The organism is Arthrobacter sp. 10T44, assembly GCF_056393885.1.
Window position 1 is genome coordinate 115,343 of sequence record NZ_JBFTGT010000005.1, and the last position, 56,387, is coordinate 171,729.

The window sequence follows — 56,387 nt, forward strand, 5'->3', positions numbered from 1 at the left end:
CTTCGTGCGGGCGCCGGCCTCGCGGATTTCCTCGACCAGCGGGCGGTGCCGGTCCCGGTCCAGGATCATCACGTTGAGCTGGTTGACCTTGACGCCCTTGGCCTTGGCGATCAAGTGCAGGTTCTGCTTCACCGGCAGGCGCAGGTCCACCATGTCGGCGGCTTCCGGACCGGTGACGAGTTTCTCCATGTAGAACACGGCGGAGGGGTCGAACATGGAGCCGCGCTCGGCCACGGCCAGGACGGCCAGGGCGTTGTTGATGCCGAGGGCGGTCAGCCGGGTTCCGTCGATCGGGTCGACGGCGACGTCGCACTCGGGGCCGGTGCCGTCGCCGACACGCTCGCCGTTGAACAGCATCGGGGCTTCGTCTTTTTCGCCCTCACCGATGACCACGACGCCGTTGAAGTGGACGGTCTGCAGGAAGGAGCGCATGGCGTCGACGGCGGCGCCGTCGGCCTTGTTCTTGTCGCCAAAACCGACCCAGTGGCCGCCGGCGATGGCCGCGGCCTCCGTGACGCGGACCAGCTCCAAGGCAAGGTTGCGGTCAGGCTCGTCGATGCCGACGGCGAGCGACGGGGAAAGCGTGGAGTACTTCTGGGTCATGGACGCTGGTGACACGTGAACCTCTTCTTCGAGTGGCGATCATTGAACCCGCGGCATCCGGTCTCCGGCCACCGCGGTGATTCGTCTGGTACTGATCATAGTCGCGGCGGCCTCCATCGGTCATGGAATGACCAAACCGTGAACCTGCCCGGATTCGGCAGGCGCCCTCCCGCCGAATGTGAGATCGGTCCGGAATGGGCGACTATAGAGGGGTGAATGAATTGCAGGACACGTCGCCCGAGGCCCCCGGATCGCCCTCCGTTGGTGCAACGCCGGACGGCGAAAGCGCCGCCGGCGAACAGCCCGTCAAGCCCGTCATCCGCGCCGCAGCGGCAAAGCGGGCCAACGCCTCGGTGATCGGTATGATCATCGCGCTGGCCCTGAGCATTGGCGCGTTCCTGCCGGTGGTCTTGATGAACCCTTCGCCTAAGAGCGATGGGTACCGTCCGGACATCAACGTCAGCGCCATCGCGCAAAACGCCGAGGGTGTGGCGGGATTCACACCGGTAACCCCGGAAACCGGCGACACATTCCGCTCGAACTACGCCCGCTGGGAGTCCGGTTCCGGCAGTGGCGTGGCCACCTGGGAGGTCGGCTACCTGACGCCCAAGGAGTCCTTCATCGGGCTGGTTCAGACCCGGCAGGCCAACCCGACCTGGCTGCTTCAGCAGACGAAAAACGCGCCGGTGACCGGGACGCGGACCGCCGGCGGCCGCGACTGGCAGCTGCGCGACACCGGCAAGGGGGAGAAATCCATGGTGCTCGATTACCGCGGGACCACAGTGATCCTGACCGGGCCCGCGCAGCTGGAAGAATTCTCGGTGCTCGCCGCGGCGGTCGTTAAGTCGCTGGAAGGTAACCCGGCAGCCACGGTTTCCCCCTCAGCCACCCCGGCGTCGTAAGGTAGGGCCGTGGCTACTTATCTGACTCCCGCCCTCGCCTGGCGCCGCCTGCGCGAAGGCAATGACCGTTTCGTCGCCGGCGAATCCTCGCACCCGAACCAGGACGCCTCGCGGCGGTCCTCCCTGGTGGAGAACCAGCATCCGTTCGCCGTCATCTTCGGCTGCGCCGACTCGCGCCTGGCCGCCGAAATCATCTTCGACCTGGGCCTCGGCGACGCGTTCGTCGTCCGGACCGCGGGCCAGGTGATCGACGACGCCGTGCTCGGCTCGCTCGAATACAGCATCAGCGTGCTCGGTGTGCCGCTGATCGTGGTCCTTGGCCACGACAGCTGCGGTGCCGTCATCGCCACCAAGGACGCCGTGGAGACCGGCCAGATGCCGGTTGGTTTCATGCGGAGCCTGGTCGAACGGATCACGCCGTCGGTGTTGACCTCGCTGCGCAACGACCAGCACGAGGTCAACGACATGGTGGTGGAGAACGTCAAGCAGACCTCGCAGCGCCTGGTGGACAGTTCCCGGGTGATTTCCGACGCCGTCGGAAGCGGCCGTGCCGCCGTGATCGGGCTTGCGTACAGCCTCGCCGAGGGCCGGGCAGACCTCGTCTCCGGGATCGGTGAGCTCTAGGGGCCTCGTTTCAGTGCCGGTTCATGGTTTTCGGTGCGACGCTTGGGCGGAATAAGCTAGGCCCATGACTTCCACAGCAGACTTGAACACTGAAGAATTCCGCATTGAACACGACACGATGGGCGAAGTCCGCGTTCCCGTGAACGCCCTGTACCGGGCACAGACGCAGCGCGCGGTCGAGAACTTCCCGATCTCCGGCAAGACCTTGGAGCGCGCCCACATCGAGGCCCTCGCCCGTGTCAAGAAGGCTGCAGCCCAGGCGAACGCAGAGCTGGGAGTGCTCGACGGCGAGCTTGCCCAGGCGATTGCGGACGCCGCCGATGAGGTTGCCGCCGGCAAGTACGACGGCGACTTCCCGATCGACGTCTTCCAGACCGGTTCCGGAACCTCCTCGAACATGAACACCAACGAGGTCATCGCCGAGCTCGCGTCCCGCGCGCTCAAGGCAGCCGGCAGCGACAAGGTGGTTCACCCGAACGACCACGTCAACGCCTCGCAGTCCTCCAACGATGTCTTCCCGACCTCGGTCCACGTGGCTGCCACCTCGGCGCTGATCAACGACCTGATCCCGGCGCTGGGCTACCTCGCCGACTCGCTGGACCGCAAGGCCATCGAGTTCAAGGACGTGGTGAAGTCCGGCCGCACGCACCTCATGGACGCTACCCCCGTCACCCTCGGCCAGGAGTTCGGCGGCTACGCCGCGCAGGTCCGCTACGGCATCGAACGCATCAACGCCTCCCTCCCCCGCGTCGCCGAGGTCCCGCTGGGCGGCACCGCCGTCGGCACCGGCATCAACACCCCGGCAGGCTTCCCGGAGCGCGTCATCGAACTCCTCGCCGCCGACACCGGACTGCCGCTGACCGAGGCCCGCGACCACTTCGAGGCCCAGGCAAACCGCGACGGCCTGATCGAAGCGTCCAGCCAGCTGCGCAACATCGCGATCTCCTTCATGAAGATCAACAACGACCTCCGCTGGATGGGCTCCGGCCCCAACACCGGCCTCGGCGAAATCGCAATCCCGGACCTGCAGCCCGGCTCCTCGATCATGCCCGGCAAGGTCAACCCGGTCATCTGCGAGGCCTCCATCATGGTCTGCGCCCAGGTCATCGGCAATGACACCGCCATCGCCTGGTCCGGCACCAACGGCGCCTTCGAACTGAACGTCGGCATCCCCGTGATGGCCGCCAACCTGCTCGAATCCGTGCGCCTGCTGGCCAACACCAGCCGCGTCATGGCGGACAAGATGATCGATGGCATCACCGCCAACGTGGAGCGCGCCCGCTTCCTCGCCGAAGCCTCGCCGTCCATCGTCACGCCGCTGAACAAGTTCATCGGCTACGAGAACGCCGCCAAGATCGCCAAGAAGGCAGTCGCCGAGGGCCTGACCATCCGCGAGACCGTCGTGGCCATGGGCTTCCTGGAGCGCGGCGAGCTGACCGAAGAGCAGCTCGACACCGCCCTGGACGTCATGTCCATGACGCGTCCGCCGCACAAGGCCTAGTCGCCAGGCTCCGCGGCCCGTAGCGTCCGACGGCGGCCGGCACCTTCCCAGCGGAAGGCGCCGGCCGCCGTCGTGCGTTTAGCCGGCACGGCGCTCATCCGAAAGGCGGGCGGTGCTACTCCAGCGGCACCTCTCCTCCCGCGGCGCGGCGTTCCTCCGCGGTGTAGGCAGAGTAGGCAGCGGCTTCGTCCAGGCTGGCACCCGCCATGCGGGCTTCCCGGAGCCGCCGGGTCTTGGCGGACTGGCCGGAGAAGGCGGCGTCCACGTTGCCGGCCGCGTACGTCAGGGCATCCTCGGCCCGGATGCCCAGCCCGTGCGCCGTCAGGACGGCGTCCTGGTTGGCCCCAAGGTAGGTGAACTGCCAGCCCCACTGGTGCTGCTGACGTTCGACCAGGGCCTTGACCATGGCACCGCTGGCCTCGCGTGAGGCATTTTCGTGGCCGTCGGTGAGCACCGCCACGAGCACGGTGCCCGGGCGCTCCGGTTCGGGCAGCGCCGCCAGCTCAGCGCCGGCCTCCCCGATCAGCCGGACCATGGCGTCGTGCAGGGCCGTAGTGCCGCGCGGCTGGAGCACCAGCGGCGGAACGTCCCGGATGTCCACCGCGGCGTAGACCCGCTCGTAGACGTCGTCGAACTGCGCTAGCGAAAGCTTGCATCGGCCCGCCACCGCCTGCTGCTCGCGGACGAAAGCCGCGAAGCCTCCCACGGTGTCATCGGCGATGGAGCTCATGGAACCGGAGCGGTCCAGGAGGACATAAACGTGCGTCAGTGCTGAATCTGTCATGCTTCCCCGTTTCCGGCCCGGGCGTGCCCGGGCCACTGTCGCCAGCTGGGAGAGCTGGATGGAAGCAGGCTATGGCCGGGCTGTGACAATCATGTCCGCGGTCCGGCCGGGCGGACCGGCCTACGTCAGCTCCGGAAGTGCGCCGCGCCGTCCGGATCCCGGGCTTGTTCGATCGATTCCAGATGCCCGGGCATCAGCTCGGGGAATTCTTCGGGCCGGAACCAGCCCACGGCGAGGGATTCGTCGTCGTTGACGCGCGCCTCCCCGGAGACATAACGGCAGCGGAACACGAGCGTCAGGAAGTGGCAGACGTCGCCATTCGGGTAGGTGGTGGGACCAACGGCGTCCACCGAGACCAGCCTTTCGGCAACGGCCACCACGCCGGTTTCCTCCAGGACTTCGCGCAGCAGGCCCGGCGCGGGCTCCTCGCCCGGTTCCAGGATCCCGGTGATCAGGCCCCACCGGCCGTTGTCGGCGCGCTGGCCGAGCAGGACCCGGCCGGCGTCGTCGAAGACCACGGCGCAGGCGCCGGGAATCCAGAGGGGTTCCTGGCCGATCTTCTCACGCAGTTTCAGGATGAATTCAGGGGTGGCCATCCCGCCAGCCTAACCTCCGGGCAACAGCATCGCGGCCGCAGTCCCGGCCAGCATGAAGGGGCCGAACGGAATGTCCGACTTCAGCGTTCCGCGCCGCGAAACGAGCAACGCCATACTCCAGAGTCCGCCGAACAGGAACGCCGCAAACGTTCCGGCAAAGACCTGCCCCCAGCCGAGGAACCCGAGGTACATGCCCAGTACGCCGGCGAGCTTGACGTCGCCAAAGCCCATCCCCGGCGGATAGACGGCCCGCAGGATGAAGTAGAACAGCCAGAGGACGGCCCCGCCGGCCACGACCCGGAGCCCCGGCACGCCGAACAGCCCGGCCCCGCCGTCCTGCGCTGACGCTGACGCTGACGCTGCGGTCGGGACCCCCGCCACCGCCTGCGCCGCGGCAGCGCCGACCAGGAGCACGCCCGCGACCGCGTAGGAGGGAAAGATGATCCGGTTGGGCAGCAAGTGGTGCCGCACGTCGATGACCGTCAGCCGGGCAGCCATGACGGCGAAGTACGCGCACGCCAGCAGCGCCAGCCAGAAGGCCAGCGGGGCGGCTCCCCCAAGTTCGCCGAGTCGATGGATCACCCTCGGATGCTACTGGATTTTGCCGTGTCCGTGCCGCTCCCCGCCAGGGTCGGCGTGTGACTGGCGGCCACCGCGCCCCGCCGTTAGGCTTCCGGGATGACCGCGCCCGACTCCTACTGGCCCCCGTTCGCCCTCTCGCTGGCCACGCCCCGCCTCACGCTCCGGCCCATCCGCGACGAGGACATCCCGGCCGCGGTGCAGGCAGCCCTGAGCGGCGTCCACGAACCAGGCCGCAGCCCGTTCAGCCGGCCTTGGGCGGAAATGCCGGCCCGGGAGCTCGGCCCGAACATGGCGCAGTGGTACTGGCGCTGCCGCGGGAATATGTCCCCGCAGGAATGGACCCTGCTGCTGGGCGTCTGGCACGACGGCGAGTTCGTCGGCTGCCAGGACGTCGAAGCCAAGGACTTCGCCACCCTGAAGACGGTCAGCACCGGCTCCTGGCTCCGACAAAGCGTCCAGGGCCGCGGACTGGGCAAGGAAATGCGGGCCGCCGTCGCCCTCTACGCCTTTGACTGGCTCGGCGCCGAAGTCGCCGAATCCGAGGCGGCGGCCTGGAACCAGCGGTCGCTCGGCGTCTCCCGCTCCCTCGGCTACGAGCTCAACGGCATCACCCGCGCCAACTGGGGCGGCGAACTCCAGGACTCCCAACGGGTCCGCCTCACCCCCGATACCTTCAAACGCCCCGACTGGACCCTGGAAGTCCAAGGCCACGACCCCACCGCGAAGTTCCTGGGCATCGGATAACCCGAGGCGAATTTGCAGCCCCACGCAGATGGGAAGCTCGCCAGCCGCGCCGCGGGCCTTTCGCTTAGTCGCGCATCGCGGCACATCGGCCCCCAGAGGTCGCCCGCGACCGTCGGGGCCGATGGGACGTGTCTAAGCGACGGCGAAAGGGCCGTGGCGGGCCAACCCAACCACGGCCCCAAGAAAGCCGGCCTAGATCTCCGCCCCCTCGAGCATGTCCGTCACCAACGCAGCGATCGGCGAGCGCTCGGAACGGGTGAGGGTGATGTGGCCGAAGAGCGGGTGGCCCTTGAGGGTTTCGACGACGGCTGCCACGCCGTCGTGCCGTCCCACCCGGAGGTTGTCGCGCTGGGCGACGTCGTGGGTCAGCACGATTTTGGAGTTCTGGCCGATCCGGCTCATCACGGTGAGCAGGACGTTCTTCTCGAGGGATTGCGCCTCGTCCACGATCACGAACGCGTCGTGGAGTGAACGCCCGCGGATGTGCGTGAGCGGCATGACTTCGAGCATGCCGCGGTCCATGACCTCCTCCACCACTTCCTCGCTGACCAACGCGCCCAGGGTGTCGAAGACGGCCTGCGCCCAGGGGTTCATCTTCTCGGACTCGGAGCCGGGCAGGTAGCCGAGTTCCTGGCCGCCGACGGCGTAGAGCGGCCGGAACACGATTACCTTGCGGTGCTCCCGCCGTTCCAGGACGGCTTCCAGGCCGGCGCACAGGGCCAGCGCGGACTTGCCGGTGCCGGCCCGCCCGCCGAGGGACACGATGCCCACGGACGGGTCCATCAGCAGGTCGATCGCGAGCCGCTGCTCGGCCGAGCGTCCGTGCAGGCCAAAGACGTCCCGGTCCCCCTTGACCAGGCGGACCTGCTTGTCGGCTCCGACCCGGCCCAGGGCGGAGCCGCGGTTGGAGAGAAGCACCAGGCCGGTGTTCACTGGAAGTTCGGCCGCGGCCGGGATGAAGACCGGTTCGTGGCCGTAGAGCGTGGCCAGCTCGTCCTCGGCGGCGTCGATCTCGGCGATGCCGGTCCAGCCGGAGTCCTTGACGAGCTCGTTGCGGTATTCGTCGGCGAGCAGCCCCATGGCGGAGGCCTTGACCCGCATCGGCAGGTCCTTGGACACCACGGTCACGTCGCGGCCCTCGTTGGCGAGGCTCTTGGCGACGGCGAGGATCCGGCTGTCGTTGTCGCCGCCGCGGAATCCGGCCGGGAGCACCTCGGCAGAGATGTGGTTCATCTCGACCATCAGGGTGCCGCCGTCGTTGCCCAGCGGGATCGCGCGGTCCAGGCCGCCGTGCTCCACCCGGAGGTCGTCGAGCAGGCGCAGCGCCTTGCGGGCGAAGTAGCCCAGTTCCGGGTCGTGCCGCTTGCCTTCAAGCTCGGTGATGACAACGATCGGCAGGATCACCTCATGCTCGGCGAAGCGCAGCAGCGCCCGCGGGTCCGAAAGCAGCACGGAGGTGTCGATCACGTAGCTTCGGGCGGCCTCCCGGCTTGCTGTTCCTTCCCCGGAAACAGCAAGACCGGCGGCAGCGTCGGAATGCGCTGCGCCGGTCTTGGAAGTGGCTCGCTTGGCGCGAGAGGTAGCTTTCTTGCCCTGGTCGGAAATGACGCCGGGCAGTTCTGCAGAAATAGCCACATCGACTCCAGCCCCGGGCCGCTGGCCCGGAATTGTTATTGGTGAGGCGGCTCGGCCTCGAGGCCGGACGCGGCCTCCCATACATCCGGTGCGAACTTCCGCTCCATGTACTGGCCTCCCCGATCAGCCGGCGGTTTGCCCGCTGATGGGATTAACGTACGTCCACGGCCCGCGCATTGCCGATCCATTTTTCGGCGATTCTTGAATACATCAGGTGAAGCCCGGATGAACCGTGTCAGGAACCGAAGCGGCGCTGCCGGCCGGCGTAGTCGCGCAGCGCGCGGAGGAAGTCCACCTTGCGGAACGCCGGCCACAGGGCCTCGCAGAAGTAGAACTCGCTGTAGGCGCTTTGCCACATCAGGAAGCCGGACAGCCGCTGCTCCCCGGAGGTGCGGATCACGAGGTCGGGGTCGGGCTGGCCGCGGGTGTAGAGGAAACGCGAGATGTCGTCGACGCTGAGTTCGTCGGCCAGCTTGCCGATGTCGGCGCCGCGGGCGACGGCGTCGTGCAGCAGTTCGCGGACGGCGTCGACGATCTCCCGGCGGCCGCCGTAGCCGACGGCGACATTGACGTGGATCTTTTCGTGCACGGGGGTGCGGGCCGTGAGCTTGTTGAGCCGCTCGGCGAGGTAGTCCGGCAGCAGTTCCGGGGCGCCCATGGCGTGCACCGAGATGTCGGCGTCTTCGTCGAGGCGGTCCAGGGTGTTGGCGATGATGCCCATCAGCAGGTCCAGCTCTTCGCCGGAGCGGTTCATGTTGTCCGTGGAGAGCATGTAGAGCGTGACGACTTTGATCCCCAGCTCCTGGCACCAGCCGAGGAATTCGTGGATCTTGTCCGCGCCGGCCTGGTGGCCCTGGCTGGTGGGGGCATTGAACTGCCGGGCCCAGCGCCTGTTGCCGTCGACCATGACGCCGATGTGCTTGGGGACGCGCTCCGGGTCAAGGGACCGTTGGAGGCTGCGCTCGTAGAAGCCATACAGGAACCCGGGCAGTTCCATCCGGAGATTCACCTGGCTTCCTTGAGGTCTGACGTCAGTGCATTCCTAGGCTACCCGCCGGAGGGCAGGTACCACGCACACCGCGGTCGCGATTTTCCTCCGCGGACCTTGTTACCCGCGGGTAACTTACCGGACCGTAGGTTATTATTGCGGCATGGAGAGCACCAGTCCGGAGCCCGGATCCGAGCGGTCCGCGCACAGCGAAAACAGCCCCAAGGGCCGGGAAAGCAGCCCGGTGGACGACGCCGCCGTCAGGATCGCCGAGCTCCTGATGATCAAGCCGAAATGGCGCGGCTGGATCCACACCGTCACGGCGCCACTGGCCTTTGCTGCAGGCCTGGTGCTGGTACTTCTGGCCCCGACCGCCGAGCTGAAGACCGCCTCGGCGGTCTATGCCTTCACAGGGGTGCTGCTCTTCGGCGTCAGCGCTGTCTACCACCGCGGGAACTGGTCCCCCGGGGTCAAGATCGTGCTGAAGCGGCTGGACCACACGAACATCATGCTGGTGATCGCCGGCAGCTACACACCGCTGGCTTGGGCGCTCCTGGACCGACCCAAGGCCGTGCTGCTGCTGTGGGTGATTTGGTCCGGCGCGGTGCTCGGGGTGCTCTTCCGCTTGTTCTGGACCCACGCCCCGCGCTGGCTCTACGTGCCGATCTACATCGCCCTGGGTTGCGGGGCCTTGTTCTACCTGCCCGATTTCTTCGCCGCCAGCGCCCCCGCCGCCGTGCTGATCTGCGTGGGCGGAGCCCTCTACATTGCCGGCGCCGTGTTCTACGCGCTGAAGAAGCCGAATTTCAGCTACGAGCACTTCGGCTTCCACGAGCTATTCCATGCCTTCACGGTCTTTGCCTTCGCCGCGCACTACATCGCGATCGCGATCGCCGTCCTGGGCTGACCGCTGAGCCCGGCCGGGCCGCCGGGCCGACTGGGTTCTCCCCACCTTTGAATTCCAGACGCCGGGAACCGCCGGGGTTCCGGCCCGACACACCGGGCGCCCACTCCAAAGTTGGGGAAATCCAGCGCCGGCGCCACCCTCAGCCCGGCCGGCCCGCGGCAATCAACTCCGGGAGCTGGCGCATGTCGTGGAAGACCGTGGTGCCGGGGCCGGCGAGCCATTCCGCGGGGGTCACTCCGCCCGCATAGGCGAACGCGTGCATCCCCGCGGCCCGCGCCGCCTGCACCCCGTAGGCACTGTCTTCGACGACGGCGCAGCGCTCCGGCGCGGTCCGGAGCACCCCGGCCGCATGCAGGAAAAGATCCGGGGCCGGCTTGCCGTTGGCCACCTCCGTGGCACTGAAGATCCGGCCGGCAAAACGGTCTAGCAGCCCGGTCCGGCCCAGTGTCCGCCGCATCTTCGCGTGGCTGCCGCTGGAGGCAACACAGTGCGGAAGCCGGAGCCGGTCCAGGGCCTCCTCCACGCCGTCGACGGTGGTGAGCTCGCGTTCGAAGGCATCGTGGTACCACGTCTGGTAGGTCCTGTCCCAGCCTTCGGCCAGTTCGATGCCCAGTTCCCGTTCGACGGTGGCGATGAAGTTGGCCTCGCTCCGGCCGACGAAGCGCCGCACGATTTCCTCGATCTCCAGCTCCCAGCCAAGGTCGGCCAGGACCCGCTGGTCCACCTGGACCGAGATCACCTCCGAGTCCACCAGGACGCCGTCGCAGTCAAAGACCACCAGGTCAAAGGGAGCCTGGTCCCCCGGGGCAAATGTCATTCCGCCATGGTAGCCAGCCGGGCACGGAGCGCGGCGACCGAACCCGCCGGAAGGTCGCAGACCATGCCGCGGCACAGGTAGACCTGCGGCGACCCGCCCGGCCCCGCAGTGCGGCCGCGGAGCAGGGGGACCTGGCCGCCCCCGGCGTCCCCTGCCGGGTCCTGGAGCGCAATCACCAGTCCCGGGCTGGGCGAGAGCAGCAGCGCGCGGTGCAGCGCCGTCCGCTCCGGCGTGTCGGCCCCGACGACGGCGGCTTCCACCGGGCCCGCCAGCGCGGCCCGCGCCGTGGCCAGCAGCCACCCGGCCACCCGGGGTGCGTTGGTGGCTAGCGGCGGCAGCAGGGACAGGATGTTTCCGGCCATGGCGCGGCGCTCCGAGGATCCGGACAGCGCGGCAGAGGACAGCAGGACCCCGGCAAATGCGGCCGCACCGCTGGGGGTGGCGTTGTCGAAGGGATCCATTCCGGCCCGGCCCCCCTGGGCGTTGAGGACCTGTGCTGATTCCCCGGCGGCGTCTCGCAGCGCCCCACCGGCCGCGAACCGGGTGCAGGCGGACGCCAGGATGGCCTCGGCCAGGGCATACCATCGCGTCCGCCCGGAGACGGCGTAAAGCGCGAACAGGCCCTCCACGCAAAAGGCGTAGTCCTCCAGCAGGCCGCCGATCCCGCGGGCAGACCCGTCGTGGGACACCCGGAGCAGCCGGCCGGGCTCCCCGCCCTGACCCGGGGTCCAGTGCACCCGTTCCAGGTAGCCGGCGATCCGCTCGGCCGCGCCAAGCAATTCGGGGCGGTCCAGCACGGCACTGGCCTCGGCCAACGCCGCGAGGGCCAGCCCGTTCCAGCCGGCCACCACCTTGTCATCCCGGGCAGGCTGCGGCCGCGCCGCGCGGGCCAGCCGCAGCACGGGCCGGACCCGCTGCCACAACGCGCCTTCCGGGCCGTCCAGCGCGTGGCCGGGATGCAGCGGCGACCCGGCTTCGGACACGGTGCCGGCATCGGAGACATGCATCAGCCGGGCCACGGCGGCGCCGTCCGCGGGCCCCAGCAGCTCCGCCAGTTCTCCGGGGGTCCACAGATAGCTGGCGCCCTCGGAGTGCACCCCGTCCACCACGGTGTCCGCATCGAGGGACGACGCAAGCGCCGCCGGGCCTTCGGCGCCGCCTTGGCTAGCTTGCGCCGCCGCACCGGCCAGGCCCAGCGAGTCGAGCATCCAGTCCGCGGTGCTGCCCGCGACGGCGGCGGCCTCCGCGGCCGGGTACCCGTCCGTGCCGCCGAGACGGGCCCAGTGGACGTAGACGCGAAGTAACTGGGCGTTGTCGTAGAGCATCTTCTCGAAGTGCGGCACGGACCAGTCGCGCGTCACGGAGTAGCGGGCAAAGCCGCCGTCGAGCTGGTCGAACAGTGCCGAACGCGCCATGGCGGCGAGCGTGCGGCCCGCCACGTCCCGGGCCGCCTCCGCAGTGTCGGAGGCCGTGGCTGCGTGCCGGATCAGGAACTCCAGGACGGCCGACGGCGGGAATTTGGGCGCGGCGCCGAAGCCTCCCGCGGCATCTTCGGAGCGGGCCAGCGCGCGCACCGCCGCGGAAATCAGGGCCGGGTCGAGGACGGCCGCGGGCGCGTCCAAGCGGACGGCGGACGCGGACTGCGCGGCGGCGATGCCGCGCGCCAGCGTGGCGGCGTTCTGCTCGACGGCGTCGCGGCGTTCCAGCCAGGCCTCGCGGACGGCTTCCAGCACCTGGCGGAAGGAGGGCCTGCCGGGCATCGGCCGCGGCGGGTAGTAGGTGCCGGCGTGGAAGGCCCGGCCGTCAGGCAGCAGGAAGACTGACATCGGCCAGCCGCCCTCGCCGCTGATGGCCTGCGTGGCGGCCATGTAGACGGCGTCGACGTCGGGGCGTTCCTCCCGGTCCACCTTCACGGGGACGAAGTTGGCGTTCAGGAAGTCGGCGGTGTCCTGGTCTTCGAAGGACTCGCCGGCCATGACATGGCACCAGTGGCAGGCGGCGTAGCCGATCGACAGGAACACCGGAACGTCCCGGGCCGCGGCGAACGCGAACGCTTCGTCGCCGAAGGGTTGCCAGTGCACGGGGTTGCCGGCGTGCTGGCGGAGATAGGCGGAGGGTTCCCCGCCCAGGGCGTTGGCCGCCCAGGGTGAGGCATCGGAGGCGCCGCGGTCAGCGGTTCCCGGACCCTGCATCACCGTTGGCTTCCGGCCGGATGTCCGCGCCGTCGCCGGTTTGCGGGTGGCCCCCCAGGCTGCCGCCCCCGGGCTGCCCGGCCTGGACCTGTCCGGCTTCCTCGGCGGCGGCCCGCTCTTCCTCCACCTGCGCCCGGTAACGGACCCGACGGATCCGGCGCACCATGTCCACAATCAGCAGCGCCGTTAGCACCACGATGAACGCGGTCAGCAGGAAACCCAGCAGGCCCGGGGTGACCTGGTCCTGGTCGAGTCCCGGGCGCAGCGACGGCGTCGGTGTCGGTGCCGGGGAAGCCGCCAGGGCGATGAACAAGGAATGCACGGTGGGAACCTTCTGTGGGGAACGTCTTTTGCGGGTCTTCCGGTACCACTCTTCTACGCGGCATAGAAGTCCCTGCTGGAACTATCTTAGCCCGGCAAAGAAGTCCGTCTCGGGCACGTCGGTGGGGACCCGGGACTGGATCAGCGAGTAGTCCTCCCACGGCCAGGTCTGCCGCTGCATTGCCGGCGTCACCGCGAAGAAGAAGCCCTCCGGATCGATCTGGGTGCGGTGCGAGCGCAGGGCGTCGTCGCGGGCCTCGAAGAAGTCCCCGCACTCGATCTGGGTGGTGGTGGGGTGCGTGGGCGCGGGCGGGGTGTGCCCTTCCGCGTCCGCCTCAAGCCAGGCCGCGAGCCGCTCGGCATACGGCGACTGCAGGCCGGCTTCCTCGAGGGCGTAGTGCAGGGCGCGGAAGCGTTCGGGACTGAACGCACGGTCGTAGTAGAGCTTGCTGGGTGCCCAGGCTTCGCCGGTTCCGGGGTAGCGTGCCGGGTCGCCGGCGGCTTCGAAGGCCTCGACGGCGACCCGGTGCGCCATGATGTGGTCCGGGTGCGGATAGCCGCCGTTCTCGTCGTAGCTAAGGATGACCTGCGGCTTGAAGTGGCGGACCAGCCGGACCAGCGGGGCGGCGGCCCGCTCCAGCGGCAGGGTGGCGAACGAGCCGACCGGAAGCGGAGGCAGCGGGTCGCCTTCGGGCAGGCCGGAGTCGACGAAGCCCAGCCAGCGCTGGCGGATTCCGAGGACCTTGGCCGCGTTGTCCATCTCCAGCCGGCGGGCGCCCGCCATGTCCCGTTTGGGGTGCGGCGCACTCTCCATCGCCGGGTTCTGGATGTCGCCGCGGGAGCCGTCGGTGCAGGTGGCCACCATGACTTCGACGCCGGAGGCGGCGTACATGGCCATCGTCGCGGCGCCCTTGCTGGACTCGTCGTCGGGGTGCGCGTGGACGGCGAGCAGCCGAAGCTTGGCTGACGGGCTGGGGGACGCTGTCATCGTTGGACGGCTCCTCTTTCTTCTGCGGGGTCGGTGCTGCGCGGGCGGAACGGCGGTGCGGAAATTCCCCTGCCCGATCCACACTAAACTGGACTGGTGACTTCCGAGGAGCAGCCTGCCGCGCCCGCGCCGGCACCTACCAGCCTAGCCAATCGCTACGGCGGCCAAAAGCGCACACTGGGCGGCAGGACCAAGCGCAACATCCTGATCGCTGCCCTCGCGGCCGGAATCGGCTTCATGGCCTGGGTTTCGACGTCGGCCTCCACCGAATCCGTCAGCTTCAAGGACATCGGCTACAGCACGCCCGACGCCACCGTGGCGGAGGCGGATTTCCAGGTCACCAAGAATCCGGCCACGGCCGCCAAGTGCGCCGTCAAGGCCCTGGATGCCAAATTCGCCGTCGTCGGCTGGAAGGTCGTCGACGTCGGTCCCAACGCCGTCGATGCCGGCGCCGACGGCGGCCGCACCACCGTGCACCGGGTGACCATCCGCACCGAATCGCAGGCCGTGTCCGCCGTCGTGGACAACTGCTGGATTCCGGACGCCTCGAAGTAGCCGCATCCCGAAGGAATCGGGCCCGGAACCCGGGCCCGGGCAGGGCTCAAGGCGTAACACAGTGTGATCTGCGCCGCAGCGGTTCTTGGGTTTATCCACAGCATTGACTACAATGGATCAATACCCCTGCCCCGCTGAGCTGGTTACTGAGATCCATAAGTGGCCACCGTGGCGGGGTCTTTGCTTGTTTGACCAGCTTGTTTGACCATCAAAAGGAGAAGTCCGTGTCGACCACCAACAGCGCAACTGCAGCTTGGCTTACCCAGGAAGCTTTTGACCGCCTGAAGGCAGAGCTGGACCACCTCTCCGGCGCCGGGCGTGCAGACATCGTTCAGAAGATCGAAGCCGCCCGCCAGGAAGGCGACCTCAAGGAGAACGGCGGCTACCACGCGGCCAAGGAAGAGCAGGGCAAGATCGAGGCCCGCATCCGCCAGCTGACCGTGCTGCTCCGCGATGCACACGTGGGCGAGGCCGCTGCCGACGACGGCATTGTCGAGGCCGGCATGATCGTCGTGGCGAAGATCGCCGGGGACGAAGAGACCTTCCTGCTGGGCTCCCGCGAGATCGCCGGCGACTCCGAGCTGGACGTCTTCAGCGAGAAGTCCCCGCTGGGTTCCGCCATCGTCGGCCACAAGGAAGGCGACAAGCTCAGCTACACCGCCCCGAACGGCAAGGACATCACGGTGGAGATCATCTCCGCCAAGCCGTACGTCGGCTAACGGCACCAGTGCTCGACGCCGGCCCTCCCCTGCAACGGGAAGGCCGGCGTCGCCGTTTAACTACCGCATCGGCTCTAACTACCGGCGCCGGCTCAGCAGCAGGGCCGCGACGACGCCGCCGGCGGCCCCGCCCAGGTGCGCCTGCCAGGAGACGTAGCCCGCCACGATGGGCAGCATGCCGAAGAGGATGCCGCCGTAGGCCAAAAAGAGCACCAGCGAGAGCAGGATCTGGCCCCAGTGGCGGTTGAAGAAGCCCCGTACCAGCAGGAACGCGAAGAGCCCGAAGACCAGCCCGGACGCTCCCACCGTGATGTTGAACCCGCCGATCAGCCACACCGCCGCTCCCGAGCCGAGCCAGCTGGAGGCCAGCGCCGTGGCGAAGACCCGCACGCCGGACAGGAACACCAGGAACCCGAAAATGATCAGCGGCAGGGTGTTGGAGAGCAGGTGGGCCAGGTTGGCGTGCAGCAGCGGGAAGGTCAGGATGTCCAGCAGCCCGTCGGCGGAGCGCGGGCGCAGTCCGAAGGTGGCGTTCAGCGAATGCATCGTCAGGGAGTTGACGATCTCGATCGCGTAGAGCAACAGCACGAAGGAGCCCACCACCAGCAGGCCCAGCCGGGCCCGGGCAGCGGGGGTATCCCGCCGCTCGGCCTTGGACGCTTCTAGCACGGCGGCCGCCTAGTGCACCACGATCGGCTGGAATCCTTCGGCCCGGAGCGCGCCGAGGACCTGCTCGCAGTGCTCGTGGCCCTTGGTTTCCAGGTTGACGGTGATGGAGACGTCGCCCATGCTGATCGAGCCGCCCACCCGGGTGTGGTCCAGCCCGGTCACGTTCGCGTCGTTTTCGGCGATGATCCGGGCGATGGTCGCGAGCGAGCCGGGCCGGTCGTCCAGCATCATCCGCACGGTCATGTAGCGGCCGGCAGCGGAGAGGCCGCGCTGGATGACCTTGAGCATGAGCATCGGATCGATGTTGCCGCCGGAGAGCACGACGGCGGTGGTCCCGGGGTTTTCGATCTTGCCTTCCATCAGGGCGGCCACGCCCACGGCGCCGGCCGGTTCGACCACCATCTTGGCCCGTTCCAGCAGGAAGATCAGCGCCCGGGCCAGCGCGTCCTCGCTGACGGTGACGACGTCGTCGACGAGCTCGCGGATGATGCTGAAGGGCAGCTGCCCCGGCCGGCCGACGGCGATGCCGTCCGCCATGGTGGAGACGCGCTTGAGCGGGACGAGGGCGTCGGCGGCGAGTGAGGGCGGGTAGGCGGCGGCGTTTTCGGCCTGCACGCCAATGATCCGGATCTCCCGGCCGAGTTCCTTGGCCCTTGCCTTCACTGCCACCGCGACGCCCGCCAGCAGGCCGCCGCCGCCGACGCCCATCAGGATGGTGTCCACGTTCGGGATCTGCTCGAGGATTTCCAGTCCCACGGTGCCCTGGCCGGCCACGACGTCGACGTCGTCGAAGGGGTGCACAAAGACGGCGCCCGATTCGTCCGCGTAGCGCTTGGCCTCGGCCAGCGCCTCGTCGACGTTGTGGCCGTGCAGCACCACCTCGGCGCCGTGGCTGCGCGTCGCGGCAAGCTTGGGCAGGGCGACGCCGAGCGGCATGTAGATGCGGGCCTTGATGCCGAGGGACTTCGCCGCCACGGCCACGCCCTGGGCGTGGTTGCCGGCCGAGGCCGCGACGACGCCGCGTTTCTTCTCCTCGGCGGAGAGCTTGGCCATCCGGACGTAGGCGCCGCGCACCTTGAAGGAACCGGCGCGCTGCAGGTTCTCGCACTTGAAGTAGACGTCGCCGCCGGCGATGCTGCCCAGCGCCCGGGAGGACTCCACCGGGGTCCGCGTAATAATCCCGTCGAGCAGCTTCTGCGCCTCCAGGACATCGTCCAACGTGACGGGCAGGCTCTCGAGGGTATTCACGAACTAGTCTCCTTTAGGGGTTCCGGCGTCGGCGCCAGGGCGGTGGACCTCCCTGAAGCCCGGGTCCTGGCCGGCGCCGGCAAGGGCAGGGGCTCCCTGCGGGCTTGCGGCTGCCAGCTCTCCATCATGTTCCCACGTTCTGGCCGCAATGTACCGAATGGCCGAGTTTGCTACGGCGAGGATCGGCACGGAGAACAGGGCGCCCGGGATGCCGGCGAGGTAGGAACCCGCGGCGACGGACAGGATGACGGCGACCGGGTGGAGCGAGACGGCCTTGCCCATGACCAGGGGCTGCAGGATATGGCCTTCCAGCTGCTGGACCAGCAGCACAATACCGACCATGATGAGGGCGTTGACCAGGCCGTTGGCCACAAGGGCCAGCAGCACGGCTACTGCGCCGGTGACGAGTGCGCCGACCAGCGGGATGAACGAACCGATGAACACCAGCACGCCAAGCGGCAGGGCCAGCGGGACGCCGATGATCGCTGCTCCGACACCGATCCCCAGGGCATCCACGAAGGCCACGAACATCTGGATCCGGGTGTAGCTGACCATTGAGGTCCAGCCGCGCCGGCCGGCGCCGTTGACGGCCGGACGGGCCTTCCGCGGCATCAGCCGGACCAGGAACCCCCAGATCCGTTCGCCTTCGAGCAGGAAGAAGATCGTGACGAACAAGGCAATCAGGAGCCCGGCGGCGAAATGCCCGGCGGTGCTGCCGAAGGTCAGCGCGCCGCTGAGGATGCTGCTGCTGTTCTTCTGCAGCGCGTCGGCTCCTTCCTTGACGTAGGTGTCGATCTGGGCGGCAGTCAGGTGCAGCGGGCCGTCGGCCAGCCAGGTCTGGACCTGTTGCAGGCCCGTAAGCGCCTGGCTCCAGAGCTCGCCGAAGCCGGCGGTGAGCTGGCGGCCGACGAGGGCGAGCGCGCCGGCGATAACCCCGATGAAGCCGAGCAGGGTGATGGCGACGGCGGCGCCGTTGGGCACCCGGCGCCTGCGCAGCCAGCGGGTGACCGGGCTGAGCAGTCCGGCCAGCAGGGCGGCGACCATCACCGGGATGATGAGGAAGCTGATTTTGCTGAGCAGCCAGACGAGCACGCCGGTGACAAGCAGGATCAGGCCGATCCGCCACGCCCACGACGCCGCAATCCGCACGCCGTAGGGGATGTCCTCGTCCAGTTCCCGGTCGCTGCGGGCCCGCGGTGCCGTCGGGGCAGCGCCCGGCACCGGGCCGGCAGGCACTCCGGCAGCTACGCCGGCGGCGGGGCCGGCAGGAGGGGCGGAAAGGCCGGGCGCGGCATATCCGGGGAGCTCGGAGTCGGGTCGTTGGGTGGCGTCCTCAGCTGGCGTCATAGCCCCATAATTCCCTAGTGCGGCGCGCAAAGGAAACGGCGCGGAACGAGCCGGGGTATCCGGGCAAGGGTACGGGCAGCGGGGCTTTGGCCGGCTAGCTGCCGAGGGAGGCAGTAATTCCCCAGCTCATCGTGAAGGACTCCCCCGCAGGCAGCCAGCCCAGGCCGTCGCCGCTGTTGAAGGCGTTGGCCGGTCCGGTCATGGGCTCAAGCGCCACGGCCGTGGTCCGGCCCGGGAACTTGCCGGTGACGAAGACGTGGACGTAGCGGCAGTGCTCGTCCTGCCAGAGGCTTACGCTGCGGCCGTCGGCGGCGCGCAGTGTGCTGCGTGCCAGGCCGCCGTCGAAGTCCAGGTCCGTGTACGCGCAGTCCAGGTCGAGGTCCCCGGCGAGCCGGCCCGCCCGGAGGTCGAAGTCGCCGGCGACCGGCTCGGTGCTGCGCGGAATCAGGCGCTCGTCGGTCACCAGCCGGGTGCGGCCGCTGACGGTCACGGTGAGTTCTTCGCTCGGCACCTCCCCCAGCCGCAGGTACGGGTGCGCGCCGAGGACGAAGGGGGCCGGCTCCTGCGAATCGTTGATCAGCGTCTGGCGGACGGTGAGCCCAAGGTCCTCCTCCAGTTCGTAGCGCACCCGGTGCCGCAGCAGGAACGGGTAGCCGTGCTGCGGAAACACAGCCGCCTCAAGGGTCACGGAGAATTCCGATTCCTCCACCAACTCGTAGGAGGCGTTCCGCAGCAGCCCGTGGCTGGCATTGTTTCTGGCCACCTCGGTGATATCGAGCTGCTGTTTCTTCCCGTTGAGGTACCAGATGCCGTCTTCCACGCGGTTTGCCCACGGCGCCAGCGTGATCCCGGTGGCGCCGGGCGGGATGTCGGCGTCGCCGTAGCTCTCGGTCAGTTGGGTGCCCGCACGGCTGTAGAGCCGCAGGCCGGCCGCGAGTTCGGTCACCACGGCCAGGGCGTCGCCCCGGCGCAGTTCGTATTGCCTGCCGCTCGCGTAGCGCCGGGTGGAGGTGCCCGGTCCGCCTGCGGCGGAAATTGCGGCAGCGGAAACTGCGGCGACGGAAGGGTCTGGGGAGGCCGGGGAAGCAGGGAGGTCCATGGGCACCACGGTACCGAACCGTGTGCCCGCCCGTACACGGCGGGGCTTTGCCGGAAAGTCGTGAAGTCTGATCGAATGATGGAATGCGCGCCAACAGCATCACCCAAGGCACCCTCGCCGACGGCCGGGAGCTCTATTACTTCGATGATGCCGCCGGGGAGGCAGCCGCCGATTCAGGCACGCGGCGGCGTCGGCCGCGGGCCCACGACGACCGCCGGGAGCTGGACGGACGGGCCGCCGCCGGCGAGCTGCGCTTCGACGCGCTGACCGGCGAATGGGTGGCGATCGCCGCGCACCGCCAGTCCCGGACGCACCTTCCGCCGGCCGATGAGTGCCCGCTGTGTCCGAGCACCTCGGCCAACCCCTCGGAAATCCCGGCGCCGGACTACGACGTCGCGGTCTTCGAAAACCGCTTCCCCTCGCTGGGCCCCGACCTCGGCCAGCTCCCGGCGCAGCCGGCATGGGGAACCAGCGTGCCGGCGTACGGGCGCTGCGAGGTGGTCTCCTTCACCCCGGACCATACCGGTTCCTTCGGCGGCCTCGGCGAGGTTCGTGCCCGTACTGTGGTGGAGGCCTGGGCCGTCCGCACTGCGGCGCTCAGCGCGCTGCCCGGGATCCGGCAGGTGTTCCCGTTCGAGAACCGCGGCGCGGAAATCGGTGTCACGCTGCACCACCCGCACGGCCAGATCTACGCCTACCCCTACCTGCCGCCGCGCGCGGCCGTGCTGGCCGCCGCCGCGCGGAAACATTACGACGACGCCGGGGGCCGGGACACGCTCACCGGATCGCTGCTGCGCGCCGAGCGCACGGACGGCAGCCGGATGGTCCTCGAGGGCCGGCTTTTCAGCGCCTACGTGCCCTTCGCCGCCCGCTGGCCGCTGGAAGTCCACCTCGTCCCGCATCGGCAGGTCCCCGACCTCGCCGCCCTCGACGGCGAAGAGAGGGACGAACTCGCACAGCTGTACCTGGACCTACTGCGGCGCCTGGATGCCCTCTACCCCACCCCCACCCCGTACATCGCCGCGTGGCAGCAGGCGCCGCTGGACAGTTTGCTACGCCCCGCCGGCTACCTGCACCTGCAACTGACCTCGCCCCGCCGCGCCGCGGACAAGCTCAAGTACCTGGCCGGCTCGGAGGCAGCGATGGGGGCATTCATCAACGACACCACGCCGGAGGCCGTCGCGGCCCGGCTGCGCGACGCAGCCGCCAAGGGTTACCCAGTCCCCACGGAAAGCAGCACCCTATGAACCCCCCGCCGGGCACCAAGGAACTTCGGTCGCGGTTCAAGGAGGTCTTCGGGGCCGCCCCGGACGGCGTTTGGCAGGCCCCGGGGCGGGTCAACCTGATCGGCGAACACACGGATTACAACGAGGGGTTCGTGCTGCCGTTCGCCATCGACCGGACCGCCCGGGTGGCCGTCCGGCTCCGGCCCGACTCCACGCTGCGGATGCTGTCCACGTTCGGAAACCAAGGGCTGACGACGGCGGACGCTTGCGTCCTGGACCCCGCCACGGCCAGGGGCTGGACCAAGTATCCGCTCGGCGTGCTCTGGGCCCTCGAGCAGCGCGGTATCGCCGTCCCCGGACTGGACCTGCTGCTGGACTCCGACGTGCCGCGGGGAGCCGGGCTGTCCTCCTCGCATGCCATCGAATGCGCCATCATCCTGGCCGTCAACGAGCTGACCGGCGCAGGGCTCAGCGTGGAGGACATGGTCCTGGCCACCCAGCGCGCGGAGAACGACTTTGTCGGAGCCCCCACCGGGATCATGGACCAGTCGGCCTCGCTCCGGGGCGCCGCGGGCCGGGCCGTGTTCCTCGACTGCCGGGACCAGAGCGTCCGGCTGGTGCCGTTCGACGCCGAGGCAGCCGGCCTGGTGCTGCTGGTGATCGACACGAAGGTCTCGCACTCGCATGCCGGCGGTGGCTACGCGGCCCGGCGCGCGTCCTGCGAGCTGGCCGCCGATGTGCTCGGCGTCCGGGCGCTGCGCGACGTCGGGGTCAGGGATCTCGAGGAGGCTGCCGGGCTGCTGGACACGGAAACGTTCCACCGGGTCCGCCACGTCGTCACCGAGAACGACCGCGTGCTGCAGACCGTGGAACTCCTCGAGGGCGACGGGCCGCAGGCCATCGGCGCGCTGCTGGACGCCTCGCACGCCTCGATGCGGGACGATTTCGAAATTTCCTGCCCCGAATTGGACCTCGCGGTGGACACAGCCCGCGCCGGCGGCGCCATCGGCGCCCGGATGACCGGCGGCGGCTTCGGCGGCGCCGCGATCGCCCTTACCCCGGCAGGCGCGGAGCAGCGGGTGCGTTCCGACGTCGGGCGGGCCTTCGCGCGCGCCGGCTACGCCGCCCCGGAGGTCTTCCGCGTCCGCCCCGCGGCGGGAGCCCGCAGGCTGGACTGAAGCCGGCCTGAAGCCGGCCTGAGGCTGGCCCGAGGGGAAGGCATGAAGCGGGCCCCGCCATCCGGCGGGGCCCGCTTCATAAGTCGTGCTGTTGTGCGGCTGCCGGCTAGTCGTCGCCGCGCAGGATGGCCAGCAGGCGGATGATCTCGACGTAGAGCCAGACGAGGGTGACCGTGAGGCCGAACGCCGCGGTCCAGGAGAAGCGCTGCGGGGCGCCGCTGCGGACGCCGGCTTCGATGCTGGTGAAGTCCATGATCAGGGAGAACGCGGCGAGGCCGATCGCGAGCAGGCCGATGAAGACACCCAGCGGGATACCGAAGAGCTCCACCTGGGTACGCAGGCCGAACGGGGTCTGCACGGCGCCGGTCCACATCATGACCATGTTGACGAGCGCGAAGACGGCGTAGCCGATCATCGCGATCATGAAGAAGCGCATGGCCCGGGGCGTCGCGCGGACCTTGCCACTCTTGAACAACACCAGGGTCACGGCGAAGACGGAGAGCGTCCCGATCACGGCCTGGAGGCCGACGCCGGGGAACATCCCGTCGAGGATCCGGGTCAGGCCGCCGAGGAACAGGCCCTCAAGGGCTGCGTAGGCCAGGATCAGCGCCGGCGAGGGCTGCTTCTTGAAGGTGTTGACGAGGGCCAGGACAAAGCCGCCCAGCGCGCCGACAATCATCAGCATCGAGGCGAGGCCCTGCGCCACCACGAGGGTGACGGCCGCGCCGGCGATCACGGCGGCGAGGCAGGCCGCCGTCTTCATGATGACGTCATCGAAGGTCATGCGGCCGCTGTCGGCCGGTCCGGCCGCCGGGCGGTTGTACATGTCCTGCAGCTGGTCGCTGCTCATCGCCTGCTGCGACGGGTTCCAGCCGGCCTGGGCCTGGCCGAACTGGCCCTGGCCATACGGGTTCTGGCCGTACTGGTTCTGGCCGTAGCTCTGCCCGTACGGCGCTTGCGGGGCAGGCGGTGCCTGGGTGGCTCCACGGAAGTTCTTTCCGTTGAAGATCGGGTTTCCGCCAAGTGCCATTGCTGGTGTCCTCCAAATTAAGGGGGTAGGTGATGATCGGTGGTGAGGATCGTTATGACTCACGCTACCAATTCCCACGCCCGGCAGGCAGGGATAGTTCCCTTCGGGTTCCCGCCGCAACAAAACCGTGATCTGGGGCGGCCCGCCCCCGCCCTGCTTCCGCCCCGGTGAAGCGCTTCTTCGCCGAATGTTTAGGAATCCTCGGGAACAACAAAAGTTTTCTTTAGCTCGGCTAAATCCCGCTTGGGCGCCGGCTTCACGGTTGTTACGCGATCGCGACGTTCTGCCTGCTCGCAGCGGCATTAGTTACCCCGCCCGGCCTGTAACATTGGCCCAACAGGGTGACGAACATCACAAGCAAGAACCGCTCCATCGCATCGAAGTATCCGCTCTACCCTCGTCCCCTGACCGTTCGCAGCGGTTGCAATGGCGCAACCCAGACCACCCCCATGTGGAGGTTTTCAATTTGAGAAGCACACCGAGAGGCCTGTCGCAGCGACGGCGCGGCAGAATGCTGAAAGCTGTGGGGGCCCTTTTCGCCGCCGTGGCCGCCCTTCTGCTCGTCGTCGCCCCGGCATCCCAGGCCGCGACCCCCTCGCCGACACCATCCCCGTCGAGCACCTCGTTCCAAAACAGCATCAGCGGCTTCCTCCGCGGTGATGACCGCGCCCCGCTCGCTGGTGTCAGCATCACCGCTAAGAGCGGCGACTTTACCGGAACAACCAAATCGGGTCCCAACGGTTCCTGGACCATCGGCGTCCCCACCCAGGGGACCTACGAGGTCGAACTGGACGTGAAAACCCTGCCCCAGGGCATCAAGCTCGCCGAGGGCCAGGAAAACCCCCGCAAGGTCAGCTTCAGCCAGACATCCAATCTTTCGGTGATCTTCGCCTTCGGCAAGGGCATCGTGGTCCAGCAGGAAGACTTCGGCCAGAACCTGCTTAACCGCCTGGTGGCGGGCCTGAGCTTCGGCCTGCTGCTCGCCCTCGCGTCGGTGGGGTTGTCGCTGATCTTCGGTACCACCGGCCTGACCAACTTCGCCCACGGCGAGATGGTCACGCTTGGCGCCGTCCTCGTCTTCGGCTTCAACGCCATGAACCTGCCGTTTTGGCTTTCCATCATCCTCGCCCTCCTCGGCGGCGGGCTCTTCGGCTACGTCCAAGACGCCGGGCTGTGGAAGCCGCTGCGGCGCCGCGGCACCGGCCTGGTCCCGATGATGATCGTCAGCATCGGCCTCGCCCTGGCCGTCCGCTACGTGATCCAGTTCTACTTCGGCGGCGCCACCCAGCAGCTGCCCTTCGCCCAGAGCGCGGAAATCCAGATCGGGCCGGTCTCCATCTCGCCCAACAACCTCTGGTCCCTGCTCATCAGCGTCGTGGTCATCGCCGTCCTCGGCGTCGTACTGCTCAAGACCCGGCTGGGCAAAGCAACCCGCGCGGTCGCCGACAACCCGGCACTGGCCGCGGCCTCCGGCATCGACGTCGACGCGGTTATCCGGATCGTCTGGGTCACCGGCGGCATGCTCGCCTCGCTCGGCGGCATTCTCTGGGCGTACTACCGTCCCGGCGTCACTTTCGATATGGGTTCGCAGATCCTGCTGCTCATCTTCGCCGGCGTGACCCTCGGCGGCCTCGGCACCGTCTGGGGCGCCCTGTTCGGATCCATCATCGTCGGCATCTTCGTGGAGCTGACCACCGTCTTCGGCCTCGCCGCCGACCTCAAGTACGTGGGAGCACTGTTCATCATGATCGTTGTCCTCTTGTTCCGGCCTCAGGGCATCCTGGGCCGCCGCGAGCGCGTGGGTTAGGAGACAGACATGGACTTCGGATTCATTCTTTCCAGCGCTGCCGGTGAGCTGTTCAGCCCGACGACGGCGGCGTACGCGCTTGCCGCGCTCGGCCTGGCGGTCCACTTCGGCTACTCGGGCCTGCTGAACTTCGGCCAGGCCGGCTTCATGGCGGTGGGAGCCTACGGCTTCGCCATCTCCACCCTGACGTTCCACGTGCCGTTCTTCGTGGGCCTGCTGATCGCCGTCGTCTGCTCGGCGATCTTCGCCTTGCTGCTCGGCATCCCCACACTCCGGCTGCGGGCCGACTACCTCGCCATCGTGACGATCGCGGCCGCGGAAATCGTCCGCTACATCGTCACCACGAACCAGCTCACCTCGGTGACCGGTTCCGCCAACGGCCTGGCCGCCTTCGAAGGCGACTTCTACGCCATGAACCCGTTCCCCGAAGGGTCCTACTTTGGGATGAACAACCGCGACTTCTTCATCCGCGTCGTCGGCTGGGCCTTGGTGATCGTCTGCTGCCTGCTGGTCTGGCTGCTGATGCGCAGCCCCTGGGGCCGCGTCCTCAAGGGCATCCGTGAAGACGAGAATGCGGTCCGCTCGCTTGGCAAGAACGTCTACTCCTACAAGATGCAGGCCCTCGTCATCGGCGGCGTGCTCGGAGCCCTCGCGGGCATGGTCTTCACCCTCCCCCGCGGTGCGGTGCAGCCGGCCAACTACGGCACCGAGCTGACCTTCTTCCTCTACACCTGCCTGCTGCTCGGCGGTCTCGGCACCGTGCTGGGACCCGTCGTCGGGGCGATGATCTTCTGGGTCGTGCTGTCGCTCACCCAGGGCGTGCTGTACGGCTTGATCGAATCGGGCGCGGTCACGTGGCTGAACACGGTCCAGGCCGGCCAGCTGCGTTACATCCTGGTCGGCATCGCGCTGATGCTGCTGATGATCTTCAGGCCTCAGGGCGTCTTCGGCAATAAGAAGGAGCTGGCGTTCGCATGAGCATGCACAGCGAAGAACCAAAGCCCGGCCTCGGGTCCACCGAGACCGCGGAGGGCATCGACTACATGACGGACACGCGTCCGATTGCGGCCGGCGAGATTGCTCCCGGCTGCAAGAAGCGCGACCCGATTGTGGTGGCGGAAAATGTCACCCGCAGCTTCGGCGGCATCAACGCCGTCGACGTCGAATACCTCGAGATCCCGCGGCACAAGATCACGGCCCTGATCGGCCCCAACGGTGCCGGCAAGACCACCCTGTTCAACCTGTTGACGGGCTTCGATACGCCGAACACGGGCAAATGGCAGTTCGAAGGAAACAGCCTGGCCGGCGTCTCCTCCTACAAGGTGGCCCGCATGGGCATGGTCCGCACCTTCCAGCTGACCAAGGTCATGGGCAAGCTCACCGTCATGGAAAACATGCGGCTGGGCGCTTCACACCAATCCGGTGAGAAGCTCTCCAAGGCCCTGTTCAAGGGGATCTGGGGCGGCCAGGAAAAGAAGATCACCGAAGAAGCCAACGTGCTGCTGGAGAAGTTCAAGCTCGACGCCAAGAAGGACGACTACGCGGCGTCCCTCTCCGGCGGCCAGCGCAAGCTCCTCGAAATGGCCCGTTCGCTGATGGTTCGTCCGAAGCTCGTGATGCTGGACGAACCGATGGCAGGCGTCAACCCGGCGCTCACCCAGTCCCTGCTGGACCACATCAAGAACCTCAAGGCCGAGGGCATGACCGTGTTGTTTGTCGAGCACGACATGCACATGGTCCGCCACATCGCCGACTGGGTCGTGGTGATGGCCGAGGGGAAGATCGTGGCCGAGGGGCCGCCCGCTGAGGTCATGAAGAACCCCGCCGTGATTGACGCCTACCTGGGCGCCCACCACGACGTGGATCTTGGCGATTCGGAAGGCATCAAGGTGCTGGCAGCCGAACTCGAGGCGGACGAGGAATCAATCGTCGGCACCGAGAACGCGGGCATCATCTCCGCCGACGTGCTCGTGACGGAGGCGCCCGGGCACGACACCGCCAGCGGTGCGGCGCACGGCCGGCGCAGCGCCGAGGAACCGGGCCTCGGCGAGCCGAACCGGACAGAGCCGAACCGCGTTGAGCCGAACCGGACAGAGAAGGACACAGAATGAGCGCCACGAGTGCGGCCACCGCCGCGACTAACGCATACGAGGGCGATTCGGTCGTCAAGGTCACCGACCTGGTGGCCGGTTACATCCCGGGCGTCAACATCCTCAACGGCTGCAGCATCGAGGCCCGCAAGGGTGAGTTGATTGGCATCATCGGTCCCAACGGCGCCGGCAAGTCGACCCTGCTGAAGGCCATGTTCGGCCTCGTCAAGGTCCACTCCGGCTCCGTGGTGGTCCGCGGCCAGGACATCACCGGGCTGAAGGCCAACAAGCTGGTCAGCCGGGGCGTTGGGTTTGTCCCGCAGACTAACAACGTGTTCGCGGCCCTGACCATCGAAGAGAACCTCCAGATGGGCATGTTCCAGCGCCCTAAGGACTTCGCCAAGCGGTTCGACTTCGTCGCGGAGCTGTTCCCGGAGCTGGCCAAGCGCCGGGCCCAGCGCGCCGGCTCGCTCTCCGGCGGTGAGCGCCAGATGGTCGCCATGGGACGGGCCCTGATGATGGACCCGGCCGTGCTGCTGCTCGACGAGCCCTCGGCAGGCCTCTCCCCCGTCAAGCAGGACGAAACCTTCCTGCGGGTGCACGAGATCAACCGGGCCGGCGTCTCCGTGATCATGGTGGAGCAGAACGCGCGCCGCTGCCTGCAGATCTGCGACCGCGGCTACGTCCTGGACCAGGGCAAGGACGCGTACACGGGAACCGGCCGGGAACTCATGAAGGATCCCAAGGTCATCCAGCTGTACCTGGGCACCTTGGCGGACACGGTCGACTAGTCCGGCCATCGCTGTCCAGAAGGGCCGTCACCAGCCGGTGGCGGCCCTTCTGCATGCCCGGCGCGTGTCCGGTTCCCGTGGGTGCCGTCCCGGGCGCCCAGGGTCCCCGCAGGGCTCCGGCGACAGCCACTTGCTCGGCGCCTGCCCCCGTCACCCTCTGCGTGACTCTCGCCGAACGCTCTGCGGCACCCAAGCCAGGTTTCCGCGGCGGTTCCGGACAGACGCAGCCCGGATCCGAGCAGCCTTTGTCCGATTCCGTAGCCTCCATCCGTTGCTTTAGCCCCGGCGGCCACAGCGCGCCGTCGGAACCCCTCCCCGGCTATGCGACGGCGTCACGCGCAGCAGAGTCTTGGGCCTCCACCCGGCGGGTTGGGCTGGTTCTGCGGGGTCGAACTGAACGGGGCGGCCCGAAGGACTGACCTGCGTGACGCCTAGGCCCGGTCGCGTCCTTCGCCCCCGCTCCCCTCCCTGCTTCCGGCACGCAAGAGACCCCCGTCCGGAGGGGACGGGGGTCTCTTGTTTGTCTTGGAGAGCGGCTTTACAGCTTGCCGAATTCTTCCTTGACGGGCTTGTAGCTGTTGTCATCCTGGAACTCGTAGATGCCGATGTAGGCTTCCGTCGGGTCACCGGCGTCGGAGAACGTTACGGGGCCGGACTGGCCGTCGTAGTCGATGTCCTTGCCGTTACGGAGCAGGGTGACGCAGGAGGCGAAGTTGTTGCACTTCTCGCCGCCTTCAGAGACCGCCTTGAGCTGCTTGGCGATATCCACGCCCTTGGTGCTCTTGGCGGCTTCAGAAGCCAGTGCGATCAGGTTCACGGCGTCGTAGGACTCGCCTGCGTAGCTGTAGTCCTTGAGCGCCGGATCGATGGCGAGGAGCTTCTTCTTGAAGTCATCCTTGGCGAAGGTGCCCGGGATGGTGCCCTGGGCGCCCTTCAGGGTGCCTGCCTTGAAATCCTTGCTGTAGTCGGACATGTTGCCGTCCACCATGAAGATCTGGGTGGGCTTGATGCCCTTGCCCGTCATCAGCGGGACGATGCTCTTGGCCTGGTCGAAGGTGATCAGGGCGATGGCATCCGGCTTGGCCGCGAGGACCTTGTCCACCTGGCTGCTGAACTGGGAATCGCCTTCGTTGAAGAGCTCTTCCGCCACAACCTTGCCGCCGGCAGATTCAACGGCCGACTTGACGTTCTTTGCCAGACCCGTGCCGTAAGCGTCGTTCAATACGATCATGCCAACGGTCTGGGCGCCACAGGTGGCCATGTAGTTGCCGAGGACCTTGCCCTGCAGGACGTCCGACGGAGCGGTGCGCCAGTAGAGGCCCTTGTCGTCCCACGTGGTGAAGTCCGGCGAGGTGTTGGCCGGCGAGAACTGGATGACTCCGGCGCCGGTGATCTGGTTGATCACGGTCTTGGAAACACCCGAGGAGGCGGCACCGACAATGGCGCTGACACCCTGGCCCAGCAACGCGGTGGTGGACTGGGTGGCGATGTCCGTCTTGGTGTCGCCCGAGTCGCGGTGGATGACCTGGACCGGCTTGCCGAGGACGCCGCCGGCGTCGTTGATTTCCTTGATGCCAAGGTTCACGCCTGCGATTTCGGGCGGGCCGAGGAAGGCAAGGGAACCGGTGGTCGGCAGGAGCGAGCCGATCTTGAGCGGGGTATCCGTGGTGGTCGAGGACGCGGGCACGGAGCCTGCCGCGCTGGCCGAGCTGGTGGAGCCTCCGGTTGCGCTCGGGGCCGGGCAAGCGATGCCGGCGGCCTGGGCGGATGCCGAGCCGCTTGACGCCGGCGCGGTGGACGTACCGCCACAAGCCGTAGCCAGAAGGGCGACGCCGAGGCTAAGCACTGTGAGCTTAGCGATGCGCGGCGCCACCTGGGGGAGTGAAGTCATAGAGAAATCTCCTCGATCTAAAGGTGCGAACGGCCTTTGATGCGAAAGATCAGGTGTTCCTGATTTAGATTCAAGCTAATGCAATTTCCGCCCGAAAATAAGTGACTACGGTCACATCCTTATAACACTCGTTGCATAGAGGAAATCAGCGTGCGGGAAAAGCGCGGTGATTGGCTTGGGGGCGGCCCGGGAGGCCACGCCAGGGCCCACCACCCCCGGCGCCCCAAGGCGCCTGCCGGGGCCGCGAGCAGCAATTGTGGCGCGCAGTGCGGCAATTATGAAGTGCCCCAGGTGGGACTCGAACCCACAACACGCGGATTTTAAGTCCGCTGCCTCTGCCAATTGGGCTACTGGGGCGCCCGGTCAATGGTATCCCGGCCACGGCTCCCTACGACGCCGCCGGCACCCCGTCGAAGGGCTCGGCGTAGCGGAACGTCCCGCTGACCCCGCCGGGCCAAAGCGCCAGCGGCAGCAGCTGGAAATGGTCGCCCCAGGACGGATCCGGCGCCTGCACGCCGAGCGAGGTGGAAGGCACGAAGCCAAACCTGGCGTAATACTCCGGGCTGCCGAGCAACGCAATGCCCCGCTCCCCCGCGGCATTCGCACGGTCGATGGTTTCCTTCATCAGCGCCGATCCGATTCCGTGCCGCTGCAGCCGCGGCACCACCCCGATCGGGCCCAGCCCCAGCAGCTCCAGCTCCCCCGCCCTGCCCCGGGTGCTGATGACATGGCCCACGATCTCACCATCCAGCTCGGCGACAATGCTGAAATCCGGCAGGTACTCCCCGCAATCGAAGAGCCGCCGCAGCAGGTCCACTTCCTCCGGCTCCCCTTCAACCGGCAGGCCCGTGACCGGCGAGATGGAGAAGGCCGCTGCGGTGAGGGCCAGGAGCGCCGGCCGGTCCTCGGGCTGTTCGCCGCGCAGGACCAGCTTCGGCACCGGCAACTGCCCGCCGCCGTTCGCGCTGCGGCTGTCCGCGGAGAGCTCGTGGAGCACCTCGAGGGCGCGTTCGGCATCGGCCACCGGAACGAGCAGGTGGTCGTGGTGGAATCCGGCCAGCACGTTGCAGCTGATCTTGGCCTCGGTCAGGGCGGCACTGACGGCAGCAGTAAGTCCGATCGCTTCGAGCGAGGAATGCACCTGCAGGGTGATCCAGGCCGCCACGAAGTCGTACTTGAGGCCCAGGGCATCGGCGTCGGCCCGCGGCAGCACCACGGTCAAACCCTCGGCTTCCCGGACCGCGGCCGCAATGTGGCCGGCCAGCGGTTTGCCGTGCGGCCACAGCGCATAGACGTACTCGCCCTCGCGCACCACCGGCCGCATGGTCGCCAGCAAGGTGTTCAGGTCCTTCTCAGCGGGAGTCATGGGCCCAGTCTAGGCAGGTCGGCCCGTCCCACGGCCAATCCGACCGGCAATCCAGGCGGTGCCGGCGGCGGCACCAACGACGACGGCGGCCGCTCCCCCGAAGGGGAACGGCCGCCGTCGTCGGCTTGCTGCCGGCTACTTGGAGTTGGCCGGGGCAGCTTCCTTCGCAGGCGCTTCGGCCGGCTTATCGGCGGCCGGAGCCGGAGCAGCCGCCGGCTTCGGAGCCGGCGTCGCCGCGGCCACGAAGGCCCCGCGCGGGTTGTCCAGGTCCATCAGCTGGGTGGTGTCGCGGCCCAGGAAGAGCTGCCAGAACCAACCGGAGATCACGCGGATCTTGCGCTCGACCGTCGGCATGGCCAGGCCGTGGTAGCCGCGGTGTGCGAGCCAGGCCAGCGGGCCCTTGAGGCCGATGCGGCCGACGAGGTTGATGTTGGCAACGCCCTTCCATTCGCCGAAGCCGGCGACGGCGCCCAGGTTCTTGTGCTTGTAGTCCTTGAGCTCCTTGTCCCAGCGGGAGGCCCACAGGTTCTTGGCAAGCCGCTTGGCCTGGCGCAGCGCGTGCTGGGCGTTCGGGACGCAGGTGCCGTCCGGCAGGCCGCTGCCGGTGAGGTCCGGCACGGCCGCGATGTCGCCGGCGGCCCAGGCATTTTCGATGATGCCTTCGTCGCCGGAGACGCGCAGGTCCGGGAGGACACGGACACGGCCGCGGGGTTCCAGCGGGAAGTCGGTGGAGCGGACCATCGGGTTGGCCTGCACGCCGGCAGTCCAAACCAGGGTGTCGGATTCGAATTCCTGGGCAGGGGTCTTGTCCGGCAGGTTGATGAGCTTCAGGGAGCCCTCGGCGTTGTCCAGCGAGGTGTTGAGCAGCACCTCGATGCCGCGGCTGCGCAGGTGCTCGACGACCCACTCGGCCTGCTTGGCCGTGACCTCGGGCATGATGCGGCCCATGGCCTCGACCAGGACGAAGCGGACTTCCTCCTGCTTGATGCGCGGGTTCTTCTTGACCGCGGCGCGGGCCAGGTCTTCCATTTCGGTGATGCACTCGATGCCGGCGAAGCCGCCACCGACGACGACGAACGTCAGGGCGCGGGCGCGCTCGGCCGGGTCGGTCATCAGCGAGCCGGTTTCGATGCGCTCCAGGACACCGTTGCGCAGGGCGACGGCTTCCTCGATCGTCTTCAGGCCGATGCCCTTGTCCGCGAGGCCCTTGATCGGGAACGTGCGGGTGATCGCGCCGGCGGCCAGCACGACGTCGAAGTAGGGGATCTCGAAGTTCTCGCCGCCGTCAGCCGGCGCCACCACGGCCGTACGGTTGGCGTGATCGATCGAGGTGACGCGGCCCTGGATCAGTTCGGTCTGCTTGAGGTGCTTGCGGTGCGAGACGACGGCGTGACGCGCCTCGATGTTTCCGCCGGCCACTTCCGGCAGGAAGGGCTGGTAAGTCATGTAGGGCAGCGGATCAACGACGGTGACGATGCCACCGGCATTCGCGATCTTTTTCTGCAGTTTGAGGGCTACGTACAGGCCGACGTACCCGCCGCCGACGACGAGTACCCTGGGACGGTCCTGGAGCTGAGGGGTGGATGCCATGGATCAAGAATACCGTAGTTTGTGAAAAACTTCACTAACTACTGCGGGGCCTGGTCTTGCACCGAATCCGGCGCCGCTGCCCCCGGGTCGCGGGGGCCCGCGGCGGTGCCTGGGTCGGTGCCCGGCACGGGTGCGGTGCCGGGCCCGCGGAGGGCACGGCGCAGCTGGATGGCGGCCCCGGCGATGATGCAGACGAAGAGCCCGCCGAAGCCGAGGACCACCATTGCCGGGACGGCGCTGTCGGCCGGCGACGGGGCCTCCGCGACGGGAAGGGTGGCTTCGGGCAGGGTCGGCGCCGCACTCGAGGGGCTGGGTGCGGCGGCCGGGGCGGGACTCACCGGGTTTCCCCGCCGGTGCACACGGATCCAATCGGAGATCGAACCCAGCGGATTGAGGGTGGTTTCCGGCACATCGGCCTTCAGTGCAGCCTCGGCGTTCAGCACGCCGAAGCCGTACAGCGGGTCCTTGCCCGGCAGCCCGGCATCCTTCGCGGTGCTGACAATCCGGTTAATAACCTGGCTGGCGGACATCTCCGGCCATTTCGAGCGGATCAGGGCAGCGACGCCGGCAACGATCGGGGTTGCGCCCGAAGTGCCCGCCCACTCGGCGTAGCCGCCGCCGGGCAGGCCGCCGACCAGGTCCTCGGCCGGTGCCGCCACGCCGATGCTGATGCCCTGGGACGAGGAGTCAATGCTGGCGACGCCCTTGCGGTTCAGGCCGGCCACCGTCAGCACGCCGGGGATGGTCGCCGGGGCGCCCACCTGGATGTTGCCGCCCACCCGGTTGCCGGCGGCGGCGACAATGACGACGTCCTTCTGCTCGGCGTAAAGGAACGCCGCGTCCCAGCTTTGCGGCCACTCCGGGGAGGTGCTGCCGAGCGAGATGTTGATGACCCGGGCGCCGTTGTCGACGGCCCAGCGGACCGCGGCGGGGATCTGGTCCTGGTCGCTCTTTCCGCCCGGGTTAGCGGATCCGAGCCAGGTGGAGACGGAGAGGATCTCGGCTTCGGGGGCGACGCCGACGATCCCGTCGGGGCCTACTCCGGCTGGGGCTGAGGGCCGGGCCGTGGATTTTGTCGACTTTGCCGGCTGGTGTCCGCGGCCCGCGAGCATGGTCGCCACCAGGGTGCCGTGCTCGGGTTTGGCGCCGATGCTTTTCCTGCCGTCCGCGGCTCCCGCCCCGGACACGTCCGTGCCCCCGGTCAGCACGCCCTTGAGGTCCGGATGTTTGCCGTCCACGCCGCTGTCGATGACGGCGATCTTAACGTTGGCGCCCTTCGAGACGGCCCAGGCCTTCTTGATGCCGGACTCGGCGAGCCAGTACTCCTTGTCGCGGGTGCTGTCCGCGTGTGCAGCGGGGGCAGCCGACAGCGCTCCCGCGACGCTGCCGCCGGCAAGGGCCAGGGCCATCAACGCGGAGGCGGTCCGGCGGCGCCGGGCTGTTGCTCTGGTCATTTCAGGTCCAATCGGCGGTGTGGCTGCGGCCGCGACCGTTCCGGGCGCGCGGCAGGGGTGGCGGCTGCTCCTGCCGGCGCTGCCGGACAGGGCCGGGAGTGGGTTGGTGCCGGCGCGGAGCTAGCTGATGCTCAGGGCAATACCGTCCAGAATATCGTGTTCGCTCGTCACGGCCGACGTGATGCGGCCCTCTGTGACGTCCGCCATGCGTTCGAGCACGCGCCGCCAGACAAGGCCGCCGGCGCCGATCACGTCCACCCGGCCCGGGTGCATGTAGGGCAGGGCGGCGCGGGCGTCCCGCGTCATTTCGAGCAGCGAGGTGCAGGCCTCCCGGGCAGTGTCCAAGCCAAGTTCGGTGCCGTGGATGGCGGCCGGCGAGTACTCGGTGAGCTTCAAGGCGTGGGCGGTGATTGTGGTCACTGACCCCGCGACGCCGACCACGGCGGTGGCGCGCTCCAGCGGCACCGTCAGCGCCGCGTGGCTGATGGCGGCGTCGACGTCGGCTTCCGCCGCGGCGATCTGTTCCGCCGTGGGCGGGTCGTCCTGCAAGTGCCGTTCGGTCATCCGGACGCAGCCCACATCGACCGATTTGGCGGCGATGACGCCGTCGGCGTCGCCCAGCACGAACTCCGTGCTGCCGCCGCCCAGGTCCACTACCAGCACCGGGTCCTTGCCCCGCGAGGGCAGCACGCTGCTGGCGCCGGCGAAGGACAGGGCGGCTTCTTCGTCGCCGCTGATCACCTCGGGTTCGACGCCGAGCAGTTCCCGGACCCCGTCGATGAAGACCTGGCGGTTCCGGGCGTCCCGGGTTGCGGATGTTGCCACGAAACGGACCTTCCCGGCGCCGTGGCGGCGGATCAGCTCGGCGTAGTCACGGGTGGCCTCGAGGGTGCGGTCCAGCGCGTCCTGGGCGAATTCGCCGGTGGCGTCGACGCCTTGGCCGAGCCTGACGACGCGCATCTCGCGCACGACGTCGGTCAGCTTCGGCAGGGTATCGCCGCCCGCGGCGACATCTGCGATGAGCAGGCGGATGGAGTTGGTGCCGCAGTCGATCGCGGCCACGCGGCTCACTGCCCGGCTCCGGCGGCGGTATCCGCGCCGTTCTCGTCATGCCCGGTTCGGGACTTCCGCACCGGGGCCGGCCGGCCGACGATTTCGGGCAGACCCTGCGGACCGTGCCGGCTCAGGTCCTGGGAAGGGGCCTCTCCGCCGGTGTCCCACGCGCCGTCGCAGTAGCAACGGTCCGGGGTCCACCACTCGCTGATGCCGGCTACGGCCTCGTCGCCGAGCGGGTTGACTCCGGGACCGGCAGCGAGCGAGTGGCCCACCAGGACATGCAGGCACTTCACGCGGGTGGGCATGCCGCCTGCGGAGATCCCGTCGATCTCCGGGACGGCCCCGATGCCGGACCGGGCGCCGATCTCGGCGCGGGACTGCAGGTACGCCTCATGCGCGGCACGGTAGTCCGCCGCCAGCGCCTCGTCGGCACCGAGCCGTTCGTTCATCTCATTCATCAACCCGGCCGCCTCCAGCCTGGACACGGCCGAGGTGATGACCGGATGGGTCAGGTAGAAGGTGGTGGGGAACGGCGTCCCGTTGCTCAGCCGCGGCGAGGTGGCCGCCACCAGCGGGTTGCCGCAGACGCAGCGGGCAGGGATCTCGACGACGTCGCGCACCGGCCGCCCCAATTGCCGGCTGAGCACGTCAAGGTCGCGGGCCGACGGCTGGCGGGAATCCCCCGTCGCCGGGGTCCCTTCCATGGGGGTCGCGTCGATGGGGTTCCCGGTCCGGGGATCGTCCGCTCGGTTCTCGTCCACTGGCGCGGCACCTTCCTGCCCTGTTGGAATTACCGGGTTGCGGTAATCCGGCGGCGGGCGCCGCTCCTAGTCTGTTGCCGACCGCCTGATGGAGTCCCAAAGGGAATCCACCCACGGCAGATTGGCCGGGTCTGTGGCTGTTCCTGCGGCGGCGCCGGAACCGGACGTTGCGGCAGGAAGATCGCTGCCGTAAACCCAGTAGCCGGTTTCGCCGGGCATAACCATGTTAATGCGGTCACGGGCTTGTTGTTTCACGTAGTTCGGGTCCTGCCAGCGCGAGACCTCACGTTTGAGGTGCGTCTGCTTCGCCTGCTGGGCCGAAATTTCGGTCTCCAGGTCAGCTATTTCGGCGCGCTTTTCAAGGAAGATCCTGACCGTGGGCGCCAGCATGATCGTGATGGCGATCATCACGACGCCGAGTGCCAGCAGTCGTCCGGAGAAGGCCTTGGCCGGGACGGGATCGAGCCCGTCGGTTTGCCCGGGCTGTCCGGACTTCGTGCCGGCTCCGCTGCCCGCAGCCGGCGTGGCTGGCCCGGTCTCGCGTGCGCCGGTCTTTGCAGCTCCAGTCTTTGCAGCTCCCGTCCGGGCGGGCGCAGCGGCTCCGCCGACGGGGCCGGGTTTGCCGGTTCCCGGCGCTTCAGACGCCGGCCGTCCGGCGTCGTGGCCGGCTGGCCGGCCGGCGGGTTCGATGCCGTGCCGCGGACTGCCGAAATCAGCCCTGATGACGTCGCCGCCGTCGGCTTCCCCCCGGCCGGAGGCCGGAGACTTTGGGGCCGCAGCAGCGGCCCGGGGAACCTTGGGACGGCGGGTTGCCATGTCACTCCTTCAAACAGGCCAAACGAACCGGCCAAAACAGGCCGCCAAAAAAGAACGGGCCAAAACAGAACCGGTGGCCATGGTCTTTCCACCATAGCCACCGGTACCTGATTCTTGCGGGTACTAGCCCTTGAAACGCGGGAAGGCGCTGCGTCCGGCGTAGCGTGCGGCGTCGTCGAGTTCCTCTTCGATGCGCAGCAGCTGGTTGTACTTGGCGACGCGCTCGGAGCGGGCCGGGGCACCGGTCTTGATCTGGCCCGCGTTGGTGGCAACGGCGATGTCAGCGATGGTGGTGTCCTCGGTTTCGCCGGAGCGGTGCGAGGTGATGGTCGTGTAACCCGCGCGCTGGGCGAGGGATACGGCGTCGAGCGTCTCGGTCAGCGAACCGATCTGGTTGACCTTGACCAGCAGCGAGTTGGCGGTCTTCGAATCGATGCCGGTCTGGAGGCGCTCCGGGTTCGTGACGAACAGGTCATCGCCCACGATCTGGACCTTGTCGCCGATCGAGTCGGTGAGGGCCTTCCAGCCTTCCCAGTCGTTCTCGTCCAGCGGGTCCTCGATGGAGACCAGCGGGTAGTCCGCCACCAGCTCGGCGTAGTAGGCGCTCATCTCGGCGGAGCTGAGGGCCTTGCCTTCGAACTGGTACGCGCCGTCCTTGAAGAACTCGGAGGAGGCGACGTCGAGGGCCAGCGCGATGTCCTTGCCCGGGGTGTAGCCGGCGTTCTTAATGGCTTCCTGGATCAGGTCCAGGGCCGCGCGGTTGGACGGCAGGTTCGGGGCGAAGCCGCCCTCGTCACCCAGGCCGGTGGCCAGGCCCTTGGACTGCAGCACCGCCTTGAGCGCGTGGTAAACCTCGACGCCCCAGCGCAGGCCCTCGGAGAAGGTCTCGGCGCCGAGCGGGACAACCATGAACTCCTGGATGTCGACGTCGGAGTCGGCGTGCGAGCCGCCGTTGAGGATGTTCATCAGCGGCACCGGCAGGACGTGCGCGTTGGGCCCGCCCAGGTACTTGTAAAGCGGCAGGTCGGCCGAGGCGGCCGCGGCGTTGGCAACGGCGAGGGACACGCCCAGGATCGCGTTGGCACCGAGCTTGCCCTTGTTGGCCGTGCCGTCCAGGTCGATCATGGCCTGGTCGATGCTGCGCTGGTCGGTCGCGTCGAAGCCGATGAGGGCCGGGGCGATCTGGTCGATGACGGCGTCGACGGCCTTCTGGACGCCCTTGCCGAGGTAACGGCCCTTGTCGCCGTCGCGGAGTTCCACGGCCTCGTGTTCGCCGGTGGAGGCGCCGGAGGGAACTGCTGCGCGGCCGATCTGGCCGTCGGAGAGCAGGACTTCAACTTCTACGGTCGGGTTGCCGCGGGAATCGAGGATCTCGCGGGCGTGGATGGCATCGATAAGCGCCATGAATATGCTCCTTTGGGTGAAGCGATCTGCTGGGAATCTGACTGCTGGAAATCTAGCGGTGGATCAAGCTGGAAACCGACGTCCTCGTCGCCCCTAGCCTAGTCGAGAGTGGGATAAGTTACGGAAAGCTATCCAGTCCCCGGACTCGGTGCTCCCGCGCCGGTGCCGCCGGGCTCGCTGCCGGGCTGGCTCTCCTGGAAATGGCGGTTGACCGCGCGCAGGGCGCGTTCGGCGTCCAGGCCGTTGCGCCGGGCGGCCGCGACAATGCCGAACAGCAGCTCGCCTAGCTCCCGCTCGGTCGCCGGGGCGGGTGGTCCCGCGGCGGGTGCGGAGGCGGCGGCCTCCAAGGCGGGGGCCTCCATCGCGGGCGCCGGCTCCAACGCAGTCGGCAGTCCGGCCCGTTCGGCCCGGTCCTGGAGCTTCTGCGCCCGGGCCAGCGCCGGCAGCGCGGCCGGGACGCCGTCGAAGGCGTGGCCCCGGCCGGGCTTTTCGGTTTTCTTGACCGCATCCCACTTCAGCACGATCTCCTGGACCGTGGCCGGGAAGGAGTCCTGCAGGGAGCCGTCGGCGCGGAAGACGTGCGGATTGCGCCGGACCATCTTGTCCCGCAGGCCGCGGGCGACGTCGTCGAAGTCGAAGGCGCCGCGCTCCTCGGCGAGCCGGGCATGCAGCACCACCTGCAGCAGGACATCGCCTAGTTCCGCCCGCAGCTCGGCGTCGCCGCCGTCTGACTCGATGGTTTCAGCCACCTCATAGGCCTCCTCGAGGAGGTATTCCACGAGGGATTCGTGGCTGAGGGCGCCCATCCAGGGGCAGTGGACGCGCAGCTCGGCGATGGTTCGCAACAAATCCCTGAGCGGCGCGTCCACCGGGTTGGAGTCCTTAGCCAAGGTCGGCGTAGGCCTCGTTGATGTATTCGACCAGGGCTTCCTTCTCCTCCAGCGGCAGGAACGCGGCTTCGGCTGCGTTCAGGGTCAGCTCGAGCAGGTCGTCCAGGTCGTAGTCGAACGTCTCCACGAGCAGTTCGAACTCGTCGGTGAGGGTCACGCCGCTCATCAGCCGGTTGTCCGTGTTGATCGTGACGTTGAAGCCCAGCTGGTAGAGCATGTCCACCGGGTGGCTTTCGATGCCCTCGCCGAAGCCGGCAATGGCGCCGGTCTGCAGGTTGGAGGACGGGCAGATCTCCAGTGCGATGCCGCGGTCCCGGACCCAGCTGGCGAGCTCGCCGAGGGTTACCAGACCGATGTTGTCGTCGACCTCGTCGCTGTCGGCGTTGATATCGGAGACATCGTCGGCGTCGGCGGCGTCGGCCTCTTCGAACTCGACGGTGACGTCCTCGGCGATCCGAACGCCGTGGCCCAGGCGCAGGGCCCGGCCGTCAACGAGTGCGGACTGGATACTCTCCAGGCCGGCGGCCTCGCCGGCGTGGATCGTGGCCGGGAAGTTGTGCTGGGCAAGGTAGGTGAAGGCGTCCTTGAAGCGGGAAGGCAGGAAGCCGTCCTCGGCGCCGGCGATGTCGAAGCCGACCGCACCCTTGTAGCGGTGCCGGACGGCCAGTTCGGCGATTTCCTGGCCGCGGTCGGCGTGGCGCATGGCGGTGATCAGCTGGCCGACCTGGATCTCGCGGCCGGTCTCGGCGACGGCGTCGACGCCTGCATCGAGGCCCGCCTGGACGGCCTCAACGACGTCGTCCAGCGACAGGCCCTGCTGCAGGTGCTGTTCCGGGGCCCAGCGCACTTCGCCGTACACGACGCCGTCGTCCGCTAGGTCTTCAACGAACTCCTTGGCGACGCGGAACAGGCCTTCCTTGGTCTGCATGACGGCGATGGTGTGGTCGAACGTCTCGAGGTAGCGGACCAGCGAACCGGAGTCGGCGGATTCGCGGAACCACTCCCCCAGCGCGACCGGGTCGGTGGAGGGCAGCGTGTGGCCGACCGCTTCGGCAAGTTCAATGATGGTGGCCGGACGCAGTCCGCCGTCCAGGTGGTCGTGAAGGGAAACCTTGGGAAGGCCCTTCAGGTCGAATTCGAGGTCAGGGGCAGCGTCAAGAATAGTCTCAGTCACGTTCCAACCATAGGGTCGGACGGCTCCCCGCGCTACTTGCGGGAAGCGTCGGTCTCCTTCGACCAGGCGGTCAGCGCCGGCTCGGACCCGGAAGCCGCGGCATCGTCCGCCGCGTCGGCCTCCGCGGCTTCCGGCTCGTCGTGCCGGCCCAGGCGCTTGTGCCACCAGCGCAGCAGGTGGTCAACGGCCACGCCGAGGACAATAGCGAAGACGACGGCGATCCCGGCGCTCAGGAGCGGGTTGTGGTGCAGCCAGGGGAAGGAACTGGCCAGAATGCCGATCCCGAGCGAGTAGATCACCCAGGTGACGCAGGCGAAGGCGTCAAGGAGGAAGAACCTGCGGTGCGGGAACCCGGTGGTGCCGGCGACGTAGTTGACGGCCACGCGGCCCCACGGGATGTACCGGGCGGTGAAGATCAGCACCGCGCCGCGCTTTTCCAGTTCGTAGCGGGCCCAGGCGAAGACCCGCTGGACCTTGGGCTTGCGCATCCAGCGGAACCGTTCGATGCCGATTTTGCGCCCCAGCAGGTAGGCCATGTTGTCGCCGGCGATGGCGCCGATGAGCGCCGTGAGGCCGAGAATCCACAGATTGGGCTGTCCGCTGTGCCGGGAGTACGCGGCGAGGGCGACAATCAGGGTCTCGCTGGGGACCACCATGGCGAAGCCGTCGACGAAGAAGAACACCAGCAGGAGGGGGTAGATCCACCACTGGCCTGCTGCATGGAGCACTGCCTCATTAATGAACTCCACGCGGGCTGTGCTCCTAGAAAACTGAAGGGGTGGGACGTACCCGGAACGGACATGAGTTACGGCTGGGCGCACACGGCACGGACGTGACGTGAATCGCACCTAAGTGTCCCACGGGCCGGGCGTCCTGCGCTACGCACCGCAGCGATGTTTCCGGCCGTGGCGCGGGCGTTCCCGGCACGGTCCTAGCCGTCGGCCGGCGGCGCGGGCCGGTCCGGGTCGTCCGGGACCAGCTCCCCCGGCGCACGGCCGCGAAGCCTGCTCAGGGTGAGGTCGACGGCGATGCCGAGGATGATCGCGCAGATGATCGCGATGGTGGCGCCGAGCAGGTGGTTGTCTTCGAACCATTGCCCGAAGAAAAGGCCGATTCCCACCGAATAGCCGGACCACAGCATCGCGGAAAGCACCGTCAGGGCGACAAAACGGGATTGCGCATAGTTGGTGGCGCCGGCGGTCAGGTTGACGGCCACCCGGCCGATCGGGACAAACCGGGCGACCATGATCAGCGACGCGGGCCGCTTCCGGAGCTCGCCGCCGGCCCAGAGGAAGGCCCGCTGCGCCCGGTATCCGCGCATCCACGCCCAGCGTCCGGTCCCGGTGGCCCGCCCGATGAGGTAGGCGATGTTGTCCCCGGAGAACGCCCCGGCGGCTGCCACGGCCACCAGCAGAAGCGGGTTGGGCACCTCGGCCGCCGCGGCGACGGCGGCCAGGCCCACCACCACCGATTCGCTGGGAACCGGGGGAAAGAACCCGTCGATCAGGCAGCACGCGAACACGAGGAACAGGACCCAGGGTTGGCCTGCGGCGGCCAGGATGAAGTCGTTGATTGCCTGCACGGTTTCCTAACGCACGGCGGTGCCCGGTTTCTCCCGGAATACTGTGGTGCCAGTGTACTGCCGGACCCGGCGCCGTTGCCCTATCACTTGGGGCTGCCAACCCCCGGGGTTGGGGACCAGGAGTGATAGGGCAAGGCGGCAGCCGGAGCCTCAGGCGATGCGGTCGATGATGAGTTGCTGGGCCGGGCGGGAGCCCTCGGGGGCGATCACGGCGGCGTGCTCGAGCGCTTCCTTGGCACGTTCGAACTTCTCCGGGGTGTCCGTCAGCAGGGTCATCAGCGGCTCGCCGGCGCGGACCGTGGCGCCCGGCTTGGCGTGCATCCGCACCCCGGCGCCGGCCTGGACCTGGTCCTCCTTGCGGGCGCGGCCGGCGCCGAGGCGCCAGGCTGCGACGCCAACGGCCATGGCGTCGAGTTCCACCAGCACGCCGTCGGCCGGCGCGTAGATGGTCTCGGATTCCTTGGCCACCGGCAGTTTGGCGCGCGGATCGCCACCCTGGGCCTCGATCATCCGGTTCCAGACGTCCATGGCGCGGCCGTCCCGAAGCGCGGCGCGCGGATCGGCATCGTGGACGCCGGCGCAGGCCAGCATCTCCTCGGCCAGCCGGACGGTGAGTTCGACGACGTCTTCGGGGCCTCCGCCGGCGAGGACCTCCACGGATTCCTCGACCTCGATCGCGTTGCCCGCGGTGAGGCCCAGGGGCGTGTTCATGTTGGTCAGCAGCGCCACCGTGTTGACCCCGGCGTCCTTGCCCAGCGCCACCATGGTCTCGGCCAGCTCGCGGGCACGCGCCTCGTCCTTCATGAACGCGCCGCTGCCCACCTTGACGTCCAGGACCAGCGATCCGGTGCCTTCGGCGATCTTCTTGCTCATGATCGAGGAGGCGATCAGCGGGATGGCCTCGACCGTGCCGGTGACGTCACGCAGGGCGTAGAGCTTCTTGTCCGCCGGGGCCAGGCCGGCGCCGGCGGCGCAGATGACGGCCCCCACGTCCTGCAGCTGGGCCAGCATCTCCTCGTTGCTCAACGCCGCGCGCCAGCCGGGGATGGACTCGAGCTTGTCCAGGGTGCCGCCGGTGTGGCCGAGGCCGCGGCCGGAGAGCTGCGGAACGGCGACGCCGAACACGGCCACGAGGGGTGCCAGCGGAAGGGTGATCTTGTCCCCCACCCCGCCGGTGGAGTGCTTGTCAGAGGTGGCTTTCACGCCGCCGTCGGGCCGGCGCAGGCTGGAGAAGTCCATCCGCTCGCCGGAGGCGATCATCGCCGCGGTCCAGCGGGAAATCTCCGCGCGGTCCATTCCGTTGAGCAGGATGGCCATGTTCAGCGCGGCCATCTGCTCATCGGCGATGGCACCGCGCGTGTAGGCGTCGATCGTCCAGTCGATCTGGGCGGCGCTGAGCACGCCCTTGTCGCGCTTGATGCGGATGATGTCGACGGCGTCGAAGGCTTCAGTGCCGCTGGCAGTGGTGCTGGTGGTCTGTGTCACCGGGTTTCCTCCAGGTGTTGGGGGCCAAATGCGTCGGGAAGCACCTGGTCCATCGTCTTGATGCCCTGTGTGGTCATGAGTTCCATGTCCGGGGCCCGGAATTCGTAGAGCAGCTGCCGGCAGCGCCCGCACGGCATCAGCACGTTGCCGTCCGCGTCCACGCAGTAGAAGGCGCGCAGCAGGCCGCCGCCGGTCATGTGCAGGCTGCCGACCAGCGCGCACTCGGCGCACAGCGTGAGCCCGTAGCTGGCGTTTTCGACGTTGCAGCCGCTGACGATCCGGCCGTCCGCGGTGAGGGCCGCTGCCCCCACCGCGAACTTCGAATACGGCGCATAGGCGTTCTTCATCGCCGCGACCGCGGCGGCCTCGAGGGCTGCCCAGTCCACGCCGGCGGCCGGGACCGCTGCCGGGTTGCCGTTCCCGCTAATGTGATCAGCCATGGTCAGCCCTTCACGTACGGGATGCCGCTGGCCGCCGGCGGCCGGGAGCGTCCGACGAGCCCGGCCACGGCGAGCACCGTCACGAGGTACGGCAGCATCGCCATGAACTGGCTCGGAACCGGGGTGCCGATGATCGTCACGATGCTTTGCAGGTTGTCGGCGAAGCCGAACAGCAGCGCCGCGAAGAAGGCGCCGATCGGGTTCCAACGGCCGAAGATCAGTGCGGCCAGGGCGATGAAGCCGCGTCCGCCGGAGATTTCCTTGGTGAAGCTGTCGATCGCCACGAGGGTGAAGAAGGAACCGCCGATGCCGGCGATGGCGCCGCCGAGGGTGACGTTCCAGAAGCGGGTGGCGTTGACCTTGATGCCCATGGTGTCGGCTGCCTGCGGGTGTTCGCCGACGGCGCGGACGCGCAGGCCCCACTTGGTCTTGAACAGCCCGACCCAGACCACGATCACGGCGATGTACATGAGGTAGCCGATCAGGGACTGTTTGAACAGGATCGGGCCGATCAGCGGGATGTCGCCCAGGACCGGGATGGTGATCGGGTCCAAGTGCGCGGGAGAGTTGAACTTGTCCTTGTCCGCCTGCATGACCGTGCTGAACAGGAAGCCGGTGACGCCGGAGACGAGGACGTTGAGCACGACGCCGACGATGATCTGGTTGACCACGTACTTGATGCTGAACAGGGCCAGGATCATGGACACGAGGGCCCCGGCAATGGCCGCAGCGAGCAGGCCCAGGAAGGGGTTGTGCGTCAGCGTGGCGATGATCGCGGCTGTGAAGGCGCCGCCCAGGAGCTGGCCTTCAATGGCGATGTTCACGACGCCGACGCGTTCGCAGAGCACACCGGACAGGGAGCCGAACACCAGCGGCACGGCCAGGGTCACGGACCCTGCGATCAGCCCGGCGAGGGAAATGCTGGTGGTGCGGGCTCCGCCGACCACCCAGATCAGGAACGCGGCGACAAACAGCGCAATGAAGGCGATCGTGACCCAGGCCGGGACCTTGCGGTTCCGGGTCTTGAGGAACACGGCATAGCCGGCCAGCGCCAGCATGATCACCGAGAGAACGATGCCGCCGAGGAAGGCCTGAACCTCCAGTGCCGGCAGCTGGAAGAAGTCGCTCCCGGTGGAGATTCCGAACTTGGCGGTCTGGTGCGGCCCCATCAGTCCGAAGAAGATGAACGCCACGATGGCCAGCACCAGCAGGGTGACCGGGAGCTTCCAGGTCACGGGCTTGGCGGTCACGGCCGTGTGGTGGTGCTTGGCCGCGGGAGCTTCCCCGTCCAGGGGTGCAGGCTGCGGCTTCCCCGGCTGGGGCGACGTTGCTGTTGTGCTCATGCTGCTACTCCGGTGGTTGCTGCCGTCTTGGATTTGTTGGCCTTGACGGCCTTCTTCTTGCGCGGGTTCAGGCCGAACACCGCGCGCACCAGCGGCGGGGCGGCGATGAAGAGCACGATCAGCGACTGGACCACCAGCACAATGTCGATCGGGGTTCCGGTCTGGATCTGCATCTGGACGGCGCCGGCGCGGAAGGCGCCGAAGAGCAGGCCCGCGGCGAAGGTGCCCCACGGCGTCGAGCGTCCCAGCAGCGCAACCGTGATGGCGTCAAAGCCGTAGGTGGCCGCGACGCCGTCGGTGAGGACCTTTTCGGTGCCGGCCACCTGGGCGACGCCGGACATGCCGGCCAGGGCGCCCGCGATCGCCATCACCAGGATGGTGGCGCGCGGAACGTTGATGCCGGCGGTCAGGGCGGCCTTCGGGTTGGCTCCGACGGCCCGGAATTCGAAGCCGATCGTGGAGCGGTTCAGCACCCACCAGACGAAGACGGTCGCCGCGATGGCCAGGAGGAAGCCCAAGTGCAGCCGGTACTGGGTGCCCAGGATCTGCGGGTAGACGGCGCTGGGGTCCAGGATGGGGGAAATCGGGTTGGTCTCGCCCGGCCGCTGGAACGCGGGGGTGTTGAGCAGGTAGCGCAGGAAGTACAGCGCGATGTAGTTGAACATGATCGTCAGGATCACCTCGTGGGCGCCGGTGCGGGCCTTGAGGAAGCCGACCAGGCCGGCCCAGAGGGCGCCGCCGACGACGCCGGCCACGAGGACCAGCAGCAGGTGCAGGCCCATCGGCAGGTGCAGGGCGAAGCCGACCCACGAGGCGAGGATGCCGGCCATGATGATCTGGCCCTGCGCACCGATGTTGAAGAGTCCGGCGCGGAAGGCCAGGGCGACGCCGAGGCCGGCGGTGATCAGCGGGGTGGCGATGGTGAGGGTTTCCATCAGCGGGGCGAACTGCCCGGCCGCGCCGGTGCCGCGGGGGTTGAACACGGAGCCTTGGAAGAGCGCCACGTAGGAGCGGGTGGCGGCGGACCAGACGGCGGAGAAGAAGTCGCTGGGCCGGGCGAAGAGGTAGCCGGCGCTCGCGCTGACGGCCTTGTCCGTGCTGGCGATCAGCAGGCCGCCGAGGATCAGCGCGAGCAGCACGGCCAGCACGGAGACCATGCCGCTTCCGGTGAAGATTTTGCGCATGAGCGAGTCGGGGCCGCCGGGGACGATGCCGCTCTGGCCCGAGACCGGGACGGCCGAGGGGCGCATCGCCCCGCCGGCGGTGTCCAGCGAGGTGGCGGTGGTGGCGTCCGTGGCGTCCGTGGTTTCGGTGGTGTCGACGTCGGGGGTGTTCGGCGTCGCGGTTGGCTGGGCTGCGGTTCCCGCGGTTTTCGCCGGATCGGATTCAGCCGCGTGGCGTGGCCGGTTGGTTTCAGTCATGGTGCTCTCCTACGGCGCCGGAGGTGGACTCCTGTGCGGGCTGGGCGGCGGCGGCCGGGGCGGCGGCTGCGGTTGCCGGGGTCTTGGTGCTGTCGGCGTGGGCCTCGTCGGGCGACAGGCCGGCCATCATGAGGCCCAGGACGTCACGTCCGGTGCCGGCCGGGACGATGCCCACCAGCCTGCCCTTGTAAAGCACGGCGATCCGGTCCGCCAGCTCGATCACTTCGTCGAGTTCGGTGGAGACGATCATCACGGGGGTGCCGTGGTCGCGCTCCGCCACGATCCGCTTGTGCAGGAACTCGATGGAGCCGACGTCGACGCCGCGGGTCGGCTGGGACGCGATAAAGAGGCGCAGCGGGCGCGACAGCTCGCGAGCCATGACCACCTTCTGCTGGTTGCCGCCGGACAGGGTGCCCGCGGCGAGCGAGCCGGACGGGGTGCGCACGTCGAACTCGTCGATCCGGGTCTTCGCGTTTTCCAGCACCTTCGCCGGGCTCATGCTGATGCCCTTCGCGAACGGTTCCTGGTCGTAGCGGTCCAGGATCAGGTTCTCGGCGATCGAGAACGTTCCGATCAGACCGTCCACCGAGCGGTCCTCGGGCACGAAGCCGACGCCGGCCTTCAGCACGTCCTTGACGCTGCGGCCCACCAACTCCTCGCCGTCGAGCAGGATGGAGCCGTGGACCCGGTCCTGCAGGCCGAGGATCGCCTCGGTCAGCTCGGTCTGCCCGTTGCCCTGCACGCCGGCGACGGCCAGGATCTCGCCGCGGGCAATGTCGAAGCTGATCCCGTCCACGACGTGCTGGCCGCTCGGTGCGATCACGGTGAGGTCCTTGACCTGGAACGTGGTCTCCTGCGGCCGGGCCGGGGCCTTGTCCAGGGTCAGGTTGACTGCCCGGCCCACCATCATGGAGGCGAGTTCCGTCGTCGAGGCCGTGGGGCTGGCCGTGCCGACGACCTTGCCGCGCCGGATCACCGTGATGGTGTCCGAGACGGCCTTGACCTCGCGCAGCTTGTGCGAGATGAAGACGATCGAGGTGCCGTGGCTCTTGAGCTGGCGCATGATGTCCAGCAGCTCGTCGGTGTCCTGCGGGGTCAGTACGGCGGTGGGCTCGTCGAGGATGAGCACCTTGGCGTCGCGGACCAGGGCCTTGATGATCTCCACGCGCTGCTGGACGCCGACCGGCAGGTCCTCGATCAGGGCGTCGGGGTCGACGTCGAAGCCGTACCGGTCGGAGATCTCCTGGATCTTCCGGCGGGTGTCATCGAGATTGAGGAAGCCGCCAGCCTTGGTGGTTTCCGCCCCGAGGGCCACGTTTTCGGCGACCGTGAAGACCGGGACCAGCATGAAGTGTTGGTGCACCATGCCGATGCCTGCCGCCATCGCGTCCCCCGGGCCGCGGAAGCTGACGGGTTTGTCGTCGATGACGATTTCGCCCTCGGTGGGTTCGTAGAGCCCGTAGAGGACGTTCATCAGCGTGGACTTGCCGGCGCCGTTCTCGCCGAGCAGACAGTGGATCTGCCCGGGTTCAACGACCACGTCAATGTGGTCGTTGGCTACCAGGGAGCCGAAGCGTTTGGTGATCCCCTTGAGTTCAAGTTTCAAAACTCTGACCAATCTCGAAGTGTGTCCGGGTCACGACCGGACGGGGTGATGGGGCTGCAGAACCAGCCTAGTGCCTGCCGCCAGCGCTGCGGCCAAGAGTAGCCGCAACGAAAAGCGCCACAGCCCGTGCGGTCTGGGACCGTCCGGGCCGTGGCGCTTAGCGGCGGAAGTTACGCCTTCGGGCTGGCTGCGGACTCAACCTTCAGCTTGCCGTCGGCGATGTCCTTCTTGATCTGGTCCAGCTCGGACTTCAGTTCGGCCGGAACCTGGGAGTCCAGGTCGTGGAACGGAGCCAGCTGGACGCCGTCGTTCGCGAGGGTGCCGACGTAAGGCGTGTTGGTGAACTTGCCTTCCGTGTCTTCCTTCACGACGGTCTCAACGGCCTCGCCCATCTGCTTCATCACGGAGGAGAGCATGATGTCCTTGTAATCCGGGGCGGTCAGGAAGCCGTCGGAGTCAACCCAGATGAGCTTGACGTCCTTGCCTGCTGCCTTGGCTTCCTTCAGCGCTGCGCCTGCACCCTTGCCGACCGGACCGGCGACGGGCATGACAATGTCCGCACCCTGGTCCAGGAAGTTCTGGGTGAACTGCTTGCCCTTGTCCTGCTTCTCGAAGTCGCCGGTGAAGGAGCCGTCCTGCTTGGCCTTGTCCCAGCCAAGAACCTTGACGTTCTTGCCCTTCTTCTCGTTGTAGTACTTCACGCCGTCGGCGTAGCCGTCCATGAAGATGGTGACGGTGGGGATCTTGATGCCGCCGAAGGTCGCGACGGTACCGGTCTTGGTGGTGCCCGCGGCGAGGTAGCCGGCCAGGAAAGCAGCCTGGGCCGTGTCATAGATGATCGGCTTGACGTTGGCGATCGGCTTGTCGTAGCCGAAGTCGATGATCGCGAAGTGCTTGTCCGGGTTCGCCGTGGCCTGGGCCTTGGTGGCGTCGCCGAGCAGGAAGCCGACCGTGATGGTCAGGTTGCAGCCGGCAGTGACCATGGCGCGCAGGTTCGGCTCGAAGTCGTTGTTGGTCTTCGACTCAACCTGGTTGACCTTGATGCCGAGATCCTTCTCGGTCTTCTTCAGGCCCTCGTAGGAGGACTGGTTGAACGACTGGTCGTCGAATCCGCCGGAGTCGGACACGATGCAGCCGGTGTAGTTGCTGGCGCTTGCGCTGGCGGTGCTGCTGGCGGTCGGGGCAGCCCCGCAACCGGTGAGCAGCAAAGCGGCCGCACCTGCGGTGGCGACGCCGGCCATTGAACCGCGCTTGAAAGTTGCGCGCAGTGAGTTCGTCAAAGTTCCTCCAGGAAGAAAGAGATAGGCGCTACGACGGGAGTTCAATGAGTGTCTGCTTCCGGTTTTCCCCCGAAACACTGTTGTCACTGACGGATTCGCAGCACTGCGCCGAGGCGCACTGATGCAAGTTACTTTAGTGTCATGGAACACGTCGAGTAACACACTTCACAGCCATTTCACAGATTGTTGAGAACTTGTTACCAAGCGCTGCGCCGTTCCCGCGCGACCGTACGCGTGAGGCCCCGAAATCGTGGAAATCGGGGCCCCAGGGGCAACGTTCGCGCCTGCGCTGGAGGCGGAGTTAGCTTAGAGGCGGACCAGCATCTTGCCGGTGTTGGCGCCCTCCAGCAGGTCCATGAAGGCCTGCGGTGCGTTCTCCAGCCCGTCCACCACGGTCTCGTCGTAACGGACGGTGCCGTCGGCCAGCCAGCCGGAGAGCTTCTCGACGAACTCGCCCATGTACTGCCAGTAACCGCCCACCAGGAAGCCCTTGAGGGTCAGCTGCTTGCCGATGGCCAGCATGAGGTTCCGCGGGGCCGGCGTCGGCTCGGTGGAGTTGTACTGAGAGATGGCGCCGCACATGGCGACGCGGCCGCCGACGTTGAGCACGGACAGCGCGGCCTCGAGGTGCTCGCCGCCGACGTTGTCGAAGTAGACGTCGATGCCCTTCTCCCCCGCGGCCTCCTTCAGCAGGTCCCGGACCGGGCCGTCATGGTAGTTGAAGGCGGCGTCGAAGCCGAGCTCCAGCAGGCGGGCCACCTTCTCCGGGGTGCCGGCGCTGCCGATCACCCGGGAGGCGCCCATGGCCTTGGCAATCTGCCCCACCAGCGAGCCGACGGCGCCGGCTGCGCCGGAGACGAAGACGGCCTCGCCCGGCTTGAACTCGGCGACCTTGAGCAGTCCGGCGTAGGCGGTCAGGCCGGTCATGCCGAGGGCACCCAGGAAGGCCGACGCCGGGGCCAGGTCGGTACGGGCCGGCGTCGTCGCGGCGGCGTCCAGGACGGCGTACTCACGCCAGCCGAGGCTGTGCACCACAGTGTCCCCAACCGCGCGGTCGGCCGAGCGGGAGGCGATGACCTCGCCGACGGCGCCGCCCTCCATGGCGGCGTCCAGGGCGAACGGCGCGGAGTAGGACTTCACGTCGTTCATCCGGCCGCGCATGTAGGGGTCCACGGAGATGAACAGGTTGCGGACCAGGACCTGGCCGTCCTGGAGCTCCGGCAGCGGGGATTCGGCCAGCCGGAAGTTCTCCGGCACGGGGCGGCCGTGCGGGCGGGAGGCCAGCTGGATCTCTCGGGTGGTGGTGGGAAGGGTGCTGTTCTCGGTGCTCATGCGGCGACCTCCAGGATGGTGATGTCTACGGTAATGTTGCCACGGGTGGCGTTGGAGTAGGGGCAGACCTCGTGGGCCTTGGCGACGAGCGCTTCGGCGGTTTCGCGGTCCACGGCCGGCAGCGCGATCTCGAGTTCGGCGGCGATGCCATAGCCGGAGCCGCCGTCGAGGGCGCCGAGGTGGATCTTCGCGGCGACGGCGGAGTCGGTCAGGTCCGCCTTCTGCTGGCGGCCCACCAGGCGCAGGGCAGAGTGGAAGCAGGCGGCGTACCCGGCGGCGAAGAGCTGCTCGGGGTTGGTGCCTTCGCCGTTGCCGCCGAGCTCAACCGGGCTGGCCAGGGTGACATTGAGTTTGCCGTCGGACGTCTGCGCGTTGCCGTCGCGGCCTTCGCCGGAGGCCAATGCTTCGGCCGTATAGAGGGTCTTCATGGGGATTCCAATCTGTTGGGGGAAGGGAAGCTTGCGGGGTTGCCGCGCGGCCGCAGCCCGCAATTGGCGGGGCAGGTCAGCGGCCGGACTGCAGCGCGGCGGTGAGCCGGCCCAGGGTCTCGCGGAGCTGGTCGAGCTCGTTAGCGGAGAGTCCGGCGGCATCGGCGAGCCGCTGCGGAATTCCGGTGGCACGGGCGCTGAGGGCGGCGCCGGACTCAGTGAGGAAGACCTCGACGCGCCGTTCGTCCGCCGCGGACCGCCGTCGTTCCACGTATCCCAGGGACTCGAGGCGCTTGAGCAGCGGCGAGAGGGTTCCGGAGTCCAGCCCGAGTTCCTCGCCCAGCTCGCGGACGCTGCGGGGCTGGTCCTCCCAGAGCACCATCATCACGAGGTACTGCGGGTACGTCAGTCCGAGTTCCTCGAGTATGGGCCGGTAGACGGCGGTAGCGGCCCGCGAAGCCGAGTACATGGCGAAGCACACCTGCCTGTCCAGGCGGGGGGCGTCGGTCCCGGCGGACGCAGGGGAATCAGTTTTGCTCACCTAAAAACCCTAGCGCACAACTAAGTTGCGCACAACTGAGTTGCGCACAACGCATTTACCGGTGCAGCCGCCCGCCGGATTTCCCCACCTTCAAGGGGCGCCGACGGCGTGTCCGCAGGCAGCGCTGGCGCGTCCCGGCCCCCGCGAAGGGAAAGGTGGGGAATTTCCGCGGGCACGCCCGCCCTTGAGCAGGCGAAGGTGCGGCTCCGGAGCGTCGGCTGGCGCCTGCCCTAGAGGTCGCGGAGGGTGCGGAGGGCCGCCGCCGTGAGCACCCGGATGCCGAGGCCCAGGGCGCGTTCGTCCAGGATGTAGTCGCCGCGGTGCAGGTCGTACTCCTCGCCGCCGGGGGTTTTCGTGCCCAGCCGCATCATCGCGCCGGGCAGGTCCGCGAGGAACCAGGCGAAGTCCTCGCCGCCCATCGACTGCGGCGTCAGCACCACGGAGCTCTCGCCGATTTCGGCCCGGGCCGAAGCCTCGATCAGCGCGGTCTCGTGTTCGGAGTTCACCACGGGCGGCACGCCGCGGGTGTGCTCCAGGTGCACGTCGACGCCGTAGGGCGCCGCGATCTGCTGCACCACCTCGTCGAGGATCTCCCCCGCGCTGTGCCAGGCATCCCGGTCCAGGCAGCGCATGGTGCCGGCCATGTAGCCGCTCGCCGGGATGGCGTTCGGTGCGGAGCCAGCCGAGATGTGTCCCCAGACCACGGACACCCCGCTGCGGACGTCGACGCGCCGGGAGAGCACGGCCGGGACGTTGATGGCGATCTGCGCGAGGGCGAAGACGAGTTCCTCGGTCAGGTGCGGGCGCGAGGTGTGGCCGCCTCGGCCGCTCAGTTCAATCTTGATGGTGTCCGACGCCGAGGTGATGGCGCCGATCCGGGTGCCGATCTTGCCGACCTCGATCCGGGGGTCGCAGTGCAGCGCCAGGATCCGCGGCACCCCCTCCAACACACCTTGTTCGATGCACGCGTGCGCCCCGCCGGGCATAGTCTCCTCGGCCGGCTGGAAGATGATCCGCACCGTGCCGCCCAGCGGCGAGGAGTCGTGCATCCGCTGCAGGATCAGGGCGATGCCCAGCATCGTGGTGGTGTGGACGTCGTGGCCGCAGGCGTGCGTCAGGCCGTGGTTCTTGGACGCGAACGGCAGTCCGGTCTCCTCGATGATGGGCAGGGCGTCAATGTCGCCGCGGAGCGCGGTGGCGATGGGGCCCTCGCCGACATCCACGGTCAGCCCGGTACCCTCGAGCCGGCGCGGGGTCAGGCCGGCTGCCTCAAGCCGCTTGGCCAGCTTATCCGTGGTGCGGAACTCCTTGAAGGACAGCTCGGGGTGCGCATGCAGGTCGCGGCGGAAGGCGATCAGCTCCGGCAGGAGTGGCTCCAGCCACGGCCCCACCAGGGTGGTTGGCTCAGCTTCAGTAGTGTAATTGCGCACACAATCACTCTAGCGAGAGTCAGAAAAATAGCGGCATCGCAGTCGGACGGTTACGGCAGTACAGTCCCGCTTAGCTGAAGAAGACTAGAGGACGTCCGTGTCGCCGCTGGCCTTGAGCGCGTCCACGGCGGCCTTGACCCGCTGCGAATGCGCCTTCGTCATCACGAGCAGGGCATCGGGGGTGTCCACGATCACCACATCCTCGATGCCGATCAGGGCGATCACACGCTTGGTGTCGGAGACCACCACGCCGCTCGAGTTCTCGGTGAAGACCCGGGCACCCTCGCCGATCACGGTGACGTCGTCGACTTCCTTGGCACTGTTGAGCCGGCCCACGGAGGCGAAGTCCCCGACGTCGTCCCAGCGGAAGGTGCCGGGCACGACGGCGACGTCCCCGGCTGCCGCGGCGGGCTCGGCGACCGCGTAGTCGATGGCGATCTTGGGCAGGGTTGGCCAGACGCGGGAGGTGACCTCGTCGCGCAGCGGGGTGTCCCAGGCCTTGGCAATCTCCTGCAGGCCCGCGAAGAGTTCCGGCTGGTTGGCCTCCAGGTGCTTGAGCATGAGCGAGACCGGCGCGACGAACATGCCCGCGTTCCAGACGTACTCGCCGCTGTCCACGTACTGCTGGGCGACTTCCTCGCTGGGCTTCTCGACGAATTCGACGACTGTGTGGGCGCTCGGGGCGCCGGGCACACTCAACTTGTCGCCGGCGCGGATGTAGCCAAAGCCGGTGGACGGGTGCGTGGGCTTGATGCCAATGGTGACGATCTTGCCGGCGGCCGCCGTGTGGATGGCCTCACGGACCGCGTCCTGGAACAGTGCGTCGGGGCTGATGACCTGATCCGCGGCGAAGGAACCCATGATCGTTTCCGGATCGCGCTCGAACAGGATCGCCGCGGCGAGGCCGATGGCCGCACCCGAGTCCTTGGGCTCGCTCTCCAGCACCAGGTCCGCCTCGCGCACCTCGGGCAGTTGGCGGCACACGGCCTCGCGGTGCGCCGTTCCGGTGACGACCAGCACGCGGCTGCCGGCGAGGGGTTCCAGCCGGTCGTAGGTGGCGCGCAGCAACGTGCTGCCGGATCCGGTGAGATCGTGCAGGAATTTGGGGGCGGCGGCCCGGGACAGCGGCCAGAGCCGGGTCCCCACACCGCCTGCCGGAATCACCGCGATGAAACGCCGCAGCGGGGAGTCCGCCGCAGCGTCCTGGGGTGAGTCATGGCTGGCCATATTGTCTGTAGTCATCACGGCTACTTTAGCGGAACGCCGCCCGCACACCCCGGAGTTGGCACGCAACGCACGCAAACGGAGTCGACGGCGGCGCAAGCGAATGTGGCGTTCGTCTCAAAAGCGGTCAAAAACCGCGCCGGGCGCCGTCACCATCGATCCGCTGAATTGAATAAGCTGAGGGCGAAGCCTAGATTTAGGCTTGAGCTTACGAGTGCTCTCGCAGCAGGCGTTCCCCCCGCGTGGATCCCATGCCAGCGCCGCTGTGTTGCAGGGAGGTTTATTCAGTGCCGACAAAACCAGCTGGCACCTTGTACCGCGGCCGTGAAGGCATGTGGTCCTGGGTTGGACACCGCGTTACCGGTGTAGTGATCTTTTTCTTCTTGTTGGTCCACGTGCTGGACACCTCATTGGTGCGTGTGTCCCCCGAGGCCTACACCGCCGTGATCGGTGCCTACAAGAACCCCCTTATGGCCCTGGGTGAAACGGGCCTCGTCGCAGCGATCGTATTCCACGCCTTCAACGGCCTGCGGATCATCGCCGTCGACTTCTGGAAGAAGGGCGCGAAGTACCAGCGCCAGATGCTGTGGACGGTCCTGGCCCTCTGGGTCGTCGTCATGGTCGGCTTCTCCATCCGCCACCTGTCCCTCGCCCTCGGAGGTCACTAAGCCATGAGTGCAACCATTCAGAGTCCGCGCAGCGGCAAGATTGCGCCGCAGTACCGCCGCAGCGGTTCGTCCAAGGGCAACTTCGAAATGCTGGCATGGCTCTTCATGCGGCTTTCCGGCGTCGTCCTCGTGGTCCTCATCTTCGGCCACCTGACCGTCAACCTGCTGGTGGGCGAAGGCATCCACGCGATCGACTTCGGCTTCGTGGCCGGCAAGTGGGCCGACCCGTTCTGGCAGGTCTGGGACCTGGCCATGCTGTGGCTCGCCATGCTGCACGGCACCAACGGCGTGCGCACCATCATCAACGACTACGCCGAAAAGGACGCGACGCGTCTCTGGCTGAAGATCGTGCTCTACGCCGCGGCCGCAGCCATCATCATCCTCGGCACGCTGGTGATCTTCACCTTCAACCCGTGCCCAGTGGTCGACGGCGTGCAGCTGCCCGGCGGGTTCTGCCCCGCTCCGTAGCGGCCCGGGCCTCCGGGCGCTGATCCTTGCCTGCCCGCGCGGGACACAGGGATCACGAGACTTCACTGCGCAGGCTCCGCCGGCGGTGTTTTACAGCGAATTTTGAGAGAAAGAGCATCTGGTATGCAGGTCCATAAGTACGACGTCGTCATTGTCGGTGCCGGTGGCGCTGGCATGCGCGCCGCGATCGAATCCGGTCAGCGTGCGCGAACAGCAGTACTGACCAAGCTTTACCCCACGCGCTCCCACACCGGCGCGGCTCAGGGCGGCATGTGTGCAGCCCTGGCCAACGTCGAGGAAGACAACTGGGAGTGGCACACCTTCGACACCATCAAGGGCGGCGACTACCTGGTGGACCAGGACGCCGCCGAGGTCATGGCGAAGGAAGCGATCGACGCCGTCCTGGACCTTGAGAAGATGGGCCTGCCGTTCAACCGCACGCCCGAGGGCCGGATCGACCAGCGCCGCTTCGGCGGCCACACCCGCGACCACGGCAAGGCTCCGGTCCGCCGTGCCTGCTACGCCGCGGACCGCACCGGCCACATGATCCTGCAGACGCTGTACCAAAACTGCGTCAAGCACAACGTCGAGTTCTACAACGAGTACTACGTCCTCGACCTGCTCACCGTCGAGGAAGACGCAGTCCGCGAGGACGGCACGGCGTACAAGCAGAAGCGCGTTGCCGGCGTCGTGTCCTACGACCTCGCCTCCGGCGAACTGCACGTCTTCCAGGCCAAGTCCGTGGTGTTCGCCTCCGGCGGCGCCGGCAAGGTCTTCAAGACCACCTCCAACGC

54 protein-coding genes and 1 tRNA gene (2 of these 55 running past the window's edge) are annotated in these 56,387 nt (G+C 68.1%); 16 read left to right on the forward strand and 39 right to left on the reverse strand.

All coding sequences use genetic code 11. The annotated features are described in order from the left end of the window. Positions 1-603, reverse strand: the 5' portion of a protein-coding gene (gene glpX / locus AC1DBL_RS10850; RefSeq protein WP_175322845.1) for a class II fructose-bisphosphatase. 420 nt of this gene lie to the left of the window's left edge; only the first 603 of its 1,023 coding nucleotides appear in the window; the start codon lies at positions 601-603; its stop codon lies beyond the left edge, outside the window. 221 nt (positions 604-824) lie between these two features. On the opposite strand from glpX, the gene AC1DBL_RS10855 reads away from it, so the two are divergent. From AC1DBL_RS10855 to AC1DBL_RS10865, 3 genes are all read left to right on the forward strand, one after another. Then, complete coding sequence (locus tag AC1DBL_RS10855; RefSeq protein WP_441418568.1) at positions 825-1,505, forward strand: DUF4245 domain-containing protein; 681 nt, start codon at positions 825-827, stop codon at positions 1,503-1,505. A gap of 9 nt (positions 1,506-1,514) precedes the next feature. Then, positions 1,515-2,129, forward strand: coding sequence for a carbonic anhydrase (locus tag AC1DBL_RS10860; RefSeq protein WP_441418476.1), 615 nt, complete (start codon positions 1,515-1,517; stop codon positions 2,127-2,129). 64 nt (positions 2,130-2,193) lie between these two features. Next, positions 2,194-3,630, forward strand: coding sequence for a class II fumarate hydratase (locus AC1DBL_RS10865; protein WP_441418477.1), 1,437 nt, complete (start codon positions 2,194-2,196; stop codon positions 3,628-3,630). Between the two features lie 115 nt (positions 3,631-3,745). On the opposite strand, the gene AC1DBL_RS10870 is transcribed toward AC1DBL_RS10865, so the two are convergent. The 3 genes from AC1DBL_RS10870 to AC1DBL_RS10880 form a co-directional block, all read right to left on the reverse strand. Further along, positions 3,746-4,414, reverse strand: coding sequence for a VWA domain-containing protein (locus AC1DBL_RS10870; RefSeq protein ID WP_441418478.1), 669 nt, complete (start codon positions 4,412-4,414; stop codon positions 3,746-3,748). A 125-nt stretch (positions 4,415-4,539) separates the two neighbouring features. After that, positions 4,540-5,010, reverse strand: a complete 471-nt coding sequence (locus tag AC1DBL_RS10875) for an NUDIX hydrolase (RefSeq protein WP_441418479.1) — start codon at positions 5,008-5,010, stop codon at positions 4,540-4,542. A 9-nt stretch (positions 5,011-5,019) separates the two neighbouring features. After that, on the reverse strand, positions 5,020-5,592 hold the full coding sequence (locus AC1DBL_RS10880; RefSeq protein ID WP_476926096.1) for a prepilin peptidase: 573 nt from the start codon (positions 5,590-5,592) through the stop codon (positions 5,020-5,022). A 96-nt stretch (positions 5,593-5,688) separates the two neighbouring features. On the opposite strand from AC1DBL_RS10880, the gene AC1DBL_RS10885 reads away from it, so the two are divergent. Beyond that, entirely contained in the window at positions 5,689-6,336 is a 648-nt protein-coding gene (locus tag AC1DBL_RS10885) for a GNAT family N-acetyltransferase (protein WP_476926097.1), read from the forward strand. Positions 6,337-6,528: 192 nt separating this feature from the next. Here the strand turns inward: AC1DBL_RS10885 and AC1DBL_RS10890 are convergent, their stop codons facing one another. Then, positions 6,529-7,971, reverse strand: coding sequence for a PhoH family protein (locus AC1DBL_RS10890; RefSeq protein WP_476893254.1), 1,443 nt, complete (start codon positions 7,969-7,971; stop codon positions 6,529-6,531). A gap of 235 nt (positions 7,972-8,206) precedes the next feature. Next, the gene (locus tag AC1DBL_RS10895; RefSeq protein ID WP_346959534.1) at positions 8,207-8,968 is read right to left on the reverse strand and encodes an isoprenyl transferase; all 762 of its coding nucleotides are present in this window, start codon (positions 8,966-8,968) and stop codon (positions 8,207-8,209) included. A 256-nt stretch (positions 8,969-9,224) separates the two neighbouring features. Between AC1DBL_RS10895 and trhA the strand changes: the two genes are divergently transcribed. Beyond that, positions 9,225-9,866, forward strand: coding sequence for a PAQR family membrane homeostasis protein TrhA (gene trhA / locus AC1DBL_RS10900; RefSeq protein WP_441418569.1), 642 nt, complete (start codon positions 9,225-9,227; stop codon positions 9,864-9,866). A 139-nt stretch (positions 9,867-10,005) separates the two neighbouring features. On the opposite strand, the gene AC1DBL_RS10905 is transcribed toward trhA, so the two are convergent. From AC1DBL_RS10905 to mca, 4 genes are all read right to left on the reverse strand, one after another. Next, positions 10,006-10,683 carry an HAD family hydrolase gene (locus AC1DBL_RS10905; protein WP_476893255.1) on the reverse strand — a complete coding sequence of 226 codons (678 nt, stop codon included), beginning with the start codon at positions 10,681-10,683 and terminating at the stop codon, positions 10,006-10,008. Next, positions 10,680-12,875 carry a thioredoxin domain-containing protein gene (locus tag AC1DBL_RS10910; RefSeq protein ID WP_476926098.1) on the reverse strand — a complete coding sequence of 732 codons (2,196 nt, stop codon included), beginning with the start codon at positions 12,873-12,875 and terminating at the stop codon, positions 10,680-10,682. Before AC1DBL_RS10910 ends, AC1DBL_RS10905 begins: the two co-directional genes overlap by 4 nt. Beyond that, positions 12,853-13,197 carry a hypothetical protein gene (locus AC1DBL_RS10915; RefSeq protein ID WP_476926099.1) on the reverse strand — a complete coding sequence of 115 codons (345 nt, stop codon included), beginning with the start codon at positions 13,195-13,197 and terminating at the stop codon, positions 12,853-12,855. The genes AC1DBL_RS10910 and AC1DBL_RS10915 overlap by 23 nt, the downstream gene beginning before the upstream one ends. Positions 13,198-13,278: 81 nt before the next feature. Next, positions 13,279-14,184: a mycothiol conjugate amidase Mca gene (gene mca, locus AC1DBL_RS10920; protein ID WP_441418486.1), complete on the reverse strand. Its 906-nt coding sequence runs from the start codon at positions 14,182-14,184 to the stop codon at positions 13,279-13,281. 96 nt (positions 14,185-14,280) lie between these two features. Here mca and AC1DBL_RS10925 point away from each other — a divergent pair, with 96 nt between their 5' ends. Both AC1DBL_RS10925 and greA read left to right on the forward strand, forming a co-directional pair. After that, positions 14,281-14,739 (forward strand): DUF4307 domain-containing protein, encoded by a 459-nt coding sequence (locus tag AC1DBL_RS10925; RefSeq protein ID WP_476893258.1) that lies wholly within the window; start codon positions 14,281-14,283, stop codon positions 14,737-14,739. 224 nt (positions 14,740-14,963) lie between these two features. Then, positions 14,964-15,458 (forward strand): transcription elongation factor GreA, encoded by a 495-nt coding sequence (greA, locus tag AC1DBL_RS10930; protein ID WP_138769984.1) that lies wholly within the window; start codon positions 14,964-14,966, stop codon positions 15,456-15,458. 78 nt (positions 15,459-15,536) lie between these two features. On the opposite strand, the gene AC1DBL_RS10935 is transcribed toward greA, so the two are convergent. The 4 genes from AC1DBL_RS10935 to AC1DBL_RS10950 all read right to left on the reverse strand — a co-directional run bounded on the left by AC1DBL_RS10935 (position 15,537) and on the right by AC1DBL_RS10950 (position 19,821). Next, on the reverse strand, positions 15,537-16,127 hold the full coding sequence (locus tag AC1DBL_RS10935; RefSeq protein ID WP_441418488.1) for a rhomboid family intramembrane serine protease: 591 nt from the start codon (positions 16,125-16,127) through the stop codon (positions 15,537-15,539). 9 nt (positions 16,128-16,136) lie between these two features. Then, the gene (gene ilvA, locus AC1DBL_RS10940) at positions 16,137-17,375 is read right to left on the reverse strand and encodes a threonine ammonia-lyase (RefSeq protein WP_441418489.1); all 1,239 of its coding nucleotides are present in this window, start codon (positions 17,373-17,375) and stop codon (positions 16,137-16,139) included. 3 nt (positions 17,376-17,378) lie between these two features. Then, positions 17,379-18,722: an AI-2E family transporter gene (locus tag AC1DBL_RS10945; protein WP_441418490.1), complete on the reverse strand. Its 1,344-nt coding sequence runs from the start codon at positions 18,720-18,722 to the stop codon at positions 17,379-17,381. Positions 18,723-18,816: 94 nt separating this feature from the next. After that, positions 18,817-19,821, reverse strand: a complete 1,005-nt coding sequence (locus AC1DBL_RS10950) for an aldose 1-epimerase family protein (protein WP_441418491.1) — start codon at positions 19,819-19,821, stop codon at positions 18,817-18,819. Between the two features lie 83 nt (positions 19,822-19,904). Between AC1DBL_RS10950 and galT the strand changes: the two genes are divergently transcribed. Both galT and galK read left to right on the forward strand, forming a co-directional pair. After that, positions 19,905-21,068, forward strand: coding sequence for a galactose-1-phosphate uridylyltransferase (galT, locus tag AC1DBL_RS10955; RefSeq protein ID WP_476926100.1), 1,164 nt, complete (start codon positions 19,905-19,907; stop codon positions 21,066-21,068). Next, positions 21,065-22,225, forward strand: coding sequence for a galactokinase (galK, locus tag AC1DBL_RS10960; RefSeq protein ID WP_441418493.1), 1,161 nt, complete (start codon positions 21,065-21,067; stop codon positions 22,223-22,225). The genes galT and galK overlap by 4 nt, the downstream gene beginning before the upstream one ends. A gap of 106 nt (positions 22,226-22,331) precedes the next feature. Here the strand turns inward: galK and AC1DBL_RS10965 are convergent, their stop codons facing one another. Next, a complete protein-coding gene (locus tag AC1DBL_RS10965; protein ID WP_441418494.1) occupies positions 22,332-23,255 on the reverse strand; it encodes a Bax inhibitor-1/YccA family protein in 924 nt (307 codons plus the stop codon). A 511-nt stretch (positions 23,256-23,766) separates the two neighbouring features. Between AC1DBL_RS10965 and AC1DBL_RS10970 the strand changes: the two genes are divergently transcribed. Genes AC1DBL_RS10970 through AC1DBL_RS10985 form a run of 4 tightly spaced genes read left to right on the forward strand, consistent with a single transcriptional unit; the run spans position 23,767 to position 27,943 of the window. Continuing rightward, entirely contained in the window at positions 23,767-25,062 is a 1,296-nt protein-coding gene (locus AC1DBL_RS10970) for a branched-chain amino acid ABC transporter permease (protein ID WP_441418495.1), read from the forward strand. A 9-nt stretch (positions 25,063-25,071) separates the two neighbouring features. Further along, on the forward strand, positions 25,072-26,040 hold the full coding sequence (locus AC1DBL_RS10975) for a branched-chain amino acid ABC transporter permease (protein ID WP_441418496.1): 969 nt from the start codon (positions 25,072-25,074) through the stop codon (positions 26,038-26,040). Then, entirely contained in the window at positions 26,037-27,173 is a 1,137-nt protein-coding gene (locus tag AC1DBL_RS10980; RefSeq protein WP_476926101.1) for an ABC transporter ATP-binding protein, read from the forward strand. The genes AC1DBL_RS10975 and AC1DBL_RS10980 overlap by 4 nt, the downstream gene beginning before the upstream one ends. Next, positions 27,170-27,943, forward strand: coding sequence for an ABC transporter ATP-binding protein (locus tag AC1DBL_RS10985; RefSeq protein WP_476909364.1), 774 nt, complete (start codon positions 27,170-27,172; stop codon positions 27,941-27,943). Before AC1DBL_RS10980 ends, AC1DBL_RS10985 begins: the two co-directional genes overlap by 4 nt. Positions 27,944-28,481: 538 nt before the next feature. Here the strand turns inward: AC1DBL_RS10985 and AC1DBL_RS10990 are convergent. The 24 genes from AC1DBL_RS10990 to AC1DBL_RS11105 form a co-directional block, all read right to left on the reverse strand. Next, positions 28,482-29,834, reverse strand: coding sequence for an ABC transporter substrate-binding protein (locus AC1DBL_RS10990; protein WP_441418498.1), 1,353 nt, complete (start codon positions 29,832-29,834; stop codon positions 28,482-28,484). A 283-nt stretch (positions 29,835-30,117) separates the two neighbouring features. After that, positions 30,118-30,191 (reverse strand) — tRNA-Leu (locus AC1DBL_RS10995). Between the two features lie 31 nt (positions 30,192-30,222). Further along, positions 30,223-31,200, reverse strand: a complete 978-nt coding sequence (locus tag AC1DBL_RS11000; protein ID WP_441418499.1) for an N-acetyltransferase — start codon at positions 31,198-31,200, stop codon at positions 30,223-30,225. A 135-nt stretch (positions 31,201-31,335) separates the two neighbouring features. Further along, the gene (locus AC1DBL_RS11005; RefSeq protein ID WP_441418500.1) at positions 31,336-32,790 is read right to left on the reverse strand and encodes an NAD(P)/FAD-dependent oxidoreductase; all 1,455 of its coding nucleotides are present in this window, start codon (positions 32,788-32,790) and stop codon (positions 31,336-31,338) included. 38 nt (positions 32,791-32,828) lie between these two features. Then, positions 32,829-34,244: a S8 family serine peptidase gene (locus tag AC1DBL_RS11010; RefSeq protein WP_476926102.1), complete on the reverse strand. Its 1,416-nt coding sequence runs from the start codon at positions 34,242-34,244 to the stop codon at positions 32,829-32,831. 120 nt (positions 34,245-34,364) lie between these two features. Continuing rightward, positions 34,365-35,315 carry a Ppx/GppA phosphatase family protein gene (locus AC1DBL_RS11015; protein ID WP_441418502.1) on the reverse strand — a complete coding sequence of 317 codons (951 nt, stop codon included), beginning with the start codon at positions 35,313-35,315 and terminating at the stop codon, positions 34,365-34,367. Further along, positions 35,312-36,004 carry a DUF501 domain-containing protein gene (locus AC1DBL_RS11020; RefSeq protein ID WP_476909390.1) on the reverse strand — a complete coding sequence of 231 codons (693 nt, stop codon included), beginning with the start codon at positions 36,002-36,004 and terminating at the stop codon, positions 35,312-35,314. Before AC1DBL_RS11020 ends, AC1DBL_RS11015 begins: the two co-directional genes overlap by 4 nt. A 123-nt stretch (positions 36,005-36,127) precedes the next feature. Continuing rightward, positions 36,128-36,877, reverse strand: coding sequence for an FtsB family cell division protein (locus AC1DBL_RS11025; RefSeq protein WP_476926103.1), 750 nt, complete (start codon positions 36,875-36,877; stop codon positions 36,128-36,130). A 123-nt stretch (positions 36,878-37,000) separates the two neighbouring features. Then, complete coding sequence (eno, locus tag AC1DBL_RS11030; RefSeq protein WP_441418504.1) at positions 37,001-38,281, reverse strand: phosphopyruvate hydratase; 1,281 nt, start codon at positions 38,279-38,281, stop codon at positions 37,001-37,003. A gap of 128 nt (positions 38,282-38,409) precedes the next feature. Continuing rightward, the gene (locus tag AC1DBL_RS11035) at positions 38,410-39,087 is read right to left on the reverse strand and encodes a MazG nucleotide pyrophosphohydrolase domain-containing protein (RefSeq protein ID WP_441418571.1); all 678 of its coding nucleotides are present in this window, start codon (positions 39,085-39,087) and stop codon (positions 38,410-38,412) included. A 76-nt stretch (positions 39,088-39,163) separates the two neighbouring features. Next, positions 39,164-40,345, reverse strand: coding sequence for an adenosine deaminase (locus AC1DBL_RS11040; RefSeq protein ID WP_441418505.1), 1,182 nt, complete (start codon positions 40,343-40,345; stop codon positions 39,164-39,166). Between the two features lie 32 nt (positions 40,346-40,377). Continuing rightward, complete coding sequence (locus AC1DBL_RS11045; RefSeq protein WP_441418506.1) at positions 40,378-41,094, reverse strand: DedA family protein; 717 nt, start codon at positions 41,092-41,094, stop codon at positions 40,378-40,380. A 182-nt stretch (positions 41,095-41,276) separates the two neighbouring features. Then, entirely contained in the window at positions 41,277-41,927 is a 651-nt protein-coding gene (locus tag AC1DBL_RS11050; RefSeq protein ID WP_476893264.1) for a DedA family protein, read from the reverse strand. A 150-nt stretch (positions 41,928-42,077) separates the two neighbouring features. Then, complete coding sequence (locus AC1DBL_RS11055) at positions 42,078-43,412, reverse strand: thymidine phosphorylase (protein ID WP_476893265.1); 1,335 nt, start codon at positions 43,410-43,412, stop codon at positions 42,078-42,080. Continuing rightward, on the reverse strand, positions 43,409-43,852 hold the full coding sequence (locus AC1DBL_RS11060; protein ID WP_476926104.1) for a cytidine deaminase: 444 nt from the start codon (positions 43,850-43,852) through the stop codon (positions 43,409-43,411). Before AC1DBL_RS11060 ends, AC1DBL_RS11055 begins: the two co-directional genes overlap by 4 nt. A 2-nt stretch (positions 43,853-43,854) precedes the next feature. Further along, on the reverse strand, positions 43,855-45,195 hold the full coding sequence (locus tag AC1DBL_RS11065; RefSeq protein ID WP_476926105.1) for an ABC transporter permease: 1,341 nt from the start codon (positions 45,193-45,195) through the stop codon (positions 43,855-43,857). Beyond that, positions 45,192-46,616, reverse strand: coding sequence for an ABC transporter permease (locus AC1DBL_RS11070; protein ID WP_476926106.1), 1,425 nt, complete (start codon positions 46,614-46,616; stop codon positions 45,192-45,194). The genes AC1DBL_RS11065 and AC1DBL_RS11070 overlap by 4 nt, the downstream gene beginning before the upstream one ends. After that, positions 46,609-48,222 carry an ABC transporter ATP-binding protein gene (locus tag AC1DBL_RS11075; protein WP_476926107.1) on the reverse strand — a complete coding sequence of 538 codons (1,614 nt, stop codon included), beginning with the start codon at positions 48,220-48,222 and terminating at the stop codon, positions 46,609-46,611. The genes AC1DBL_RS11070 and AC1DBL_RS11075 overlap by 8 nt, the downstream gene beginning before the upstream one ends. A gap of 170 nt (positions 48,223-48,392) precedes the next feature. Continuing rightward, complete coding sequence (locus AC1DBL_RS11080) at positions 48,393-49,502, reverse strand: BMP family lipoprotein (RefSeq protein ID WP_441418512.1); 1,110 nt, start codon at positions 49,500-49,502, stop codon at positions 48,393-48,395. 306 nt (positions 49,503-49,808) lie between these two features. Continuing rightward, positions 49,809-50,834 carry an NADP-dependent oxidoreductase gene (locus AC1DBL_RS11085; protein ID WP_476926108.1) on the reverse strand — a complete coding sequence of 342 codons (1,026 nt, stop codon included), beginning with the start codon at positions 50,832-50,834 and terminating at the stop codon, positions 49,809-49,811. Further along, the gene (locus AC1DBL_RS11090; RefSeq protein ID WP_441418514.1) at positions 50,831-51,262 is read right to left on the reverse strand and encodes an organic hydroperoxide resistance protein; all 432 of its coding nucleotides are present in this window, start codon (positions 51,260-51,262) and stop codon (positions 50,831-50,833) included. Before AC1DBL_RS11090 ends, AC1DBL_RS11085 begins: the two co-directional genes overlap by 4 nt. Positions 51,263-51,338: 76 nt before the next feature. Next, a complete protein-coding gene (locus AC1DBL_RS11095; RefSeq protein WP_476909391.1) occupies positions 51,339-51,731 on the reverse strand; it encodes a MarR family winged helix-turn-helix transcriptional regulator in 393 nt (130 codons plus the stop codon). Positions 51,732-52,033: 302 nt separating this feature from the next. Continuing rightward, complete coding sequence (locus AC1DBL_RS11100; protein ID WP_476926109.1) at positions 52,034-53,233, reverse strand: amidohydrolase; 1,200 nt, start codon at positions 53,231-53,233, stop codon at positions 52,034-52,036. Between the two features lie 84 nt (positions 53,234-53,317). Continuing rightward, a complete protein-coding gene (locus AC1DBL_RS11105; RefSeq protein ID WP_441418516.1) occupies positions 53,318-54,475 on the reverse strand; it encodes a mannose-1-phosphate guanylyltransferase in 1,158 nt (385 codons plus the stop codon). Positions 54,476-54,744: 269 nt separating this feature from the next. On the opposite strand from AC1DBL_RS11105, the gene sdhC reads away from it, so the two are divergent. The 3 genes from sdhC to sdhA form a co-directional block, all read left to right on the forward strand. After that, positions 54,745-55,125, forward strand: a complete 381-nt coding sequence (gene sdhC / locus AC1DBL_RS11110; RefSeq protein WP_082575171.1) for a succinate dehydrogenase, cytochrome b556 subunit — start codon at positions 54,745-54,747, stop codon at positions 55,123-55,125. Between the two features lie 3 nt (positions 55,126-55,128). Next, positions 55,129-55,593 (forward strand): succinate dehydrogenase hydrophobic membrane anchor subunit, encoded by a 465-nt coding sequence (locus tag AC1DBL_RS11115; RefSeq protein WP_175323591.1) that lies wholly within the window; start codon positions 55,129-55,131, stop codon positions 55,591-55,593. Positions 55,594-55,716: 123 nt separating this feature from the next. After that, positions 55,717-56,387: the 5' portion of a succinate dehydrogenase flavoprotein subunit gene (gene sdhA / locus AC1DBL_RS11120; protein ID WP_476917642.1), read on the forward strand. The gene runs 1,129 nt beyond the window's last position; 671 of the gene's 1,800 nt are visible here — the first part of the coding sequence; its start codon is at positions 55,717-55,719; its stop codon lies beyond the right edge, outside the window.

What these genes read in the sequence shown, in the direction of transcription:
- AC1DBL_RS11005 (WP_441418500.1), bottom strand. Translation starts at nt 32,790, where the DNA reads ATGGCATCCACCCCTCAGCTCCAGGACCGTCCCAGGGTACTCGTCGTC.
- galT (WP_476926100.1), top strand. Translation starts at nt 19,905, where the DNA reads ATGCGCGCCAACAGCATCACCCAAGGCACCCTCGCCGACGGCCGGGAG.
- AC1DBL_RS10985 (WP_476909364.1), top strand. Translation starts at nt 27,170, where the DNA reads ATGAGCGCCACGAGTGCGGCCACCGCCGCGACTAACGCATACGAGGGC.
- mca (WP_441418486.1), bottom strand. Translation starts at nt 14,184, where the DNA reads ATGACAGCGTCCCCCAGCCCGTCAGCCAAGCTTCGGCTGCTCGCCGTC.
- AC1DBL_RS10945 (WP_441418490.1), bottom strand. Translation starts at nt 18,722, where the DNA reads ATGACGCCAGCTGAGGACGCCACCCAACGACCCGACTCCGAGCTCCCC.
- AC1DBL_RS10950 (WP_441418491.1), bottom strand. Translation starts at nt 19,821, where the DNA reads ATGGACCTCCCTGCTTCCCCGGCCTCCCCAGACCCTTCCGTCGCCGCA.
- AC1DBL_RS10970 (WP_441418495.1), top strand. Translation starts at nt 23,767, where the DNA reads ATGCTGAAAGCTGTGGGGGCCCTTTTCGCCGCCGTGGCCGCCCTTCTG.
- AC1DBL_RS10875 (WP_441418479.1), bottom strand. Translation starts at nt 5,010, where the DNA reads ATGGCCACCCCTGAATTCATCCTGAAACTGCGTGAGAAGATCGGCCAG.
- AC1DBL_RS11035 (WP_441418571.1), bottom strand. Translation starts at nt 39,087, where the DNA reads ATGGGCGCCCTCAGCCACGAATCCCTCGTGGAATACCTCCTCGAGGAG.
- AC1DBL_RS11095 (WP_476909391.1), bottom strand. Translation starts at nt 51,731, where the DNA reads ATGTACTCGGCTTCGCGGGCCGCTACCGCCGTCTACCGGCCCATACTC.
- AC1DBL_RS10870 (WP_441418478.1), bottom strand. Translation starts at nt 4,414, where the DNA reads ATGACAGATTCAGCACTGACGCACGTTTATGTCCTCCTGGACCGCTCC.
- AC1DBL_RS11000 (WP_441418499.1), bottom strand. Translation starts at nt 31,200, where the DNA reads ATGACTCCCGCTGAGAAGGACCTGAACACCTTGCTGGCGACCATGCGG.
- AC1DBL_RS11025 (WP_476926103.1), bottom strand. Translation starts at nt 36,877, where the DNA reads ATGGCAACCCGCCGTCCCAAGGTTCCCCGGGCCGCTGCTGCGGCCCCA.
- AC1DBL_RS10965 (WP_441418494.1), bottom strand. Translation starts at nt 23,255, where the DNA reads ATGGCACTTGGCGGAAACCCGATCTTCAACGGAAAGAACTTCCGTGGA.
- AC1DBL_RS11060 (WP_476926104.1), bottom strand. Translation starts at nt 43,852, where the DNA reads ATGGCTGATCACATTAGCGGGAACGGCAACCCGGCAGCGGTCCCGGCC.
- AC1DBL_RS10990 (WP_441418498.1), bottom strand. Translation starts at nt 29,834, where the DNA reads ATGACTTCACTCCCCCAGGTGGCGCCGCGCATCGCTAAGCTCACAGTG.
- AC1DBL_RS10865 (WP_441418477.1), top strand. Translation starts at nt 2,194, where the DNA reads ATGACTTCCACAGCAGACTTGAACACTGAAGAATTCCGCATTGAACAC.
- AC1DBL_RS10975 (WP_441418496.1), top strand. Translation starts at nt 25,072, where the DNA reads ATGGACTTCGGATTCATTCTTTCCAGCGCTGCCGGTGAGCTGTTCAGC.
- eno (WP_441418504.1), bottom strand. Translation starts at nt 38,281, where the DNA reads ATGGCGCTTATCGATGCCATCCACGCCCGCGAGATCCTCGATTCCCGC.
- AC1DBL_RS10910 (WP_476926098.1), bottom strand. Translation starts at nt 12,875, where the DNA reads ATGCAGGGTCCGGGAACCGCTGACCGCGGCGCCTCCGATGCCTCACCC.
- AC1DBL_RS10905 (WP_476893255.1), bottom strand. Translation starts at nt 10,683, where the DNA reads ATGACATTTGCCCCGGGGGACCAGGCTCCCTTTGACCTGGTGGTCTTT.
- AC1DBL_RS11105 (WP_441418516.1), bottom strand. Translation starts at nt 54,475, where the DNA reads ATGACTACAGACAATATGGCCAGCCATGACTCACCCCAGGACGCTGCG.
- AC1DBL_RS10885 (WP_476926097.1), top strand. Translation starts at nt 5,689, where the DNA reads ATGACCGCGCCCGACTCCTACTGGCCCCCGTTCGCCCTCTCGCTGGCC.
- AC1DBL_RS11020 (WP_476909390.1), bottom strand. Translation starts at nt 36,004, where the DNA reads ATGGAAGGGACCCCGGCGACGGGGGATTCCCGCCAGCCGTCGGCCCGC.
- AC1DBL_RS11085 (WP_476926108.1), bottom strand. Translation starts at nt 50,834, where the DNA reads ATGAGCACCGAGAACAGCACCCTTCCCACCACCACCCGAGAGATCCAG.
- AC1DBL_RS11090 (WP_441418514.1), bottom strand. Translation starts at nt 51,262, where the DNA reads ATGAAGACCCTCTATACGGCCGAAGCATTGGCCTCCGGCGAAGGCCGC.
- AC1DBL_RS10980 (WP_476926101.1), top strand. Translation starts at nt 26,037, where the DNA reads ATGAGCATGCACAGCGAAGAACCAAAGCCCGGCCTCGGGTCCACCGAG.
- AC1DBL_RS10895 (WP_346959534.1), bottom strand. Translation starts at nt 8,968, where the DNA reads ATGGAACTGCCCGGGTTCCTGTATGGCTTCTACGAGCGCAGCCTCCAA.
- AC1DBL_RS11070 (WP_476926106.1), bottom strand. Translation starts at nt 46,616, where the DNA reads ATGACTGAAACCAACCGGCCACGCCACGCGGCTGAATCCGATCCGGCG.
- AC1DBL_RS11065 (WP_476926105.1), bottom strand. Translation starts at nt 45,195, where the DNA reads ATGAGCACAACAGCAACGTCGCCCCAGCCGGGGAAGCCGCAGCCTGCA.
- AC1DBL_RS11115 (WP_175323591.1), top strand. Translation starts at nt 55,129, where the DNA reads ATGAGTGCAACCATTCAGAGTCCGCGCAGCGGCAAGATTGCGCCGCAG.
- AC1DBL_RS11010 (WP_476926102.1), bottom strand. Translation starts at nt 34,244, where the DNA reads ATGACCAGAGCAACAGCCCGGCGCCGCCGGACCGCCTCCGCGTTGATG.
- galK (WP_441418493.1), top strand. Translation starts at nt 21,065, where the DNA reads ATGAACCCCCCGCCGGGCACCAAGGAACTTCGGTCGCGGTTCAAGGAG.